Annotated in this window: 54 protein-coding genes and 1 tRNA gene (2 of these 55 cut by a window edge); 32 read left to right on the top strand and 23 right to left on the bottom strand. The window is 73.4% G+C overall.

Translation table 11 applies throughout. The features are described from left to right. From AC6EI4_RS07790 to AC6EI4_RS07755, 8 genes are all read left to right on the top strand, one after another. Nucleotides 1-1,027, top strand: partial view of an L-lactate MFS transporter gene (locus AC6EI4_RS07790; protein WP_498421088.1) — the 3' portion only. Its footprint begins 233 nt before the window's first position; the window shows 1,027 of its 1,260 coding nt (coding positions 234-1,260); the start codon falls outside the window, past its left edge; the stop codon is at nt 1,025-1,027. Next, entirely contained in the window at nt 1,024-1,365 is a 342-nt protein-coding gene (locus AC6EI4_RS07785) for a TraR/DksA family transcriptional regulator (protein WP_498421089.1), read from the top strand. The genes AC6EI4_RS07790 and AC6EI4_RS07785 overlap by 4 nt, the downstream gene beginning before the upstream one ends. Before the next feature lie 84 nt (nt 1,366-1,449). Further along, nucleotides 1,450-2,223 (top strand): hypothetical protein, encoded by a 774-nt coding sequence (locus AC6EI4_RS07780; RefSeq protein WP_498451111.1) that lies wholly within the window; start codon nt 1,450-1,452, stop codon nt 2,221-2,223. Between the two features lie 79 nt (nt 2,224-2,302). Further along, nucleotides 2,303-3,538: a TY-Chap domain-containing protein gene (locus AC6EI4_RS07775; RefSeq protein WP_498451110.1), complete on the top strand. Its 1,236-nt coding sequence runs from the start codon at nt 2,303-2,305 to the stop codon at nt 3,536-3,538. Between the two features lie 71 nt (nt 3,539-3,609). Further along, nucleotides 3,610-4,917, top strand: coding sequence for a hypothetical protein (locus AC6EI4_RS07770; RefSeq protein WP_498451109.1), 1,308 nt, complete (start codon nt 3,610-3,612; stop codon nt 4,915-4,917). Next, the gene (locus AC6EI4_RS07765; RefSeq protein ID WP_498451108.1) at nt 4,914-5,987 is read left to right on the top strand and encodes an NADH:flavin oxidoreductase/NADH oxidase; all 1,074 of its coding nucleotides are present in this window, start codon (nt 4,914-4,916) and stop codon (nt 5,985-5,987) included. The genes AC6EI4_RS07770 and AC6EI4_RS07765 overlap by 4 nt, the downstream gene beginning before the upstream one ends. Further along, nucleotides 5,987-6,988, top strand: coding sequence for a glycosyl hydrolase family 18 protein (locus tag AC6EI4_RS07760; protein WP_498451107.1), 1,002 nt, complete (start codon nt 5,987-5,989; stop codon nt 6,986-6,988). Before AC6EI4_RS07765 ends, AC6EI4_RS07760 begins: the two co-directional genes overlap by 1 nt. A gap of 53 nt (nt 6,989-7,041) precedes the next feature. Next, nucleotides 7,042-7,401 (top strand): hypothetical protein, encoded by a 360-nt coding sequence (locus AC6EI4_RS07755; protein WP_498421101.1) that lies wholly within the window; start codon nt 7,042-7,044, stop codon nt 7,399-7,401. Nucleotides 7,402-7,407: 6 nt separating this feature from the next. Here the strand turns inward: AC6EI4_RS07755 and AC6EI4_RS07750 are convergent, their stop codons facing one another. From AC6EI4_RS07750 to AC6EI4_RS07740, 3 genes are read right to left on the bottom strand one after another with little or no spacing between them, the layout of a single operon-like run. Continuing rightward, the gene (locus tag AC6EI4_RS07750) at nt 7,408-8,166 is read right to left on the bottom strand and encodes a hypothetical protein (protein WP_498451106.1); all 759 of its coding nucleotides are present in this window, start codon (nt 8,164-8,166) and stop codon (nt 7,408-7,410) included. A gap of 59 nt (nt 8,167-8,225) precedes the next feature. Next, on the bottom strand, nt 8,226-9,299 hold the full coding sequence (gene metX, locus AC6EI4_RS07745; RefSeq protein ID WP_498451105.1) for a homoserine O-acetyltransferase MetX: 1,074 nt from the start codon (nt 9,297-9,299) through the stop codon (nt 8,226-8,228). A gap of 1 nt (nt 9,300) precedes the next feature. After that, complete coding sequence (locus AC6EI4_RS07740; protein WP_498421106.1) at nt 9,301-10,587, bottom strand: O-acetylhomoserine aminocarboxypropyltransferase/cysteine synthase family protein; 1,287 nt, start codon at nt 10,585-10,587, stop codon at nt 9,301-9,303. 136 nt (nt 10,588-10,723) lie between these two features. On the opposite strand from AC6EI4_RS07740, the gene AC6EI4_RS07735 reads away from it, so the two are divergent. Further along, a complete protein-coding gene (locus tag AC6EI4_RS07735) occupies nt 10,724-11,920 on the top strand; it encodes a site-specific DNA-methyltransferase (protein WP_498421108.1) in 1,197 nt (398 codons plus the stop codon). Between the two features lie 5 nt (nt 11,921-11,925). Here AC6EI4_RS07735 and AC6EI4_RS07730 read toward each other — a convergent pair whose 3' ends face one another. Further along, nucleotides 11,926-13,323, bottom strand: a complete 1,398-nt coding sequence (locus tag AC6EI4_RS07730) for a WS/DGAT/MGAT family O-acyltransferase (protein ID WP_498451104.1) — start codon at nt 13,321-13,323, stop codon at nt 11,926-11,928. 226 nt (nt 13,324-13,549) lie between these two features. On the opposite strand from AC6EI4_RS07730, the gene AC6EI4_RS07725 reads away from it, so the two are divergent. The 3 genes from AC6EI4_RS07725 to AC6EI4_RS07715 are packed head-to-tail and all read left to right on the top strand — an operon-like array spanning nt 13,550 to nt 16,100. Next, nucleotides 13,550-13,876 carry a hypothetical protein gene (locus AC6EI4_RS07725; RefSeq protein WP_498421111.1) on the top strand — a complete coding sequence of 109 codons (327 nt, stop codon included), beginning with the start codon at nt 13,550-13,552 and terminating at the stop codon, nt 13,874-13,876. A 52-nt stretch (nt 13,877-13,928) separates the two neighbouring features. Continuing rightward, complete coding sequence (locus tag AC6EI4_RS07720; protein ID WP_498421112.1) at nt 13,929-15,029, top strand: FUSC family protein; 1,101 nt, start codon at nt 13,929-13,931, stop codon at nt 15,027-15,029. Nucleotides 15,030-15,035: 6 nt separating this feature from the next. After that, complete coding sequence (locus AC6EI4_RS07715) at nt 15,036-16,100, top strand: DNA polymerase IV (RefSeq protein WP_498451103.1); 1,065 nt, start codon at nt 15,036-15,038, stop codon at nt 16,098-16,100. A gap of 28 nt (nt 16,101-16,128) precedes the next feature. Here AC6EI4_RS07715 and AC6EI4_RS07710 read toward each other — a convergent pair whose 3' ends face one another. The 4 genes from AC6EI4_RS07710 to AC6EI4_RS07695 all read right to left on the bottom strand — a co-directional run bounded on the left by AC6EI4_RS07710 (nt 16,129) and on the right by AC6EI4_RS07695 (nt 19,923). Beyond that, nucleotides 16,129-17,496 carry an FtsX-like permease family protein gene (locus AC6EI4_RS07710; protein WP_498451102.1) on the bottom strand — a complete coding sequence of 456 codons (1,368 nt, stop codon included), beginning with the start codon at nt 17,494-17,496 and terminating at the stop codon, nt 16,129-16,131. Further along, a complete protein-coding gene (locus AC6EI4_RS07705; RefSeq protein WP_498451101.1) occupies nt 17,493-18,155 on the bottom strand; it encodes an ABC transporter ATP-binding protein in 663 nt (220 codons plus the stop codon). Before AC6EI4_RS07705 ends, AC6EI4_RS07710 begins: the two co-directional genes overlap by 4 nt. A 26-nt stretch (nt 18,156-18,181) precedes the next feature. Then, on the bottom strand, nt 18,182-18,718 hold the full coding sequence (locus AC6EI4_RS07700; protein ID WP_498451100.1) for a PadR family transcriptional regulator: 537 nt from the start codon (nt 18,716-18,718) through the stop codon (nt 18,182-18,184). 77 nt (nt 18,719-18,795) lie between these two features. Continuing rightward, nucleotides 18,796-19,923, bottom strand: coding sequence for a glutamate--cysteine ligase (locus tag AC6EI4_RS07695; protein ID WP_498451099.1), 1,128 nt, complete (start codon nt 19,921-19,923; stop codon nt 18,796-18,798). A gap of 70 nt (nt 19,924-19,993) precedes the next feature. Here AC6EI4_RS07695 and AC6EI4_RS07690 point away from each other — a divergent pair, with 70 nt between their 5' ends. Continuing rightward, entirely contained in the window at nt 19,994-21,319 is a 1,326-nt protein-coding gene (locus AC6EI4_RS07690; protein WP_498421120.1) for a threonine/serine exporter family protein, read from the top strand. 24 nt (nt 21,320-21,343) lie between these two features. Here the strand turns inward: AC6EI4_RS07690 and AC6EI4_RS07685 are convergent, their stop codons facing one another. From AC6EI4_RS07685 to AC6EI4_RS07675, 3 genes are read right to left on the bottom strand one after another with little or no spacing between them, the layout of a single operon-like run. Continuing rightward, complete coding sequence (locus tag AC6EI4_RS07685) at nt 21,344-21,853, bottom strand: DUF402 domain-containing protein (protein WP_498451098.1); 510 nt, start codon at nt 21,851-21,853, stop codon at nt 21,344-21,346. 28 nt (nt 21,854-21,881) lie between these two features. Further along, the gene (locus tag AC6EI4_RS07680; protein ID WP_498421123.1) at nt 21,882-22,718 is read right to left on the bottom strand and encodes an SDR family NAD(P)-dependent oxidoreductase; all 837 of its coding nucleotides are present in this window, start codon (nt 22,716-22,718) and stop codon (nt 21,882-21,884) included. Next, nucleotides 22,715-24,214 carry a flavin-containing monooxygenase gene (locus AC6EI4_RS07675; RefSeq protein ID WP_498451097.1) on the bottom strand — a complete coding sequence of 500 codons (1,500 nt, stop codon included), beginning with the start codon at nt 24,212-24,214 and terminating at the stop codon, nt 22,715-22,717. The genes AC6EI4_RS07680 and AC6EI4_RS07675 overlap by 4 nt, the downstream gene beginning before the upstream one ends. Nucleotides 24,215-24,256: 42 nt before the next feature. On the opposite strand from AC6EI4_RS07675, the gene AC6EI4_RS07670 reads away from it, so the two are divergent. Next, a complete protein-coding gene (locus AC6EI4_RS07670; RefSeq protein WP_498451096.1) occupies nt 24,257-24,859 on the top strand; it encodes a TetR/AcrR family transcriptional regulator in 603 nt (200 codons plus the stop codon). Nucleotides 24,860-25,081: 222 nt separating this feature from the next. Here AC6EI4_RS07670 and rocD read toward each other — a convergent pair whose 3' ends face one another. The 4 genes from rocD to AC6EI4_RS07650 are packed head-to-tail and all read right to left on the bottom strand — an operon-like array spanning nt 25,082 to nt 29,841. Continuing rightward, nucleotides 25,082-26,329 carry an ornithine--oxo-acid transaminase gene (rocD, locus tag AC6EI4_RS07665; protein ID WP_498451095.1) on the bottom strand — a complete coding sequence of 416 codons (1,248 nt, stop codon included), beginning with the start codon at nt 26,327-26,329 and terminating at the stop codon, nt 25,082-25,084. 49 nt (nt 26,330-26,378) lie between these two features. Continuing rightward, the gene (locus AC6EI4_RS07660) at nt 26,379-27,683 is read right to left on the bottom strand and encodes a hemolysin family protein (RefSeq protein ID WP_498451094.1); all 1,305 of its coding nucleotides are present in this window, start codon (nt 27,681-27,683) and stop codon (nt 26,379-26,381) included. A 9-nt stretch (nt 27,684-27,692) separates the two neighbouring features. Further along, nucleotides 27,693-29,132: a sensor histidine kinase gene (locus AC6EI4_RS07655; RefSeq protein WP_498451093.1), complete on the bottom strand. Its 1,440-nt coding sequence runs from the start codon at nt 29,130-29,132 to the stop codon at nt 27,693-27,695. 1 nt (nt 29,133) lies between these two features. Beyond that, a complete protein-coding gene (locus AC6EI4_RS07650; protein ID WP_498421135.1) occupies nt 29,134-29,841 on the bottom strand; it encodes a response regulator transcription factor in 708 nt (235 codons plus the stop codon). A 96-nt stretch (nt 29,842-29,937) separates the two neighbouring features. Between AC6EI4_RS07650 and hrpA the strand changes: the two genes are divergently transcribed. The 5 genes from hrpA to AC6EI4_RS07625 all read left to right on the top strand — a co-directional run bounded on the left by hrpA (nt 29,938) and on the right by AC6EI4_RS07625 (nt 37,339). Further along, nucleotides 29,938-33,735 carry an ATP-dependent RNA helicase HrpA gene (gene hrpA, locus AC6EI4_RS07645; RefSeq protein WP_498451092.1) on the top strand — a complete coding sequence of 1,266 codons (3,798 nt, stop codon included), beginning with the start codon at nt 29,938-29,940 and terminating at the stop codon, nt 33,733-33,735. Between the two features lie 16 nt (nt 33,736-33,751). Next, the gene (locus AC6EI4_RS07640; protein ID WP_498451091.1) at nt 33,752-34,345 is read left to right on the top strand and encodes a hypothetical protein; all 594 of its coding nucleotides are present in this window, start codon (nt 33,752-33,754) and stop codon (nt 34,343-34,345) included. Nucleotides 34,346-34,498: 153 nt separating this feature from the next. Next, complete coding sequence (locus tag AC6EI4_RS07635; protein WP_498421141.1) at nt 34,499-34,945, top strand: type II toxin-antitoxin system PemK/MazF family toxin; 447 nt, start codon at nt 34,499-34,501, stop codon at nt 34,943-34,945. Continuing rightward, nucleotides 34,942-35,814: an aldo/keto reductase gene (locus tag AC6EI4_RS07630; RefSeq protein WP_498451090.1), complete on the top strand. Its 873-nt coding sequence runs from the start codon at nt 34,942-34,944 to the stop codon at nt 35,812-35,814. Before AC6EI4_RS07635 ends, AC6EI4_RS07630 begins: the two co-directional genes overlap by 4 nt. Nucleotides 35,815-35,974: 160 nt before the next feature. Further along, nucleotides 35,975-37,339 (top strand): ABC transporter substrate-binding protein, encoded by a 1,365-nt coding sequence (locus AC6EI4_RS07625; protein ID WP_498421145.1) that lies wholly within the window; start codon nt 35,975-35,977, stop codon nt 37,337-37,339. 3 nt (nt 37,340-37,342) lie between these two features. On the opposite strand, the gene AC6EI4_RS07620 is transcribed toward AC6EI4_RS07625, so the two are convergent. Genes AC6EI4_RS07620 through AC6EI4_RS07610 form a run of 3 tightly spaced genes read right to left on the bottom strand, consistent with a single transcriptional unit; the run spans nt 37,343 to nt 39,680 of the window. Beyond that, the gene (locus AC6EI4_RS07620) at nt 37,343-37,705 is read right to left on the bottom strand and encodes a hypothetical protein (RefSeq protein WP_498451089.1); all 363 of its coding nucleotides are present in this window, start codon (nt 37,703-37,705) and stop codon (nt 37,343-37,345) included. Further along, a complete protein-coding gene (locus tag AC6EI4_RS07615) occupies nt 37,702-39,048 on the bottom strand; it encodes an HRDC domain-containing protein (protein WP_498451088.1) in 1,347 nt (448 codons plus the stop codon). The genes AC6EI4_RS07620 and AC6EI4_RS07615 overlap by 4 nt, the downstream gene beginning before the upstream one ends. 5 nt (nt 39,049-39,053) lie before the next feature. Further along, the gene (locus tag AC6EI4_RS07610; protein ID WP_498421150.1) at nt 39,054-39,680 is read right to left on the bottom strand and encodes a DUF3000 domain-containing protein; all 627 of its coding nucleotides are present in this window, start codon (nt 39,678-39,680) and stop codon (nt 39,054-39,056) included. A gap of 70 nt (nt 39,681-39,750) precedes the next feature. Between AC6EI4_RS07610 and hemE the strand changes: the two genes are divergently transcribed. Beyond that, nucleotides 39,751-40,845, top strand: coding sequence for a uroporphyrinogen decarboxylase (gene hemE, locus AC6EI4_RS07605; RefSeq protein WP_498451087.1), 1,095 nt, complete (start codon nt 39,751-39,753; stop codon nt 40,843-40,845). A gap of 9 nt (nt 40,846-40,854) precedes the next feature. Beyond that, nucleotides 40,855-41,379, top strand: a complete 525-nt coding sequence (locus AC6EI4_RS07600) for an SRPBCC family protein (protein ID WP_498421154.1) — start codon at nt 40,855-40,857, stop codon at nt 41,377-41,379. On the opposite strand, the gene AC6EI4_RS07595 is transcribed toward AC6EI4_RS07600, so the two are convergent. Beyond that, nucleotides 41,358-42,266 (bottom strand): LysR family transcriptional regulator, encoded by a 909-nt coding sequence (locus tag AC6EI4_RS07595; protein ID WP_498451086.1) that lies wholly within the window; start codon nt 42,264-42,266, stop codon nt 41,358-41,360. The two genes, AC6EI4_RS07600 and AC6EI4_RS07595, sit on opposite strands and share 22 nt — an antisense overlap. Nucleotides 42,267-42,468: 202 nt before the next feature. On the opposite strand from AC6EI4_RS07595, the gene AC6EI4_RS07590 reads away from it, so the two are divergent. The 5 genes from AC6EI4_RS07590 (at nt 42,469) to hemQ (ending at nt 47,647) form a co-directional block, all read left to right on the top strand. Next, the gene (locus tag AC6EI4_RS07590) at nt 42,469-43,719 is read left to right on the top strand and encodes an SfnB family sulfur acquisition oxidoreductase (RefSeq protein ID WP_498421159.1); all 1,251 of its coding nucleotides are present in this window, start codon (nt 42,469-42,471) and stop codon (nt 43,717-43,719) included. Between the two features lie 56 nt (nt 43,720-43,775). Continuing rightward, nucleotides 43,776-44,924 carry an LLM class flavin-dependent oxidoreductase gene (locus AC6EI4_RS07585; RefSeq protein ID WP_498421160.1) on the top strand — a complete coding sequence of 383 codons (1,149 nt, stop codon included), beginning with the start codon at nt 43,776-43,778 and terminating at the stop codon, nt 44,922-44,924. Continuing rightward, nucleotides 44,921-45,439, top strand: a complete 519-nt coding sequence (locus AC6EI4_RS07580; RefSeq protein ID WP_498421161.1) for a flavin reductase family protein — start codon at nt 44,921-44,923, stop codon at nt 45,437-45,439. The genes AC6EI4_RS07585 and AC6EI4_RS07580 overlap by 4 nt, the downstream gene beginning before the upstream one ends. 64 nt (nt 45,440-45,503) lie before the next feature. Further along, nucleotides 45,504-46,892 carry a protoporphyrinogen oxidase gene (gene hemG / locus AC6EI4_RS07575; RefSeq protein WP_498451085.1) on the top strand — a complete coding sequence of 463 codons (1,389 nt, stop codon included), beginning with the start codon at nt 45,504-45,506 and terminating at the stop codon, nt 46,890-46,892. Between the two features lie 56 nt (nt 46,893-46,948). Then, nucleotides 46,949-47,647 (top strand): hydrogen peroxide-dependent heme synthase, encoded by a 699-nt coding sequence (gene hemQ / locus AC6EI4_RS07570; RefSeq protein ID WP_498421165.1) that lies wholly within the window; start codon nt 46,949-46,951, stop codon nt 47,645-47,647. A 13-nt stretch (nt 47,648-47,660) separates the two neighbouring features. Here hemQ and msrB read toward each other — a convergent pair whose 3' ends face one another. Next, nucleotides 47,661-48,059 carry a peptide-methionine (R)-S-oxide reductase MsrB gene (gene msrB / locus AC6EI4_RS07565; RefSeq protein ID WP_498451084.1) on the bottom strand — a complete coding sequence of 133 codons (399 nt, stop codon included), beginning with the start codon at nt 48,057-48,059 and terminating at the stop codon, nt 47,661-47,663. Between the two features lie 73 nt (nt 48,060-48,132). Between msrB and AC6EI4_RS07560 the strand changes: the two genes are divergently transcribed. The 4 genes from AC6EI4_RS07560 to AC6EI4_RS07545 are packed head-to-tail and all read left to right on the top strand — an operon-like array spanning nt 48,133 to nt 52,060. Continuing rightward, nucleotides 48,133-49,227 (top strand): ferredoxin reductase, encoded by a 1,095-nt coding sequence (locus AC6EI4_RS07560; protein ID WP_498421169.1) that lies wholly within the window; start codon nt 48,133-48,135, stop codon nt 49,225-49,227. Between the two features lie 8 nt (nt 49,228-49,235). Further along, nucleotides 49,236-50,495, top strand: coding sequence for a fatty acid desaturase family protein (locus AC6EI4_RS07555; RefSeq protein WP_498451083.1), 1,260 nt, complete (start codon nt 49,236-49,238; stop codon nt 50,493-50,495). Continuing rightward, entirely contained in the window at nt 50,495-50,968 is a 474-nt protein-coding gene (locus AC6EI4_RS07550; protein WP_498451082.1) for a hypothetical protein, read from the top strand. The genes AC6EI4_RS07555 and AC6EI4_RS07550 overlap by 1 nt, the downstream gene beginning before the upstream one ends. A gap of 9 nt (nt 50,969-50,977) precedes the next feature. After that, nucleotides 50,978-52,060 carry a DNA polymerase domain-containing protein gene (locus AC6EI4_RS07545; protein ID WP_498451081.1) on the top strand — a complete coding sequence of 361 codons (1,083 nt, stop codon included), beginning with the start codon at nt 50,978-50,980 and terminating at the stop codon, nt 52,058-52,060. 12 nt (nt 52,061-52,072) lie between these two features. Here AC6EI4_RS07545 and AC6EI4_RS07540 read toward each other — a convergent pair whose 3' ends face one another. The 3 genes from AC6EI4_RS07540 to AC6EI4_RS07530 are packed head-to-tail and all read right to left on the bottom strand — an operon-like array spanning nt 52,073 to nt 54,874. Next, on the bottom strand, nt 52,073-53,170 hold the full coding sequence (locus AC6EI4_RS07540; protein ID WP_498451080.1) for a hypothetical protein: 1,098 nt from the start codon (nt 53,168-53,170) through the stop codon (nt 52,073-52,075). Then, the gene (locus AC6EI4_RS07535) at nt 53,167-53,715 is read right to left on the bottom strand and encodes a hypothetical protein (protein WP_498421180.1); all 549 of its coding nucleotides are present in this window, start codon (nt 53,713-53,715) and stop codon (nt 53,167-53,169) included. The genes AC6EI4_RS07540 and AC6EI4_RS07535 overlap by 4 nt, the downstream gene beginning before the upstream one ends. A 25-nt stretch (nt 53,716-53,740) precedes the next feature. Continuing rightward, entirely contained in the window at nt 53,741-54,874 is a 1,134-nt protein-coding gene (locus tag AC6EI4_RS07530) for an ATP-dependent DNA ligase (RefSeq protein WP_498451079.1), read from the bottom strand. Nucleotides 54,875-54,939: 65 nt separating this feature from the next. Here AC6EI4_RS07530 and AC6EI4_RS07525 point away from each other — a divergent pair. Further along, a tRNA-Gln gene (locus AC6EI4_RS07525) sits at nt 54,940-55,018 on the top strand. 1 nt (nt 55,019) lies between these two features. Next, nucleotides 55,020-55,177 carry the start of a bifunctional UDP-N-acetylglucosamine diphosphorylase/glucosamine-1-phosphate N-acetyltransferase GlmU gene (glmU, locus tag AC6EI4_RS07520; RefSeq protein ID WP_498451078.1) on the top strand. Its footprint extends 1,282 nt past the window's final position, so 158 of the gene's 1,440 nt are visible here — the first part of the coding sequence; its start codon is at nt 55,020-55,022; the stop codon falls past the right edge of the window.

Raw genomic sequence — 55,177 nt, 5'->3', positions numbered from 1 at the left:
GGTGGCCCTGGTGGGCGGCGTCATCTACGCGCTCGGCATCATCCTCGCCTCGTTCGCGCGCAGCGACGACGACCTGTGGCTGATCATCGTGGGCTACGGCGTGATCAGCGGGTTCGGCCTCGGCGTGGCCTACATCGTGCCGATCGCGATGCTGCAGAAGTGGTTCCCCGACAAGCGCGGCCTGATCACCGGGCTGGCGGTGGGCGGCTTCGGCTTCGGCGCGGTGCTGACCTCCCCGGTGGCGCAGTGGCTGATCGAGCGCAACGAGGACCAGCCCACCCGCGCCTTCCTCCCGCTCGGCATCGCCTACCTGGTGATGTCGCTGATCGGCGCCTCGATCTTCCGCAACCCGCCCGCGGACTACGTGGTGCCGGGTCACGAGGCGGGCTCTGCCGCCGAGGGCGGCGTCACGCACGACTACACCCAGGGCGAGGCGCTGAGGACGCCGCAGTGGTACCTGCTCACCGCGATCCTCACCCTCAACGTGATCGCCGGCATCGCGCTGATCTCGCAGGCCAAGAGCAGTGCCATCGACATCGCCGGGTACGGCGCCGGCGGGGCCGCCAGCGTCGTCGGAGCGCTGGCCATCTTCAACGGCGCCGGCCGCATCGTGTGGGCCGCGGCGTCGGACCGGATGGGGCGGATGCCGTCGTTCGTCGCGATGCTCGGCCTCCAGGGCGTCTGCCTGCTGCTCATCCCGCACGCCTCGAGCGCCGTGCTGTTCTTCGCGCTCGCCGCGGTCATCTACCTCTGCTACGGCGGTGGGTTCGGCACCATGCCGGCCACCGCGGGCGACTACTTCGGCGTCAAGAACGCCGGCGCGATCTACGGCCTGATGCTGATCGGGTGGAGCCTGGGCGGAGTGATCGGCCCGCTGGTCGCCTCCGCGCTGATCGGGGACGACGCCGACTACACGCTGGGCTACACCACCATCGGCATCCTCACGCTGGTCGCCATGGCGCTCCCGCTGATCACCCGGATCCCGCGGGACCGTAAGGCGCCCGAGCAGGCCGCGGGGGTGCGGTGAGCGATCCTGACACCCGGGCCCGCCTGCTCGCCGACCTGGCGGCGACCGCGGGACGGGTGGCTCGGCTGCGCGGCGACTTCACCGGGATGGTCGAGGCCTCGCAGTCCTCCAACGCCGACGACGAGCACGATCCGGAGGGGGCGACGATCGCGTTCGAGCGCTCTCAGCTCAGCACCCTGATCCGCCAGGGCGAGCGCCGCCTCGAGGAGATCGAGCAGGCGCTGGCCCGGCTCGACGCGGACAGCTACGGCAGGTGCAGCCGCTGCGGACGCGCGATCCCGGCCGAGCGCCTGGCGGTGCGCCCCACGGCCACCACCTGCGTGACCTGCCCGCCGTGAGGGTCATTAGGTTCGTCACACGTCCGGCGGGGCGCCGCTCGACGGGCTGGGTCGCGCATGGTTCGGCCTGCATACTCGAACGGGATGACTGATGCACAGAAGCCCAAGCTCGAGATCGACTGGCTGAAGACCCTCGCCGGTGCGCTGGCGGCCGTCTCCTCGGCCGTTCTGCTCTCCACCCTGGGTGCCGCGGGCACCCTGATCGGCGCCGCCATCGGAAGCGTCGTGGTGACCATCACCAGCGCCCTGTACTCCCAGGGCCTGGCCCGCAGCCGGGCCAAGCTGACCAAGGCGCAGGAGGCGGCGCTGGCACGGGTGGGCGTCTCGACCTCGGAGGTGAACCGCGCCCAGGCGGATCTGGACCCGGCCACCGACGACACCGGCGAGCAGTCCTCCGAGGCGCCGTCGGTCCCGCTGCGCGAGCGGCTGGCGAGGCTGCCCTGGCGGCGGATCGCGATCGGCGCCGGGGGACTGTTCCTGGTGGTGGTGCTGGCGATCACCGCCTTCGAGGTCATCGCCGGACGCTCGGTGTCCTCCTTCACCGGTGGCAGCAAGTCCGGGGACGGGACGTCGCTGAGCAAGCTCACCGGCAACCAGGACGACCAGAAGCGCTCGCCGGACAAGGGCGAGGACAAGGGCTCCGAGAAGAGCTCCGAGAAGAGCTCCCCCTCACCCGGCAGCGAGAGCAGCCCCAGCGCCCCGGAGTCGAGCGCGGAGCCGAACGACGACGCGTCCGAGGAGCCGAGCCAGGAGCCCACGCAGGAGCCCAGCGAGAGCTCCACGACCGAGCCCGAGGAGCGGATGGCGCCCGAGACCACGGCGCCGGCGCCCAGCGCCTCGGTGCCCACCCGGCCGTAGGCCGGAGCCGTCCGACTACGGTCGTCGGCGAGACGGCCTCGGGCGGAGCGCGGCCGGGGCGAGCGGGAGAGGGAGCCGGATGGACGACGTAAGCGGCTTCGAGACGGCCGGGGAGCGGGCCTGGACCGGGTTCCGCGCGCGGCTGGCCGACCGGGTGGCGATGCTGGCCGACGACGAGCTGGTGCACATCGACGCCGGCGTCGGCGTCGACCCCGAGGAGCTGGGCGGGGCCAACCCCTACCTCCAGCTGGTGGGCTGGTCGGACGGCCTGGTACGCGCCGAGGCCGCAGGCAACGCGCTGCTCGCGCCCGGCCAGCGGCTCGGCGAGGAGGCGCTCGCGCGGCTGCGCGAGATCGGCTGGAACGACCCGAGCTACGTCCCGCCGGCCGAGCCCGACGACGGCTCGGCCAACCACTGGCTCGACCTGGAGCGCCGCGAGGCGGACCTGCTCGCGGTGGTCTGCGTGCGCACCCTGCGCGAGGTCTACGGCTGCCCACACCCCTCGTTCCTCGACGCCGACGGGCTCGAGGTCGACCCGGCCGCCGTGCCCGGGCCGGCCCCGGCGGCCCACGAGGTCCAGGAGGAGGCGATCGCCGTCTTCGCCGAGTCGCCCGACGAGCTCGAGGAGCTGGTCGACGCCGCGCTGGCGCTGATGTTCGACGAGCCGCTGCGCCACGACGCTGACGGCGACCTCCCGGTCGTGGTCGGCAAGAGCGTGGTCCTGGTCCGGATCGCCGACGACGTGCCGGCGGTGGACCTCGTCTGCGAGCTGGTGGTCGAGATCGCCCACCTCGACCGGGCGCAGACCGAGGTGGGCATCCTCAACCGCGACCATCCGAGCCTGCAGTTCCACCTGCGCGAGGACACGATCGTGGCCCGCTACCGGCTGTGCGCCGTCCCGTTCGCGGCGACGCAGCTGCGTGCGGTGCTCGCGGCGTTCTGCGAGGGCCTCGACGAGACCGCCTGCGACCTGACCCGGCGCGTCGGCGGCCGGCGGCTGCTCGAGGGAGTCGAGGAGACCCCCGGCGCACGCCCGAGCGTCGCGCCGGGCACGGACCGCGTCGGCGACGAGCACCCGGCGCTGTCGGTGCTGCGCGAGCTGGCGCGCACCGGACCGGTCAGCGCGGAGATGGCCGCGACCGTGTGCGGGATGGATCGCGAGCTGATCGCCGAGCAGATCATCCGGCTGCGCAGATCGGGTGCCGAGGGGGCCGGTGACGAGGGGCCGGATGACGCGGGGGCAGGGCTGGTCGCGACGCTGGCCGACGCCCTGCGGCTGGTCGTCGAGCGGGAGATGATACGCGAGCGCCGGTAGGGCTCTGGGCCCGCGCAGATCGTCCGCCGTTCGGGGTGGACGGGGGGACCAGGGGGGTGTGGACTAGTGCCATGCGTCACCCACTCTCGGTCCTCCTCGCCGCTCCCGCCGCGGCGGCTCTCGGTGTGGTGCTGGCCGCCGGGCCGGCCGCGGCCGCAGGCACTGTCACGGTGCCCGGACTGGCCTTCCCCGGCGGGCACGTGCGCCTGGCCTACGCCGGCTGCGAGGACTACTTCAGCGGCGCCGGCGCCCCTCTGGCGCGGATCAACCGCGGCCCCGGAGCCGCCCCGCTGGGGGAGCGGAGCGTCGGTTTCGAGTTGGCGCCGGGCACGGTCGCCGGTCCGGCGCACCGGGTCGACTCGCTGGCCGGCACCTCGGTCGCCGCGGTCCGGGTGCTGGCCCCCAGCGGCACCAGCGGGGCGGCCTACGTCTGGTACGCCGGGACCGACCTGGCCCCGGGCCAGGCGTGGAGCGGGCGCGCCGAGCTGTCCGTGGCGGCGGGCGGGTGGCAGGACGTCTCGGTGGCGGGTCTGCGCTACACCTGGACCGCCCACGACATGTCCACCGGCCGCCAGGTCCGCACGGGCGGCACCTCGACGATCGCGGACTTCACCGCCGGTCACGGTGGTGACGGCCCCGGGTGGTTCGTGCTGGGCTTCGGCTGCGGCGGCTCGTCGTTCAACGTGGACGCCTTCCGGGTCGGGGGCGACGCCGGCGTCACGACGTACGACTTCGAGGGAATGACACTGAGCGCGACCATCGACGGGCCTGCCCGGCGGGTCCGCGCCGGCGCCGAGGTCGAGCTCACCGGAAGCACCCGCGACTCCGGCGGTGAGATCACCGGACAGCCGATGACCCTCGAGGCCAGGGCCGCCGGACAGGCGCAGTTCCGCCCCGTCGGCGAGCCGGTCCTGCCCGGGGCGGACGGACTGGTGAGGACCACGGTGAAGCCGGAGCGCGACACCGACTACCGCTGGCGCACCGAGGAGACCGAGTACGCCGAGGGCGCGGTCTCGCAGACGCTGTCGATCGCCGTCAAGGGTGCGCGGGACGCCAAGCCGAAGCGGGAGCCGAAGTCGAAGCGGGAGCCGAAGCCGGAGCGGGAGCCGAAGTCGGAGCCCGAGCAGTCTGCGGAGCCGAGCACCGAGCCCGAGCCGAGCGCCTCGCCGAGTGCCTCGCCGAGCGCGTCGCCGAGTGCCGCGCCGTCGCCCAGCCCTGAGACGGAGACGCCGGAGCCTGCGCCGAAGGCGACGCCCACCCCGACCCCGTCGCCCACCCCGACGCCGTCGCCGACGCCGACGCCGAAGCCGAAGCTGTCCAAGCTGCCGTCGCCCTCGCCGAGTCCCTCGCCCTCGCCCTCCGTCGAGCCGACCGGATGAGCGAGCTCTTCACCCCCCTCACGCTGCGTGGACTGACGATCCGCAACCGGGCGTGGGTGGCGCCGATGTGCCAGTACTCGGCCGTCGAGGGCGTCCCGCAGGACTGGCACCTCGCCCACCTGGGGTCGTTCGCGCGCGGCGGCGCGGGGCTGGTGCTGACCGAGGCCAGCGCGGTGCTGCCCGAGGGGCGGATCTCCCCGGTGGACGCCGGCATCTGGAACGACGAGCAGCAGGCGGCGTGGTCGCGCATCGTCGACCTGGTCCGCGCCCAGGGTGCCCGCGCCGGGATCCAGCTGGCCCACGCCGGTCGCAAGGCCTCCACCCTTCCGCCGTGGGAGGGACGCGGCATCGTCGCCGACGCCGACGGCGGGTGGCAGCCGGTCGCGCCGTCGGCGGAGCCCTATCCGCAGATGCGTGAGCCACAGGCCCTCGACGCCGACGGCATCCGGGCCGTGGTCGACGCGTTCGGCCGGGGTGCCGAGCGCGCCGTGGCGGCCGGCTTCGAGGTCGTCGAGGTGCACGCGGCGCACGGCTACCTGCTGCACGAGTTCTACTCGCCGCTGTCGAACCACCGCACCGACGAGTACGGCGGCTCGTTCGAGAACCGGGTGCGCCTCCTGCTCGAGGTGGTCACCGAGATCCGCGGGCGGATCCCGGAGCGGATGCCGCTGCTGGTGCGGATCTCGGCCACCGACTGGATCGGGGGCGGTTGGAGCGTGGAGGACTCCGTCCGGCTCGCCCGGCTGCTCCAGCCAGCGGGCGTCGACCTGGTCGACGCCTCCTCCGGGGGCAACGCCCCCGCCCGCATCGACCTGCAGCCGGGCTACCAGGTGCCGCTGGCCCAGCGGATCCGCGCCGAGGCCGGCATGCCGACCGGGGCCGTCGGGCTGATCACCGAGCCCAAGCAGGCCGAGGAGATCGTCGCCAGCGGTGCCGCCGACGCGGTCCTGCTGGCCCGGGTGATGCTGCGTGAGCCGCACTGGCCGCTGCGCGCCGCCCACGAGCTCGGCGTGGAGATCGGCCAGGGCATCGACTGGCCGCGACAGTACCTGCGTGCGGCGCTGGACTGATGCCGCACCGCAGTGCCCTGCTCGGCGCCTTCGTCGCCGTGCTGCTCACCACCACGCCCGCTGTGCCGGCTGTGCCCGCCGCGCCCGCCGTGGCGGAGCCGCAGGTCACCGGCTACGCGGTCGGCGGCACGCCGGACCGCGTCATCGGCCGCGACGCCGACGCGCTGAGCACCGTCGGGGTCGCCGCGGTCTCCCTCTCGGCCGACGGGCGGCGCGTGGTGGCGCCCAGCAGCGGCGTGCGGAGCCTGCTGCGCAGCGCGCACCGGCGCGGCCTGCGCGCCGAGCTGCTGCTCAGCAACTGGAGCAACCGGCTCGAGGGCTTCGACCCGCGCGCCGCCGCCCGGCTGCTGCGCAACGACATCCACATCGACCGGGTCGCCCGGACCCTGGCCGACTGGGTGATCACGCAGGGCTGGGACGGCATCTCGGTCGACCTGGAGGGGCTGGGCCCTCGCCAGGGCGCGGGTCTGGTCACGCTGGTGGACGCGCTGCAGGCGCGGATGCCGGCACAGCGGACGGTCTCGGTGTGCGTCAGCGCGCGGACCTCCGCCTCGGGCTACCGCAACGGCGGCTACCGGCTGGCTGCGCTGGGCCGCTCGGCGGACACCATCGCGCTGATGACCTACGACCAGCACGGGCCCACCTGGTCGGGGCCCGGTCCGATCGGCGCCCTGGCCTGGCAGCGCCGCTCGCTGGCCGCCGCGGTCGCGCTCGCGCCGCGCACCAAGATCGATCTCGGGGTCGCCGGGTACGGCTACTCCTGGCCCCGGCGCGGCACCGGTCGCATGCTGAGCACCGCGGCCGCACGCAGGCTGGTGCACCGCGACGGCGCCCGGGCCCGCTGGCGCCCGGCGATGGGGGAGTGGACCGCGCGGCTCTCGGACGGGACCGTGCTGTGGTGGTCCGACGCCCGCTCGTACGCCCTGCGCGCCCGGTTGGCCCGGCGCCAGGGGCTGCACGGGCTGGCGCTGTGGCGGCTGGGGTCGGCCGACCCGTTCTGAGGCCGCTCGGTCGGGCGGTGACATCATGGACCCAGCGCCTCGAGAGGAACTCCATGAGCGACCTGCCCAGCACCCAGCCCCGCCGCCAGCGGCACCTGATGGATCCCGCCAACCTCCAGGCCAGCCAGGTGTCCACGGGCGGGATGAGCATCAGCAACGTGCAGAAGTGGGTGATGTCCACCCTCGCGGTGACCACGATCCTGCACCTCGCCGGCGGGCTGGTGCTGGCCGCGCGGATGATGGACACCATCGACTTCGCCGGTCAGATCGGGCTGGTCGTGATCGCCAGCGTGCTCGGCGTGCTGGCGATCTTCGCCGGGCTCCTCATCCACCAGCACCGGCTGCTGAGCAAATGGCTGCTGGTGGCGCCGGCGCTGGCGGCCGTCTTCGCCTGGCTGGTCTTCGGCCTCTGAGCGGCGTCACCGGCACCGCACCGACCCCAGCCGCGCCAGGCCCTCCCGGTCGCCCGGGCCGAACGCGGTGACGCCGCCGCTGCTGTCGGCGTTCATCAGCTCGTAGGGGTCGTCGACGTGGGCGAGGCCGACCAGGTGTGCGAGCTCGTGGTCCACGATCGCCTGCGCCATGGCGTACCCGTCGGGGCGGGCGGCCAGGCGGGTGAAGGCGTCGCGGTCGAGTGCCACCATGCCGGTCACGTAGCGCATCGCGGTGCGCCCGGCGCCCACCGCGGTGCTCCCGCCGATGCCGGCGACGTCTCCGGCCAGCGCGGGGAGCTCCTCCGCGCTCGACCACCCCACCAGGACGGGGTCGGAGTGCGCGGGGGAGCGGACGGCCGTGCGGTCGGTGAAGTCGCGGTCGTCGGTGGTGCCCTCGACCTCGAAGCGCAGACCGGTCGCCGCCGCCACGCGGTCGATGCCGGTCGCGATCAAGGCGCTCCCGCCGGGTGGGGCGCCCTCGGGGTTCACCACCACCCGGACCGGGTGGCACGGGTCGTAGCCGACCGGCTGGTCGCTGCCGCTCTGGGTCAGGCTGAACGCGTACCGGCCCTCGCCGTGGGGGACGTCGGGAGCGGCCTCGAGCCGTGCACCGCCGTAGCCCGCCAGCGCGCGCAGGGTGCGCGTGGTTCCGTCGGGGTCCAGCAGCACCAGGCCGGCCAGCAGCAGCACCACGACCAGGCTGCCGGCGGCTCCGGCCGACGTGCCGCGCCGTTCGGTCCCCATCCGCACATGGTGCGCCATCCACGCTGCGCGCGCGAGGCCTGCGCGCTGACCGGTGGGGCTCAGCTGCGCAGGAACCCCGTCACCAGCTCCTGGTAGCCGGGCGCGGTCATCAGGAACGAGTCGTGTCCCCAGGGCGCGCTGATCTCGTGGCGGCGGACCGGGACGCCCCCGGCGCGCAGCGCGTCGGCGAGGCGGACCGAGTGCTCGGTGCCGAAGCGCCAGTCGGAGTCGAAGGAGATCACCAGGAACCGGGTCCCGCCGCCGGCCACCCGCTGCGCCGTCCCCGGCTCGGCGAACGGGTCGAAGTAGTCCATCACCCGGGTGAAGTACAGGTAGGACAGCGCGTCGAAGCGCTCCAGGAAGACCGAGCCCTGGTGCTCGAGGTAGGACTCGATGGCGAAGTCCACCCCGAACCCGCCGCCGAGCGCCTCGCGCTGCGGGCGGCGCCCGAAGCGCTCCTCCAGGCCCCGCTCGGACATGTAGGTCAGGTGGGCCATCATCCGGGCGATCGCCATCCCCTGGCTCGGCCCGGCGCCGTCGTCGTAGTCACCCTGCGCGAAGCCGGGGTCGCCGGTGATCGCGGCCCGGGCGACCGCGGAGAACCCGATGTTCATCGCGGTCAGCCGGCCGCTCGCGGCGACGACGACGGCGCGCTCGAGCTCGTTGGGGGCGTCGATCGCCCACTGCAGCACCTGCATCCCGCCCAGCGAGCCGCCGATCGCCGCGTGCAGGCGCCGTACGCCGAGGTGGGCGGCCAGCCGCCGGTGCACGGCGACCAGGTCGCGCATCGTGAGCTGCGGGAAGTCGAGTCCGTAGCGCCGTCCGGTGCTCGGGTCGATCGAGCGGGGACCGGTCGTCCCGCGGCAGCCGCCGAGCAGGTTGGGCGAGATCACGAAGAAGCGCTCGGTGTCCACGGGCAGGCCGGGGCCGACCATCGTGGACCACCAGTCGGCGGCGTGCGCGTCCCCGGTCAGGGCGTGGCAGACGAAGACGGCGTTCGAGCCGTCGGCGGCGAGCGTCCCGTAGGTCTCGAAGGCCACCTCGACCTCGCTCAGACACGAGCCGTCGGCGAGCACCAGCGGGTCCTCCTCGGTGAACAGGAGGACCCGCTGGCCGGCAGGGCGAAGCGGCACCTCAGCTGCTCTTGGCCAGCGCCTGCTCGAGGTCGGCGATGATGTCCTCGACGTGCTCGATGCCGATCGAGAGCCGCACCATGTCCTCGGGCACGCCGGCCGCCACCAGCTCGTCGGGGGTGAGCTGGGAGTGGGTGGTGGTGGCGTTGTGGATCGCCAGCGACTTGGCGTCGCCGATGTTGGCCAGGTGGCTGAAGAGCCCGAGCGCCTCGATGAAGGTCTTGCCGCCCTCGCGCCCGGACTTCAGGCCGAAGCTGACCAGGCCGCCGTACCCGCGCCCGGTGAAGGTGCGGTCCGCGACCTCCTTGTAGGCGCTGTCCTCGAGCCCGGGGTAGCTGACCCAGGACACCGCGTCGTGGCCCTGGAGGTACTTCGCAACGCTCAGCGCGTTCTCGCTGTGCCGCTCCATGCGCAGGTGCAGCGTCTCCAGGCCCTGCAGGAACAGCCAGGCGTTCATCGGGGTGGTCGCCGCCCCGGTGTTGCGCAGCAGCACGGTGCGGGCGCGGACGATGTAGGCGAGGTTGCCGACGGCCTCGGTCCACACCACGCCGTGGTAGGCGTCGTCGGGCGAGGTCAGCCCCGGGAAGCGCTCGGAGTGCGCGGCCCAGTCGAAGTTGCCGGAGTCGACGATGATGCCGCCGATGGAGGTGCCGTGCCCGCCGATGTACTTCGTGGCGGCGTGCACCGCGACGTCCGCGCCGAGGTCGAAGACCCGGCACAGGTACGGCGTGGGGGCGGTGTTGTCGACGATCAGCGGCAGGCCCTGGGCGTGTGCGGCGTCGGCCCAGGCGCGGATGTCGACGACGTTGATGCGCGGGTTGCCGACGGTCTCGGCGAAGACCAGCTTGGTCCGCTCGTCGACCGCGGCGGCCAGCTCCTCGGGCTTCTCGGGGTCGACGAAGCGGACCTCGATGCCGAACTGCGGCAGCGTGTGCGCGAACAGCGCGTAGGTGCCGCCGTAGAGCGTGGAGAGCGCCACGATGTTGTCGCCGGTGTAGGTCAGGTTGAGCACGGCGTACGTCGTCGCCGCGGAGCCCGAGGCGGTGGCCAGCGCGCCCACCCCGCCCTCGAGCTGGGTCATCCGCTCCTCGAAGACCGACTGGGTGGGGTTCATGATGCGGGTGTAGATGTTGCCGGGCTCGGCCAGCGAGAACAGGTTGGCGGCGTGCTCGGTGTCGTTGAAGACGTAGGACGTGGTCTGGTAGATCGGCACGGCGCGGGCGTTGGTGGCGGGGTCCGCCTCCTCCTGGCCGGCGTGCACCGCGATGGTCTCCGGGCGGTGGGTCACAAGCGACTCCTTCGTTCTGTCGGGCTGCCCGTGCAGCGTGCTCCGAAATCCCGGCGCCGAGATCGGGGTCTCACGAAGTGGTACTCGCCGCGGGCGGGCTAGGGTGCCCACCGTGCGGCGCGGCGTGGGACCAACGGTGTGGAACACCTTCATCGAGGGCGACAGCCTCGAGGTGCTGCCCACCCTGGTGGCGCAGGCGCGGACCCGCCCGGAGTCGGCCTTCGACCTGGTCTACATCGACCCGCCCTACAACACCGGCAACGACTTCGCCTACCGCGACGACTTCCGCGGGGACCGCGCCGACGGCACCCGCCGTACGACCCGGCACGCGGCGTGGACCTCGATGATGCGACCCCGCCTCGAGCTGGCCCGCGAGGTGCTCAAGCCGTCCGGGGCGATCTTCCTCAGCATCGACGACAACGAGGTGGCCCACCTGCGGCTGCTGATGGACGAGGTGTTCGGCGAGGAGAGCCTCATCGCCCAGGTGGTGGTGAGCCTGAACCCCAAGGGGCGCCAGCTCGGGCCGTTCTTCGCGACCAGCCACGAGTACCTGCTGGTCTACGCCCGCGACATCCGGCTCTGCGCGCTCGACGCCACCTCGGCGGAGACGGTGGTGGCCGCCGACTTCCCGCTCGTCGACCCCGACGGGCGGCGCTACCGCCGGCTCCCGCTGCGCAACACCAACAAGCGCTTCAACCCGGTGACGGCGCGGACCCTGCACTACCCGCTGTGGGGGGACCCGGTCAGCGGCCGGGTGGCCACCGCGCCGTTCGAGGACGCCGCCGAGATCAGGCCGGTCTTCGGCGACGGCACGCCCGCCGTGTGGCGCTGGTCGCGCCCGCTGGTCGACGAGCGCCCCGACGACCTGCTGTGCCGGGTGGTCAAGGGCCGCCTGGGCCAGCGCGTCGACGTCTTCCAGAAGGACTGGCTGCACCCGGACCGGCGCAAGAAGCTGCCGACGATCTGGCTGCCCGACGAGATCGGCTCCACCGACTCCGCGGTGGCCGAGCTCAAGGACATCGTCGGGCACGTCTTCGAGACCCCGAAGCCCACCGGGCTGCTGCGCCGGGTGGTCGCGACCATGCCGAGCGACGCCCGGGTGCTGGACTTCTTCGCCGGCAGCGGCACGACGGGGCACGCGGTGGCCCTGCTCAACGCCGAGGACGGCGGCACCCGGCACTGCACCAGCATCAACATCGCCGAGCCCACCCGGGAGGGCTCCAACGCCCGCGCGGCCGGGTTCGCCACCGTCTCGCAGATCACCCGGGCCCGGCTGCAGGCCGTGGCCGAGCGGGTCGGCGGCGGGCTCGAGGCGCACCCGCCGGCCGACTGAGCCGGCTAGACGACCGCCTTCTCCAGCGCGGCGAGCTCGTCGTCGAGGTGGGCGAGCAGCCGCTGCAGCCGGGGCACGGTGCGCCGGCAGCCGGTCAGTCCGAAGCCCATCTTCCCGGCGTAGGAGGTGCAGGTGATGTTCAGGGCGATGCCGTGGATCGGGATCGACAGCGGGTAGACGCCGTCCAGCCTGGCTCCGTTGAGGTAGTGGGTATCACGGGGGCCCGGCACGTTGCTGATGATCAGGTTGAACGGCGGGCGGGTCAGCCCCTGCATGCCCAGCATCGGGGTGAGGATCGAGGGCGCCACTCCCAGCGCGCTCATCGCCAGGATCTGCAGCGGCGTCATCGAGGACAGCGCCTGCTTGCCGGTGGCCATCGAGCGGTGGATCGCGTGCAGCCGATCCGCCGGGTCGCTCAGGTCGGTGGCCAGCCCGACCATCACCGCGCCGACCGCGTTGCCGCCCTCGGCGGAGGCGCTCTGGGCCTGCTTGGCGTTCAGGCCCACCGGCACCATCGCCACCAGCGGGGTGTCGGGCAGCTCGCCCTGCTCCTTGAGGTAGCCGCGCAGGGCGCCGCTGCACATGGCGAGGACCACGTCGTTGATCGTGGTGCCGGTGGCGGCGCCGATCGCCTTCATCCGCTCGACCGGCCAGTCCTGGGCGGCGAAGCGTCGCGAGCCGGTGATCGTCTGGTTGAGGATCGTGCGGGGGGCGTAGAGGGAGAGCGCGGACGTCTCGTTGCGGATCCCGCGGTTGAGGGTGCGCAGCAGGGCGGCGGGCAGGCCGGCCGCCTCCGCGCTGATCGCGAGGCCCGAGCGCAGTGCGTTGAGCGGGACCTCGGCCAGGGTGGCCGCGGCCGGGCGCACGGCCGGCTGCCGGCTGGGCGGAGGTGCGCCCCAGGGCGGCGGCATGTCGCGGCGGTCGGGGTCGGTGCTCAGCACGCTCTGCAGCAGGCGGGTTGCCGAGACCCCGTCGACCAGGGCGTGGTGCATCTTCGTGTACATCGCGAAGCGGCCGTCGGCCAGTCCCTCGATCAGGTAGGCCTCCCACAGCGGGCGCTCCGGTGCCAGCCGCATGCCGTGCACCCGCGAGCACAGCTCGAGCAGCTCACGGATCCGGCCCGGGACGGGCAGCGCCGCGTGCCGCACGTGGTAGTCGATGTCGAACAGCTCGTCGGGGGCCCACACCCACTGCCCGCCCGTGCGCAGGGAGCGGTGCGGTCGCTTGCTGAACAGCGGGCTGATCTCGGCGACGTCGCGCATCTGCTCGTAGACGCCCGAGACGTAGTCGGGCCCGGCGCCCTCGGGGGTGGTGAAGAGCTGCAGGCCGCCTACGTGCATCGGCATGGCGCGGTTCTCCGCGAACAGGAATCCCAGCGACGTCGGGTCGAGCGGTGTGGCCACGGTGTTCCCCCCAGGTGAGCGAGCTCTGATACTGACGTGAGGTGACGCTGTTCACAAGGGCGAAAATCGGGCTGCAAGACCCATGACGAGCCGCTGAGCATCCACAGGGCGCCCCGGCGTCCTCGTCCTCCACAGGCCACCGCACGGTCCGGCCACCGGGGCCGCCGGCTCCCTAGCGTGGCGGTGCGCCGGATCGGCCGGCGTGCTGAGGGCAGGAGCTGAGCAGATGAAGAGACTCATTGCGACGAGTACGGCGCTCGTGGTGCTGGCGCTGGCCGGGACCGGGGCGGCGCTGGCCGATTCCGGTCCCGGCTGGACGCCGCCCGGCGACACGATCGTGGAGATCACCGGGGACAAGGCGAACGGGTTCGAGATCCGCCACTACGACGGCACGGAGGTCTTCCCGCCCACCGACTCCGAGGCCAGGGCCGAGTGCGGGGAGTACGACACCCGGGTCCAGCGCGTGCGCTGCCGCACCGCGGTGCGGGTCTGGTACCGCGAGCTGGGCCGGATGAAGACGGCGCTGACCTGGGCGCAGCTCTCGCGCGGCTGAGCCGCTCGGAGGCCCGGTCGTGGTGGGGGATCGCTCTGGCAGGATCTGAGGCATGGAGCCGAACCCGCTCGACCGGGCCTGGAGCCGGGGCCGCACCTCGCTGCGGGCACGCCTGAAACGGCTGCGCGCCAAGTCGTGGGCGATCGCCCAGTGCGCGATCGCGGCGGGTGTCGCCTGGTTCATCGCGGCGGACCTGCTCGACCACCCGATCCCCTTCTTCGCCCCGGTGGCGGCCGTGCTCAGCCTCGGCACGTCCTACGGCCAGCGGCTTCGCCGGGTGGTCGAGGTGGCGATCGGGGTAGCGGTGGGTGTGTTCGCCGGTGACGTCCTGGTGGCGCAGGTGGGGGCCGGCTGGTGGCAGCTGACGCTGATCGTGGCGCTGGCGATGTCGGCGGCCTTCCTGCTCGACGGGGGGCAGCTGTTCGTGAACCAGGCGGCCATCCAGTCGATCGTGGTCACCACCTTGGTGCCCGACCCCGGGGCCGGGCTGATCCGGTGGACCGACGCGCTGATCGGCGGCGCCGTCGCGCTGGTCGCGGCCACCGTCGTCCCGGCGGCCCCGCTGCGGCGCCCGCGGGAGGAGGCGGCCGTGGTGGTGCGCAAGATCGCCCGGCTGCTGCGCGCCGCCGGCGAGGTGATGGTCGACGGCGAGGTCGAGCCCGCGCTCGAGCTGCTCACCGACGCCCGCTCCACCGACTACCTGATCCGCGAGCTGCAGGCTGCCGCCGACGAGGGGCTCTCGGTGGTGGCCTCCTCGCCCTTCCGGGTCCGCCACAAGGGCGACCTGCGCCGGATGGCCGACATGGTCGAGCCGCTCGACCGGGCCCTGCGCAGCACCCGGGTGCTGGTGCGCCGCACGGCGGTCGTCGCCTACCGGCGCCAACCGGTGCCGCGCTCCTACGCCAAGCTGTGCGACGAGCTCGCCGACGCGGCGCAGGAGGTGGCCGCCGAGCTGGACGCCAACCGGACGCCGGTGGGGGCGCAGGACGCCCTGCTCAAGGTCGCCGCCGGGACCGGGCAGGTGGAGCGCACCGACGAGCTGGTCATCGAGGTGGTCCTGGCTCAGATCCGCTCGGTGATCGCCGACCTGCTGCTGCTGACCGGGATGAGCCAGCTGGAGTCCACCGACGCCCTTCCGCCCCCGCGCCGGTGAGGGGTCGTGAGCGCCGTGGAGTGGGTCCTGCACGTCGACCTCGACCAGTTCATCGCCGCCGTCGAGGTGCTGCGCCACCCCGAGCTCGAGGGCCTGCCCGTGGTCGTCGGAGGCAACGGCGACCCCACTGAGCGCGGCGTCGTGGCCACCGCGTCGTACCCGGCCCGAGAGTTCGGCGTGGGGTCGGGGATGCCGCTGCGGGTGGCCGCGCGCAAGTGCCCCGACGCGGTCTTCCTGCCGGTGGACAAGGACGCCTACGAGGCGGCCTCCGCCAAGGTGATGGCCACGCTGCGTGACCTGGAGTGGGGCGGGGTGCCGGTGGTGGTGCAGGTGCTCGGCTGGGACGAGGCGTTCCTGGCCGCCGGGCCGGGCCACGGCCCGCTCGGCGAGCCGGAGGAGTTCGCGCGGCGGGTGCGCGAGGCGGTGCTCGCCGCGACCCGGCTGCACTGCTCGGTCGGGATCGGCGACAACAAGCTGCGCGCCAAGATCGCCACCGACTTCGGCAAGCCGCGCGGGACGTGGCGCCTGACCGAGGAGAACTGGTTCGCGGTGATGGGGGAGCGCGGCCCCGAGGCGCTGTGGGGGATCGGGCGCAAGACCGCCGCCCGGCTGGCGGCGATCGGGATCACCACGGTCGCCGAGCTGGCCGGCGCCGACCCCGCCGAGCTGGCCGAGCGGCTCGGCCCCACGATGGGGCCGTGGTACCGGCGGCTGGGTCGCGGTGTGGACTCCAGCCCGGTTGACGCCACGCCGTACGTGGCGAAGGCGCACGGGCGCGAGCAGACCTTCCAGCGCGACCTCGAGGACTGGGGCGAGGTCGAGCGCGAGGTCGCGGCGCTGGCCCGCCGGGTCGTCGAGGACGTCGACCGGGAAGGGCGTCCGGCGGTGCGGGTCGGCATCAAGGTGCGCTACCGGCCCTTCTTCACCGTGACCCGCAGCCTGACCCTGCCCGCGCCCAGCAACGACCCCGACGCGCTCGCCGCCGCGGCGCTCTCGCTGCTGGACCGGGTCGAGCGCGACCGCCCGGTCCGGCTGCTCGGGGTGCGCCTGGAGATGGTGGACCCGCGCTGAAGACCGGTGCGGCTCGCCGGCGCAGCGCTCACTCGGTCCGCAGGTTCCCTGCCGCGGTCGCGCTGAGGGTCCAGGGCCGGACCAGGCGCACCGCGGCGTGGACGGCGACCCACACGAGCGCGGGGAGGACGACGAGCGTGACCGCGCTGCACAGGGCCCAGCCGAGGCTGGCGGTGTCGGGGGAGGCGCCGACGACCGCGATGCCGAGCAGGGCGCCGGCCAGGGTCACCGGCACGGCGACGAGCCCGGCCTCCCACCGCTGGGCCCGCACGATCAGGTCGTGCGGCGCGCCCAGGGCCGACAACGCGGCGACGGCCCGTTTGCGGTCCAGCAGCGACTCGACGGAGTGGACCGCCAGCGAGCCCACCACGGTGGCCAGGGCGAGCAGCAGTGCGAGGGCGGCCAGGACCGCGCCGACGAGGTAGTAGCCGGCGTCGTCGTCCGCCATGGTGGCGACCTCGGAGACGAAGGCGGTCCCGCCGCCGGCCACCAGGCCGACCCCGCCCAGCGCCGCGGCGGCCCGGCCGGCGGGCCGCGGGTCGGCGACCAGGCGGCGCGCGGCCAGCAGGACGTGGGCGCTGCGGGCTCGCTCGGCGACCGCCCGGCCGACCGCGTACGCCGTCCAGGGAGCGAGGCTGACCAGGCCCAGCACGAGCAGGAGCACCGCCAGCAGCGGGAGGACCGCGGCGGCCTCGGCGGACAGCGTGGTGTAGCCGAAGGTGTACCCGAGCCCGCACGCCAGCCCCGCCGCCACCAGAAGCAGGCCCCAGGGCCGCGGCCTGGGCCGAGCCGATCGCCGGATGAGGCCGAGGGGGCTGACGACGACGCGGCGCCCGGCCAGGGCGCCGGTTCCCACCCCCAGCAGCGTCACGGCCGCGACGACGACGAGCAGCTGCCACCACGTCGGTACCACGGAGGTCGGCACGATCCGCAGCGAGAGTGTCTCCTGCCAGGCTCCGCCGTCCACGGAGCGGGTGTAGGCCAGGTTGCCGCCCAGGACCAGGCGCAGCAGCCAGTAGACGCCGATGCCGCCGAGCGCGCCGATCAGGGCCGGCACGCCGACCTCGACCGCGCCGATGCGCCGGACCTCGCCCGGCGTGGCCCCGGCCAGCCGCAGCGCCGCGAGGCGGCGCTCGCGGGCGGAGGTGCCCAGGCGGACGGCCTGGTGGAGCAGGAGCAGCGGCGCCAGGCCGAGCAGCAGGGTGCTGAGCGCGTAGCCGCCGCGGGTGCCGGGGTCGGCCACCACGTCGTAGAGATGCTCCTGGGGCTCTCCGGGCAGCGAGAGCACGGTGACGACCACGAGCAGCAGGCCGGAGACCGCGGCCGTGCACGCTGCCAGCAGCAGCGCGCGACCCCGGCCGCCGGCCAGGGCGAGCCGCAGTGCCAGGCGGGTCACTGGACCAGCCCGTCGCGCAACCGGACCTCGCGGTCGGCACGTGCGGCCACCCGGTTCTCGTGGGTCACCATGATCACGCTCGCGCCGGTGTCGCGGGCGGCGCCGAGCATGGTCTCCAGGAGCTGCTCACCTGCCACCGTGTCCAGCGCGCCGGTCGGCTCGTCGGCGAAGAGGACCTGGGGGCCGGTCACCAGAGCCCGGGCCACGGCCACCCGCTGGCACTCGCCGCCGGATAGCTCGCCGGGAAGCGCGTCGGCCAGGCCGAGCGCGCCGAGCCGCTCGAGCCAGCCCAGCCCCACCCGCTCGGCCGGTCCGCGCTCGTGTCGTTCGAGGAGCAGCGGGAGCGTGACGTTCTGCACCGCGGTCAGCTCGGGGACCAGCTGCCCGAACTGCAGCACCACCCCGAACTGGCGCCGCCGCAGCCGCGTGCGCTGCGCCTCGGGGAGGTCGTCCAACCTGGCCCCGGCGAAGCGCACCTCCCCGGACTCCGGGCGCAGGATGCCCGCCAGCGACAACAGCAGCGTCGACTTCCCGCTGCCCGAGGGGCCGGTGATCGCGACCGACTCGCCGGCCCCCACCTCCAGGCTGACGCCCCGCAGCGCCTCGGTGCGGCCGTACGCCTTGCGCACGCCGCGTGCCTCGATCAGGATCTCGCTCACGTCTGGGCCCCCGTGTCCTCGGTCGGTCACTGTCTGTTCTGCTGGCTCTGGGTGGTCTGCTCGGTGACCCGCTCGGCGGCCGTCTCCAGCCACCTCAGGTCCGCGTCCAGGTGGAACACCGTGTGGTCGACGGCGATCCGTCCGGCCGGGTCGGTGGTCGCGCGCTGCAGCGCCAGCAGCTCGCGCATCCGGGTCAGGTGGACCGCGCGCTGGCGCCGCAGGAAGGCGCCCGCGTCCGCCCCCAGCCTCAGCGCGGTGACGGTCTTGCGCACCAGCTCGTCGGCGGCGTACGGGCCGGCCGGCTCGCTGGTCGCCAGCCACGCGTGCAGCTCGGCGCGCCCCGCCTCGGTCAGCGCATAGACCGTCCGGGTCGGCCCGCCGTCCTGCGCCGTCTCGAGCACCTCGACCCAGCCGTCGCGCTCGAGCCGCTGCAGGGAGGCGTAGACCTGGCCGAACGCCAGCTCCTTCGCCGCCGGGAAGCGGGAATCGTGCTCGCGCTTGAGGTCATAGCCGTGCGCCGGTCCGGAGACCAGGAGGCTGAGAAGCACGTGGGACACACTCACGTCGGCGACTATACGCGCAGTGAATACACTGAGTGAATAGTTGCGGACGCGAGGGCCGGCCGGTCTGGACCGCCGCCTCAGAGGCTGGCGCGCAGCTCGGCCACCACCGAGTCGACGACCGCCTTCAGGTCGCCGTCGTGCGCGGCGGCCACCGCCCGCTGACGCTGGTACGACGCGCCGCGGCGCGGGATCTCGGCGACCGCGCGCAGCTCGTCGGCGCAGCCCAGGCGCCGCGCCACCGGGGTGAGCCGCTCGAGCAGGTCGTCGAGGTCCTCGGTGATCAGCCGCTCATGGGAGTCGGCGTCGAGGATGATGATCGCGTCCAGCCCGTAGCGTGCGGCGCGCCACTTGTTCTCCTGCACGTGCCACGGCGGCATCACCGGCAGCGTCTCGCCGGCGGCCAGCCGGGTGTCGAGGTCGACGACCAGGCAGTGCATCAGCGCGGTCAGGGCGGCGAGCTCCCCGATGTCGGAGATGCCGTCGCAGACCCGGTTCTCGAGCGTGCCCAGGTGCGGCGCCGGGCGCATGTCCCAGCGGATCTCCGAGAGGTCCTCGATCACCCCGGTGGTCAGCTGGTCGTGGGCGAACGCCTCGAACTCCGACCAGCGCTGGAACTGGAAGGGCAGCCCGGCGGTCGGCAGCTGCTGGAACATCAGCGCCCGGTTCGAGGCGTAGCCGGTGTCGGTGCCCGACCACACCGGCGAGGAGGCCGAGAGCGCCTGCAGGTGCGGGTAGTAGTTGAGCAGCGACGAGAGCACCGGCATCACCCGGTCGCGCTCGGGCAGGCCGACGTGCACGTGCACGCCCCAGATCAGCATCTGTCGCCCCCACCACTGGGTGCGGTTGATCAGCTCCTCGTAGCGGTGACCCGGGGTGAGCTGCTGGCCCGACCAGGTGCCGAAGGGGTGGGTGCCGGCGCCGAACAGGTCGACGCCGAGGTCGTCGGCGGCGGGCAGCACCGCCGCGAGGGACTGGCGCAGGTCGGCCATCGCATCGCCGACGGTGTCGCAGATCCCGGTGACCAGCTCGATGGTGTTGCGCAGCAGCTCCTTGTGGAGCCGCTCGGGGTTCTCGTGGCGCGGGCGCGCCGCGTCGAGCAGCTCCGAGGCGGTGTTGCTCAGGTCGCGGGTCTGCTTGTCGACCAGGGCCAGCTCCCACTCCACCCCGAGGGTCGGCCGGGGGGAGCCGTGGAAGTCGATCCGCACGAGGCAAGCCAAGCACATGGGGGAAGGAGTCGTTTTGAGTGCCCCCGCCAGCGCCTGCCACCATGCGTTCATGCCTGAGGCGCGCGTACTGAACCTGACGCTCGATTTCTGCCTGCGGGTGGGCGAGCTGCTGCTGTCCTCGGGCGCCGGAGCCGCCGATGTGACCGCCACCATGCAGTCCCTGGCCCGGCATCTGGGCGTGCGTCACCCCGATCTGGATGTGACGTTCACCTCCCTGTCGATGTCCTACCAGCCGAACCCGGAGGACCCGCCGCTGGTGCTGATCCGCCAGGTCAAGCAGCGCGACATCGACTACGAGGACCTCACCCTGGTCGACCACCTGGTGCGCGACGTGCTCACCGACAAGGTCGACCTGATCGAGGGCCGCGCGCGGCTGGCCCGGATCTTCAGCTCCGGCCACGGCACCCCGCGGTGGGCGGTCACGCTGGGCTGGGGCCTGATGTGCGCCGGCGTCGCGATCATGCTCGGCGGGAACCTGCTGGTGGTGGTGAGCGCCTTCCTCGCCGCCGCGGTCATCGACCGGCTGCAGCAGCAGCTGGCCCGGCACCGGCTGCCGTTCTTCTACCAGCAGATCGCCGGCGGTTTCGTGGCCACCGTGCTGGCCGCCCTGGCGGCGGCCACGCCCCTGGACGTGGACCCCTCCCTGGTGGTGACCGCGAACATCATCATGCTGCTCGCCGGCATCGGCTTCATGGGCGCGCTGCAGGACGCGCTGACCGGGTTCTACGTCACCGCCGGCGCCCGCATCACCGAGGCGCTGCTCTCCACCGCGGGCATCATCGCGGGGGTCAGCGGCGGGCTCACCCTGGCCGGGCTCGCCGGCGTCCAGGTCGGACGGATCGAGAGCCCGGTGCTCACCTGGCAGACGATCGGGATGGTCGCCTTCGGCAGCGCGCTGTGCGCCTCGGCGTTCGCCTTCGCCTCCTACGCGCCGCGTCGCTCGCTGATCCCGATCGCGGTGATCGCCGGGCTCGCGGCGCTGATCGCGCAGGGGCTGGCGATGCAGGGGCTCGGCCGGGCCTGGGGCACCGCCACCGCGGCGTTCTTCATCGGCCTGGTCGCCTACGCCGTCTCGGGTCGCGTCCTGGTCCCGCCGCTGGTGGTGGTCGTCTCCGCCGTCGTGCCGATGCTGCCCGGCCTGTCGATCTACCGCGGCCTGTCGCTGCTCACCGAGGGCGGCTTCCAGACCTCGGCGGGGCTGCTGGCCCTGATCACCGCCGCCTCGGTGGCGATCTCGCTGGCCTCCGGGGTGATCCTCGGCGAGTACGTCGCCCAGCCGCTCAAGCGGGAGGCGCGGCGCCTGGAGAGCCGGCTCGCGGGTCCTCGCCTGGTGGGGCCGCTGCGGGTGCGCACCGTCCGCAAGCGCGCGAGCTGAGCGGCCCCCGGGGGACGGCGGTCGCTACAGCGCGGCGAGCCGGTCCAGCCAGATCTCGGCGCTGCCGTCGTACGGCGCGGCCCGCCGGGTCAGCGCCGCGCGGACCTGGTCGCAGCTGCGCGAGGCGGCCGCGATCAGGTCGTCGGAGTACCCCAGCGAGGTGCGGTGCTGGGCGAACTCGTCCTCGTCGTCGACCCACACCCGCCCGGTGATGCCGCGCACCACGTCGAGGTCGAGGTCGACGGCGCCGACGGTGGGCCCGTCCCAGAACGGCGGCGTGGTGATGTCGACGTAGACGTCGACCACCCCGCCGGGGCCGTGGAACGTCGAGACCGCCCACTGCTCCTCGGGCAGCCAGACCACCTGGTCGACCGGGGCGACGTACTCCGCCCCGGGACGCGACATCGGGGTGCCCGCGCGGACCCCCACCCAGTCGCCGAACTCGTCGGCGCCGAGGAAGACCGCCTGGTAGGCCCAGTGCGGCGCGTCGCGCCACTTGGTCATCACGACGTCGACCGGAGTCCCTGGATGCATGCCCAGGTGTGCCCGCTCCCGGGCCGGCTCACACCACCTTGGCGGGAAGCACCCGTTTGCCGACCCGGGCCACGACGTCCTGGTAGCGCGAGCCCAGCACCCGGCCCAGCTGGTGCAGCGCATGGGCGTCGGCGCCCACGAGCACTCTGGCCTTGTCGGCGAGGATCCCCGCGACGATGATCTCGGCGGCCCGCTCGGGGGTCATCCGGGCCAGCTTCTCGTCGAAGAACCGGGCGGTGGCGCTCTGGTCCTCGGCCGCGCTGACCCGCGCGCTGCGGGCGATCGCGGTCTTGATCCCGCCGGGGTGGACGGCCGTCACCGCCACCCGGTGCCCGGCGATCAGCATCTCCTGGCGCAGCGACTCGGTGAACCCGCGCACGGCGTACTTGGTGGCGTTGTAGGCGCTCTGCCCGGGCATCGAGACCAGGCCGAAGAGCGAGGAGAGGTTCACGACGTGGCCGTCGCCGGAGGCGATCAGGTGGGGGAGGAACTCCTTGGTCCCGTGCACCACGCCCCAGAAGTTGATGTCCAGGATCCAGGCCATGTCGGCGTAGTCCAGGTCGGTGACGTCCCCGGCCAGGGCGACCCCGGCGTTGTTCACCACGACGTTGACCCGGCCGTAGTGCGCCACCACCGCGCGGGCGTAGGCCGCGAACGCGTCGCGGTCGGAGACGTCGAGCCGGGCGCTGTGCACGGCCGGGGCGCGCTCGGCCTCGAGCAGCTCGACGGTGCGGGCCAACCCGGCCTCGTCGACGTCGGAGAGCGCGAGCAGCGCGCCGCGGCGGGCGGTCTCGAGCGCGAGCGCGCGGCCGATCCCGGAGCCGGCGCCGGTGATCACGACGACCTTGCCATCGAGTGTCTTCATGCCAGGTAGGCCTCTCGGTCGGTGCGGACGGGGGCCTGCACGCCGTACGCCGCGACGTCGAAGCGGCGCAGCTGGCGGCGGAAGGTGAAGGTGGACTTGGGCCACAGGGTGACGTTGCGTCCGTGGTCGTCGAGGTACCAGCTGGCACAGCCGCCGGCGCTCCACACGGTGCGCTTCATCCGGCGCTGCAGGTCGTCGTTCCAGCTGCGCTGCGCCCGGGCCAGCGGCTCGACGGTGTCGTAGCGGTTGAGTCGCATGGTCCGGATCGCGTCGCAGATGTAGGCGATCTGCGATTCGATCACGAAGACCATGCTGGAGTGGCCCAGGCCGGTGTTGGGCCCGACCACCAGGAACAGGTTGGGGAAGCCGTGCACGGTGGTGCCCTTGTAGGCCGCCATCCCCTCCTCGGCCCACACCTGGGCCAGGGTGCGCCCGTCCCGGCCGGTGATCACCTCCGAGATCGGCAGGTCGGTGGTGTGGAAGCCGGTGGCCACGATCAGGACGTCGATCTCGCGCTCGGTCCCGTCGCGCCCGATGATCGAGGTCGGGGTGATCCGCTCGATCCCGTCGGTGACCAGCTCGGTGTTGTCCGCATCGAGGGCGGGGTACCAGGCGTTGGAGATCAGGATGCGCTTGCAGCCGATCGCGTAGTCGGGGGTGACCTTGCGGCGCAGCTCGGGGTCGGTGACGCCGCGGGCGATGTTGGCCAGCGCCAGCTTCTTGGCCGGCAGCGCGATCCGGGGGTCGATCGTGAAGGCGGGCACGTAGAGCTCGCGTCCCCAGTAGATCGCCGTGCGGTAGAGCTTCTGGAGCGCCGGGACGTGCTGGAACAGCAGCCGCTCGGCGCGGGTGTAGCGCCGGTCGTTGCGCGGGATCACCCACGGTGCGGTGCGCTGGTAGACGTCGAGGTGGCCGGCCACCTTCTGCACCTCGGGCACGATCTGGATCGCCGAGGCGCCGGTGCCGATGACCGCGACCCGCTTGCCCGTCAGGTCCACGTCGTGGTTCCAGTCCGCGGAGTGGAAGACCTCCCCGGCGAAGGACTCGATGCCGTCGATGTCGGGCAGCTTGGGCTCGGAGAGGCCGCCGGCCGCGCTGATCACGTGGCGCGCGCTCCACGCGCCGTCGCTGGTGCTGACCTGCCAGCGCTGGGTCGTCTCGTCGTAGGTCACGGCCTGCACGGTGGTGTCGAACCGGAAGCGGTCCAGCACCCCCGACTCGCCCGCCACCCGGCGGATGTAGGCCTGGATCTCCGGCTGCGGCGAGAACGACATCGACCAGTCGGGGTTGGGCGCGAACGAGAACGAGTAGAGCTGGCTCGGCACGTCGCACGCGGCGCCGGGATAGGTGTTGGCGCGCCAGGTGCCGCCGACATCGCTGCCCTTCTCGATGACGACGAAGTCGTCCTCGCCCTGCTCGGCGAGCTTGATCGCCGTGCCGAGGCCGCCGAAGCCGGCGCCGATGACGAGGTGGTCGACGTGCTGGAGGTCGGTCATGGGGCGTCACGCTAGTGGCGTTATTGAAAATCCGTCAATAGGATGGGTCCCGTGACCGCGCCCACACGCACCCGCCTGTCCAAGGAAGACCGACGCGCCCAGCTGCTCGACCTCGGCGTGCGGCTGCTGGCCACCCGCTCGCTCGACGAGATCTCCATCGACGTCCTCGCCGAGGAGGCCGGCATCTCGCGCGGGCTGCTCTACCACTACTTCGGCAACAAGCACGACTTCCACCGGGCCGTCGTACGACGCGCGGCCGACGACCTGATCGCCACCACCGCGCCGCCCGCGACCGGGGACCCGCTGGAGCGCCTGCTCACCTCGATCGCCGGGTACGTCGACTACGTCGAGGCCAACTACCAGGGCTACCTGTCGCTGGTGAAGGGCGCGGCCAGCGGCGACCAGGCGCTGCGCGAGATCTACGAGGAGGCGCGCTCGGCGCTGACCGACCGGATCTTCGCCGAGGACGCCGAGGGCGTGATTGTCCCCGACACGCCCGCCGCCCGGCTGATGGTCCGGGGCTGGTCGGCGATGACCGAGGAGCTGGTGCTCACCTGGGCCGTGGACCGGCGCGGAGTCAGCCGCGAGGAGCTGCTCGGCGCCCTGGCCGGGTCGCTGCCGGCGCTGGTGGAGGTGCTGCACTGACCCGGGCCGAGGGAAGCTGGGGAGACGGCACCGCCCGCACCGTCGGCGCACGGGGACGTGGACGGGGCGGGCGGGCTCGGATGGACTCCGGGAGCTCCGAGGTGGTCCCACACGAGCGGGAGACGCGAGGGGCCTCGGTGGGCCAGGTGTCCGACCGCCTCCACGGTGCCGCAGAGCGGACGGTTCCGGACCCCGACCGGGGGCGATATACCGAATTTTCGCCTAGCCAGCGCTGACCACGGCCTCGAGCTGGTCCAGGCCCCAGTGCAGGTCGGCCTCGTCGATCATCAGCGGCGGCGCGAGCCGGATCGTCGAGCCGTGGGTGTCCTTGGCCAGGACGCCGCGCGCCATCAGCGCCTCGCACACCGCCCGCCCGGTGCCGACCGACGGGTCGATGTCGACCCCGGCCCACAGGCCGCGGGTGCGCACGCCGACGACGCCGTGGCCGCGCATCGCCTCGAGCCGGTCGTGCAGCACCTTGCCGAGCTCGCTCGCGCGCTCCTGGTACTCGCCGCCTGCCAGCAGGCCGACCACGGCCCGGCCGACCGCGCAGGCCAGGGCGTTGCCCCCGAACGTGCTGCCGTGCTGGCCGGGGTGCAGCACGCCGAGCACGTCCCGGTCGGCCACCACGGCCGAGACCGGGACGATGCCGCCGCCCAGTGCCTTGCCCAGGATGTACATGTCGGGGACGACGTCCTCGTGGTCGCAGGCGAACGTGCGCCCGGTGCGGCCCAGGCCGGCCTGGATCTCGTCGGCGGCGAAGAGGATCCCGGCGCGCGTGCAGGCCTCGCGCACACCGCGCAGGTAGCCGTCGGGCGGGATGACCACGCCGCCCTCGCCCTGGATGGGCTCGATCAGCACCGCGACCGTCTTCGGGGTGATCGCGGCCTCGAGCGCGGCGAGGTCGCCGAAGGGCACCATCCGGAAGCCCGGTGCGAAGGGGCCGAAGCCGCCGCGTGCCTCGGGGTCGTCGGAGAAGCCGACGATGGTCGTGGTCCGGCCGTGGAAGTTGCCCGAGGCGACGATGATCTCGGCGCGGTCGGGGGTCACGCCCTTGACGTCGTAGCCCCACTTGCGGGCGACCTTGATGGCGGTCTCCACGGCCTCGGCGCCGGTGTTCATCGGCAGCACCAGCTCCTTGCCGGCGAGGTCGCCGAGCTCGGCGCAGAAGGCGCCGAACTGGTCGTGGACGAAGGCGCGGCTGGTCAGGGTGAGCCGGTCGAGCTGCTCGTGCGCGGCGCGCAGCAGGTCCGGATGCCCGTGGCCGAAGTTCAGCGCCGAGTAGCCGGCCAGCAGGTCCAGGAAGCGGTTGCCGTCGACATCGGTCATCCAGGCACCCTCGGCGCTGGCCACCACCACCGGGAGGGGGTGGTAGTTGTGCGCCGTGCGCGCCTCGGCCTCCTCGACGAGGGCGGGCCCCCGCGGCGTGGCAGCCTCGTGCATGGGAACGGTGTCGACGGATGCCGTCATGGTGTCGCCTCCTCGATGGTGCCGGGTGTCGGCGAAGATTGTCCGACAATCACTCTGTTGGCAGCGTAACGCGAGGGCCCTCGTCGTCGGCGACCCGCACTGCGATCCTGCTCACGTGGTGGTGCTCCACCCCCTGGACCACCAGCTCGCGGCCCTCCACCTCCACCCGGTCGCCGGGCTCGGCCAGGCGCCCCAGCCGGGCCACCACGAAGCCCGAGGCGGTCTCGTAGGGCCCCTCGGGCAGGTCCACCCCGGTCTGCTCAGCGAACTCCTCCAGGGACAGCATCGCGTCGACCACGGCGACCCCGTCGCGCACCACGCTGGCGGCGGGCGCGGGCGCGTCGTACTCGTCGCGGATGTCGCCGACCAGTTCCTCGACCAGGTCCTCGAGGGTGACGATGCCGTCCGTGCCGCCGTACTCGTCGACCACGAGCGCGATGTGCACCTCCTCGGCGCGCAACCGGCTCAACGAGGGGATCAGCCGGTTGGTGCCCGGCAGCCGGACGATGGGGCGGGCCAGCTCGGCCACGGTGGCGGACGGGGCGGCGTCGAGCAGGTCGCGCACGTGCAGGAAGCCCCGGACGTCGTCGAAGCTCTCGCCGGTCACCGGGTAGCGCGAGTACGGGCTGGCGCGCACCACCTCGACGGCCTCGCGCACGGTCGCGTCCCCGGGCAGGAACGTCACCTCCCGGCGCGGGCGCATCACCTCGGTGAGGCGGCGCCCACCGGCGTCGAAGACGTCGTCGAGGATGCGCCGCTCGTCGGGGGTGAGGTCCTCGTGGGAGAGGACCAGCTGGCGCAGCTCCTCGGAGGTGATCCGCTCGGTGCCGGCCTCCGGGTCGCCGCCCAGCAGCCGGACCACGGCGTTCGTCGAGGCCGACAGCGTCCAGATCACCGGGCGCATCACGGTGGCCACCCGGTCCAGCGGCGGGGCGACCAGCAGCGCGGTCCCCATGGAGCGCTGCAGGGCCAGGCGCTTGGGCACCAGCTCTCCGAGGACCAGCGAGAGGTAGGCGATGGCCAACGTGAGAGCGACCAGCGCCAGGGTGGGCGCGAGCACCTCGGGCACCCCGAGCGCCTCGAGCGCCGGCACGAAGTCCGGCGCCAGCCGCGACGCGCCGTACGCCGCGGACAGGAAGCCCATCACCGTCACGCCGACCTGGACGGTGGCCAGGAAGCGGTTGGGGTCGCGGGCCACCCGGGCCACCCGGGCGCCGCGCGGGCCCTGGGCCTCGAGACGGCGGATCTGGCCCTCGCGCAGGGAGACCAGGGCCATCTCGGTGCCCGCGAAGACGCCGCCCACCAGGACGAAGGCGATCACCAAGGCGATGTTCAGCCAGGTGTCCTGGTCCATGCCTCCAACCTAGCCCGGCGCGGTCGGCAGCCGAACCGTGAGCGTGGTGGCGCCGGGGCGGCTGTGCAGGCTCACCTCGCCGCCGTGCGCGGCCGCGATCGCCTTGACCAGCGCCAGCCCGAGTCCGGTGCCTCCCTCGGCGGTGCCGCGGGTGCGGGCGCTGTCGCCGCGGGCGAACCGCTCGAACTCCTTGCCGCGCAGCTCGGGCGGCAGGCCGGGCCCGTCGTCGTGCACGACGATCTCGCCGGGGCGCGCGCTGACGGTGACCGTGGTGCCGGCCGGGGTGTGCTTGCGGGCGTTGGTGAGCAGGTTGCTGACCAGCTGGTGCAGGCGCTGCTCGTCGCCGCAGACCTGCAGGGCCTCCTCGGGCAGGTCGAGGCGCCACCGGTGGTCGGGGGCGAGCACCCGGGCGTCCGCCACCGTCTCGAGCAGCAGCCGGGTCAGGTCCACCGGCCGGCGCTCCAGCGGGCGGCCGGCGTCGAGGCGGGCCAGCAGCAGCAGGTCCTCCACCAGGGCGGTCATCCGCGCCGCCTCGGCCTCCACCTTGTCCAGCGCCGTCCCGGTCATCGCCGGGTCGTCGGGGCGCCGCCGGGCGAGCTCGGCGTAGCCCTTGATGGTGGCCAGCGGGGTGCGCAGCTCGTGCGAGGCGTCGGCGACGAACTGGCGGACCTGCTGCTCGCTGCGCTGGCGCGCGGCCAGCGACGACTCGACGTGGCTGAGCAGCGTGTTGAGCGCGGCGCCCACCCGGCCCACCTCGGTGCGCTCGTCGGTGAGGTGCTCGGGCACCCGCTCGGTGAGCTCGATGTCGCCCGAGGCCAGCGGCAGCTGCGCGACGTGGCGGGCGGTGCCGGCCACCTCGCGCAACGGGCGCAGCTGGCGGCGTACGACGACCAGGCCGGCGCCGCCGGCGGCGAGGACGCCCAGCAGGGTCAGCGCCAGCTCCCACCAGATCAGGCTGGCCACGGTGGCGTCGACGTCGGCGGAGGGCAGACCGGTGACGAGCACGCCCTCCTGGACCCCCGAGCCCGCCGCGTAGCGGGTGGCCTCCATCGCCGTCACCCGGTAGGACCCCTGCCCCTCCACGTCCACGGCGTGCACCTCGCCGTCGACCGGCACCTCCGCCAGCCGGTCCAGGGCGTCGGCCGCCAGCGTCTGCGGGTCGCCGCGGCGGTCGGTGAGGATCTCGCCCTCGCCGGCCCCGTCCCCGGGCAGGAAGGCGTTGAGCGTCCCGGGCGGCTGGTTGCGCCGTTCGAACTCGTCGGGGGAGCCCGGGGGACCGCCCGGTGCGGTGAGCGCGTCCACCGACGCCAGCACGTCACCGTCGAGCTGGCCGGTCAGGTAGGAGCGCATCGCCACGGTGGTGGCGGAGCCGATCAGCAGGCAGACCACCGCGACCAGGGCCACCAGGGTGACGACCAGGCGCGCGGTCAGCGACGCGGGCCGGCCCACCTCAGGCCGGCTTCAACACGTAGCCGGCGCCGCGCATGGTGTGGATCATCGGCGGGCGCCCCGCGTCGATCTTCTTGCGCAGGTAGGACACGTACAGCTCGACGACGTTGGCCTGCCCGCCGAAGTCGTAGTTCCACACCCGGTCCAGGATCTGGGCCTTGCTCAGCACCCGGCGCGGGTTGCGCATCAGGAAGCGCAGCAGCTCGAACTCGGTCGCGGTCAGCTTGATCTCGTCGCCGCCGCGGAACACCTCGTGGGTGTCCTCGTCCAGGGTCAGGTCGCCCACGGTGAGCACCGAGGACGACTCGCTGCGCTGGGCGCCGGCGCGCCGCATCAGCCCCCGCAGCCGGGCCACCAGCTCCTCGAGCGAGAACGGCTTGGTGACGTAGTCGTCGCCGCCGGCGGTGAGCCCGGCGACCCGGTCCTCGACCGCGTCGCGGGCGGTCAGGAAGACCACCGGGACGTCGGGCAGCGTGGCGCGCAGGCGGCGCAGCACCTCCATCCCGTCGAAGTCGGGAAGCATGATGTCGAGGACCACGGCATCGGGGCGGAACTCCTTGGCCACGCTCACCGCCTGCGCGCCGGTGTGCGCCATCCGCACCTCCCAGCCCTCGTAGCGCAGCGCCATCGCCACCAGCTCGGCGATGTTCACCTCGTCGTCGACGACGAGGATGCGCAGCGGGCTCCCGTCCGGCCTGGTCAGGTCCATGACTCCATCTTGCGCGCGAAGTCTGTGGATGTCCTGTGCCCCGGCTGTGCGTCCGATTCGCCGGCGTTTCCGCGACCCGGGCACAATGAGCGCGTTGTGGACATTCATTTCCCGCCCGAGCTCCCGGTCACCCAGCGCCGCGAGGACATCGCCGCCGCCATCCGCGACCACCAGGTCGTCATCGTCGCGGGCGAGACCGGGTCGGGGAAGACCACCCAGCTGCCCAAGATCTGCCTCGAGCTGGGGCGCGGCGACCGGGCCGCCGGCGGCAAGCTGATCGGCCACACCCAGCCGCGCCGGATCGCGGCGCGGTCGGTGGCCGAGCGGATCGCCAGCGAGCTCGGCAGCGAGCTCGGCGACCTGGTCGGCTACCAGGTCCGCTTCACCGACCGGACCTCGCGCAGCAGCCGGGTCAAGCTGATGACCGACGGCATCCTGCTCGCCGAGCTGCAGCGCGACCGGATGCTGCGCAAGTACGACACGATCATCATCGACGAGGCCCACGAGCGCAGCCTCAACATCGACTTCCTGTTGGGCTACCTCAAGCGGCTGCTGCCCAAGCGGCCCGACCTCAAGCTCATCATCACCTCCGCGACCATCGACCCCGAGCGGTTCGCGCAGCACTTCTGCGAGCGCGACGGCCGGCCCGCCCCGATCATCGAGGTCTCCGGACGCACCTACCCCGTCGAGGTCCGCTACCGGCCGCTGATCGAGCTGCCGGAGGAGGACGAGGAGGGCGAGGCGGTCGTCCGCGACCAGACCGACGCCATCGTGGACGCGGTCAAGGAGCTCTCCGCGGAGGGCCCCGGCGACATCCTGGTCTTCCTGCCCGGGGAGCGGGAGATCCGCGACACCGCCGACGTGCTCAACGAGCTCGCCGGCAGCGGCGGGAGGGGGCTGGAGGTCGTGCCGCTCTACTCGCGGCTCTCGGCCGCCGAGCAGCACCGGGTCTTCTCCCCGCACACCGCCGGGCGCCGGGTGGTGCTGGCCACCAACGTCGCGGAGACGTCGCTGACCGTGCCGGGCATCCGCTACGTCGTGGACTCCGGCGTCGCCCGGATCAGCCGTTACTCCGCGCGCACCAAGGTCCAGCGGCTGCCGATCGAGCCGATCAGCCAGGCCTCGGCCAACCAGCGCTCGGGGCGCTGCGGACGCGTCGAGGCGGGGATCGCGATCCGGCTCTACTCCGAGGAGGACTTCGAGGCTCGCCCGGAGTTCACCGACCCCGAGATCCTGCGCACCAACCTGGCCAGCGTGATCCTGCAGATGGCCTCGCTGGGTCTCGGCGAGGTCGCCCGCTTCCCGTTCGTGGAGCCCCCCGACCGGCGCAACATCACCGCCGGCACCCAGCTGCTCGAGGAGCTCGGCGCGGTCGGTGCGGACCGGCAGGGTCCCGCCGCACCCGGCGTCCGTCTCACCCGGGTGGGCAAGCGCCTGGCCCGGCTGCCGATCGACCCGCGGCTGGGCCGGATGATCCTCGAGGCCGAGCGGCTCGGCTGCGTGCGCGAGGTGCTGGTGATCGCCTCGGCGCTGTCGCTGCAGGACCCCCGCGAGCGGCCGGCCGAGCTCAAGGCGCAGGCCGACCAGCAGCACGCCCGGTTCAAGGCCGAGGACAGCGACTTCCTGACCTGGCTGAACCTGTGGCGCTACCTCAAGGACCAGCAGCGCGAGCTCTCCTCGAGCGCGTTCCGGCGGATGTGCCGCAAGGAGTTCCTCAACTACCTGCGGGTCCGGGAGTGGCAGGACTTCGAGTCCCAGCTGCGCCAGGTGTGCAAGGAGATGGGCATCGAGCTGGGCCACCCCGCGGACGTGCCCGACGCCGACGGCATCCACCAGGCCCTGCTCTCGGGGCTGCTCTCGCACATCGGCCTGCTCGAGGAGCGGGACAAGGCCAAGCCCGGCCGATCGGGGGAGCGGCGCGCGATGCGCGAGTACCTCGGCGCGCGAGGAGCCCGGTTCGCGATCTTCCCCGGCAGCGGGCTGGCCCGGAAGAGCCCGCAGTTCCTGATGGCCGGCGAGCTGGTGGAGACCAGCCGGCTGTGGGCGCGCCAGAACGCCGCCATCAAGCCGGAGTGGGCCGAGCGGCTGGGCAAGGACCTGGTCAAGCGCTCCTACTCCGAGCCGCACTGGTCGCAGAAGCGGGCCGCGGTGATGGCCCACGAGCGGGTCACGCTGTACGGCGTGCCGCTGGTCGCCGACCGGCTGATCAACTACGGCGCGGTCGACCCCGAGCTGAGCCGCGAGCTGTTCATCCGCCACGCCCTGGTGTACGGCGAGTGGAGCACCCGGCACCGCTTCTACGCCGAGAACCTCCGGCTGCTCGAGGAGGCCTCCGAGCTCGAGCACCGGGCCCGGCGCCGCGACATCGTCGTCGACGAGCACACGCTCTTCGACTTCTACGACGCGCGGGTGGGCAAGGAGGTGGTCAGCGGGGCGCACTTCGACCAGTGGTGGAAGCACGAGCGCCAGCAGCGGCCCGACCTGCTCACCTTCGACCCCGACATGCTCACCCACGACACCGCCGAGGAGATCCGGGCGGCCGACTACCCCGAGTACTGGCACGCCGAGGGGCTGACCTTCCCGATCAGCTACCACTTCGAGCCCGGCGCGGCCGACGACGGCCTCACCATCGACGTCCCGCTGGCCACCCTCAACCAGGTCGGCGCCGAGGACTTCTCCTGGGTGGTGCCCGGGGTCCGCGAGGAGCTCGTCACCAGCCTGATCCGCAGCCTGCCCAAGCAGCTGCGGGTCAACTTCGTGCCCGCGCCCAACCACGCCCGCGACTTCCTGGCCAAGGTCCCGGCGGGGGAGGAGCCGCTGCTGGACGCGCTGGAGCGCCACTTCCGCGCCACCACCGGCGTGGTGGTGCCGCGCGAGGCCTGGGACTGGTCCAAGGTCCCCGACCACCTCAAGCCGATCTTCCGCGTCGTCGACGAGGCGGGGGAGGTCGTCGCCCAGGGCAAGGACCTGGAGGCGCTGAAGGCGCCGCTGCGCCCGACCTTCGACCAGGCGATGAAGGAGGTCGCCTCGGACTCCGGGGTCACGGCCTCGGGCCAGACCGGCTGGACCTTCGGCACCATCGAGCGCTCGTTCACCCAGAAGCGCGCGGGCCACGAGGTGCGCGGCTTCCCCGCGCTGGTCGACGAGGGCGCAGGCGTCGGGCTCGGCGTGTTCGGCTCGGCCGAGGAGCAGGAGGCGCGCCACCGGCTGGGTGTGCGCCGGCTGCTCGCGCTGGAGACCCGCTCGCCGGTCAAGGCGGTGCTCGACTCGCTCACCAACGCCGAGAAGCTGGCCCTGGCCGGCTCGCCGTACCCGACGGTGGCCGAGCTGCTCGAGGACTGCCGTGCGGCGGTGCTCGCCGCGGTCGTCGACGCGCGGCCGGCCGTGCGCGACCAGGCGTCGTACGACGCGCTGCGCGCGGCCGCCGACGCCGACGCCGAGGCGCACCTGCGCGCGGTGATGCAGGACGTGATCCGGGTGCTCCAGGGGTGGCGCCGGGTGGACCGGGCGCTGAGCGGGCGTGCGGACATGTACCAGCTGCCGGCCCTCTCCGACATGCAGGCGCAGCTGGGGCGGCTGGTGCACCGGGGCTTCGTCGGCGAGGCCGGCGTCACCCAGCTGCGCCACTACCCGCGCTACCTGCAGGCCCTGGAGTACCGCCGTGAGCGGCTCGAGGGCCAGGTCGCGCGCGACCGGCAGCTGATGGACCAGATCCAGGAGCTCCAGGAGGCCTACCTGCACCGGCTCGAGGCGCTGCCCGCCGGGCGGCCGCCGGACGCGGCGCTGCGCCAGGTGCGCTGGCTGCTCGAGGAGTACCGGGTCTCGCTGTGGGCCCAGCACCTCGGCACCGCGGTGCCGGTGAGCGACGCGAGAATCCGCAAGGCCCTGGGCTGAGCCGTAGGCTGGAGCGATGAGCGAGCGCCGTCACCACAAGCCGATGGTGCCCGGCGCCGACTTCATCGAGGCGGCCACCGGCGGCGCCGACCCGGCCGTCCTGCGCGAGGCCGCCGAGCAGGCGGCCCAGCTGCTGGTCCGCGGCGCCCGGCGCAAGGGCGACCCCGAGACCGCCGAGCGGGTGGTGCGCCTGGCCGAGGACGAGGGCCTGGAGACCCTGGCCGAGCTGTGGTCCGGGGCGCCGGCCGACTCGCTGGCCGGCAGCCTGTGGCGGCTCTACCTGCTGCGCGGCTGGGTCTACGCCGACCCCGTCGGCGTCGCCCGCGAGTTCGAGGCCGGCCGGGTCCGCGCCCAGGTCGCCCGGGTGGTCGCCGGGGTGGCCGACCCGCCGAGCCCCGAGGGCCTGAAGCTGATGGTCGACGAGGTGCTGCGCGGCATCGCCACCGCCGACTACGCCGACGTGCTCTTCCGCGCGGCGGCGTTCGCCCGGGTGGTCGCCACCGGCCGCGCCGCGCTCGGCGCGCCGCCGGTCACCGCCGGCCGGATGCTGACCCTCGCCGAGCAGCTCGAGACCGCCGGGCACTTCGAGCTCGAGCACCGACTGGCCTAGCGGGTAGACTGTGCGCGGTACGCCGGACCGCGGCAGCCCCGGGTCCCAAAATAAGCCGCTTCGAGCGGCCACGCGCCGTGAGGCGCTCCCGGTCCGGCGTACCACTCTCACGTCCGCCCGGTCGGCCTTTCCCCGGCGCCTAGGCTCACTGGCATGAGCTTCCTGAGCCGGGCCCTGTCCCAGGTCCTCCCGCGGCGCGGCGGCGCCGTCCAGAGCCGGGCCACCCAGACCTATGCCCCGCAGCGCGACGGAGAGCCCGACCCCGGCGAGGTGGTCTGGGCGTGGGTGGCCTACGAGGACGACCCCGCCCAGGGCAAGGACCGCCCGGTGCTGATCGTGGCCGAGGACGGCCCGGCCTGGCTGGGTCTGTACCTCACCAGCAAGGACCACGACCGCGACGCCGCCGACGAGGCCCGCTGGGGTCGGCACTGGATGGACGTGGGCACCGGGGGCTGGGACCGTCAGGGCCGCCCCAGCGAGGTCCGTCTGGACCGCCTGCTGCGCCTGGAGCGTGGCGACGTGCGCCGCGAGGGCGCCGCCCTGGCGCGTCCCGTCTTCGACAGCGTCGTCGCCGAGGCGCGACGCTTCCACTCCCTGTGAGCGCCCTGAGGACCCGCCTGCTCGGCGACCGGCCGGTCAGCGCGCTGGGTCTGGGGGCGATGCCGCTCTCGCGCCCCGGACGCGACGGCGCCGTGCCCGACCGGGCCCGGGCGATCGCCACCGTGCACGCCGCGCTGGACGCGGGGATCACCCTGGTCGACACCGCGGACTGCTACGCGCCCGACGGGTACGGGCTGGGGCACAACGAGGAGCTGGTCGCCGAGGCGCTGCGCGGGCGCCGTGAGGACGTGCTGGTCGCCACCAAGGGCGGCATCCGCCGCGACGGCGCCGCCTGGCCGGTCGACGGGCGCCCCGAGTGGATCCGCAGCGCCGCCGAAGGGTCCCTGCGCCGCCTGGGCACCGACAGCATCGGCCTGTACCAGCACCACCGCCCCGACCCGGCGGTCCCCTACGCGGAGACCATCGGCGCGTTCCGCGAGCTGTACGACGCGGGCCTGGTGCAGCGGGTCGGGCTCTCCAACGCCGACCCGGCCCAGATCCGCGAGGCCCAGGCGATCCTGGGCCCGGCGCTGGTCAGCGTGCAGAACCAGCTCAGCCCCGCCTTCCGCTCCAGCCTCGGCGAGGTCGCCCTGTGCGCCGAGCTCGGACTGGCCTTCCTGCCCTGGAGCCCCCTGGGTGGGATGCAGAGCGCCGCCGACCTCGGCTCGACGTACGCGCCCTTCGCGCAGGTGGCCGCCCGGCACGGGGTCAGCGCGCAGCAGGTCTGCCTGGCGTGGCTGCTCGGCCTGGGCGAGCACGTGGTGCCGATCCCGGGCGCCAGCCGGCCCGCCTCGCCTGCCGCCTCGGTACGTGCGCTATCTCTCACCCTGAGCGCTGAGGATGTCGCGCTGCTCGAGGGCGCCGGGTGAGTCGATATCGTGACGTGCGAATGTCCGGAGCCCGATCGGCGGCCCGGTTGCAGGCAGGGAGAGGAGCGCGCGGGTGACATCGCGTCGTGAGGAGGCCCCCGGTATGGGGCCAGGGCACAACCAGGGCAGGACGCCCACCTCAGGTGCGCGAGGACGCCGCGTGCGTCGGCGCCCCGCCTGGCTGGCGGCCGCCCTGGCGTTGGCGCTGTCGGCGACCACCGTCGCGTGCACCCAGGAGAGTGACGGGCCGGACGGGAGCCAGAGCCCGTCGCCCACCGCCGCGCCCACCGAGCTCACCTTCGGCGTCTACGGGCCGGAGGCGGAGATCACCGCCTTCACCGACGTCGTCGAGGCCTACAACTCGCTGGCCGACAACAGCACCGTCACGCTGCGCACCTGGCGCGACCACGAGGAGGCGGCGACCGCGATGCAGGACGAGGGGCGCGTCCCCGACGTCTTCTTCGCGACCCGTGACGACCTGGCCTGGCTGGGCGAGGACCACCTGAGCCAGCCGGTCGACGAGCTGCTCGACGAGCGAGGCGTCGACTTCGGCGACGTCTACTCCCGCGACGCCCTGCAGGCCTTCAGCAGCGACAACCGGCTGCAGTGCATGCCCTACGGCATCTCGCCGATGGTGATCTTCTACAACACCAAGCTCATCGACTTCGAGCGGATGCGCGAGCGCGGCCTGCCGGCCCCGACCTCCAACGCCTCCTGGACGATGGAGCAGTTCACCGCCGCCGCCGAGACCGCCACCCGGCCGCGGCGCGGCACCCGGGGCGTGCACATCGACCCCAGCGTCACCGGGCTCGCGCCGTTCATCGTCTCCGGGCGCGGTCGGGTCTTCAACGAGGAGACCTCGCCCACGTCGCTGGCCTTCTCCGACGAGTCCACCCAGAGCGCCCTCGAGCGGACCCTGCAGCTGCTGCGGACCCCCTACCTGACGCTGACCGAGGCCCAGCTCGCCAAGGCCGACCCGGTGGAGTGGTTCAAGCGCGGCAAGGTCGGCATGATCGCCGGGTACCGCTCACTGGTCCCGCAGCTGCGCGAGGTGCCCGGCCTCGACTTCGACGTGATGCCGATGCCCACCCTCGACGACGAGGCGACGCTGGGCGACATCACCGGGCTGTGCATGTCCGCCGACGCCGCCGACCCCGGCGAGGCGGCCGACTTCATGACCTACGCGCTCTCCACGATGGCGGTCGAGCGGGTGGTGCGGGCCGGCTACCTGGTCCCGGCCAACCTCGAGGTCGCCGAGTCCGACGTCTTCCTGCAGCCCGGACGGATGCCGGAGGGTGCGGCGGTGTTCAACCGCCGGGTCCGCGACATCACCATGCTGCCGGTGATCGACGACTGGGAGCAGCTGGAGGAGGCGGTCCGACCCGGGCTGCGTCAGCTGGTCACCGTGCCGGTGCTCGAGCTCACCGAGATGACCGAGCGGATCGACGAGGAGTCGCGACGCGTGCTCGACCCGGAGTGGAGCGAGGACGACGCCAGCGAGAGCCCGGAGCCCGAGGAGCGGTGAGCCTCAGCGGGGGGTCTGCTGGTGGAAGACCAGCCGCCAGCCGGCCTCCCGCCGTACGTAGTGGCTGCTGATCAGCGCGGAGTAGTCCGCGGCTCCCTCGCGCCGGGCGAGCACGCCGTAGGCGACGATGCCGGTCTCCGGCGTCGGCTGGAAGACCCACAGGTCCTGCATCTCGTACGACGCCCAGGGCTGGCCCGACAGCGAGGCGATGATCGCGTCCCGGTCGTCGAGCACCAGCCCGCCGGGAAGCAGCATCACCACCGTGTGGTCCAGGACGCCGTCGTAGAACTCGGCAGCCTCGCCGGGGGAGGCGGACAGCGCGCGCCAGCCCTGCTCCTCCAGATCCACCAGCTCGCTCTGGGTCATGACTCGGTCCCTCCGTCCTCGGTGCTGTGCTCGGTGCTGTGCTCGGTGAGCTGGGTGTCCTGAGTCTGCTCCGCGGCCAGGATCGCCTCCACCAGGGCCGGCGTGGCCAGCTCGACCTGCCAGGGCCGCGCGCCGTACCCGGCCAGCTGCTCGGCGACGCCGGCGGCGAGCGTCTCGTCGTCGCGGGCGCTCGGGGGCTCCCACAGCACCCGGCGCAGGTGGTCGGGGGTGAGCAGGTTCTCGACCGGCAGCTTGAGCCCCTGGGCGAGGCCGCTGAGCATCTCGCGGGCCAGCTGCAGCCGGCGGGCCGCGACGGCGTCCTTCTCGGCCCAGGCGCGGGGCAGGGGCGGGCCCTCGCTGCGCTGGGTGCGGGCGGGCAGCGCCGACTCGGGCATCTCCTGGACCTCGCGCAGCGCCTCGACCCAGCGCGAGGCGTAGCGCTCGGCCCCCCGGCCGTGGAAGCCGCGGGTGGACAGCAGCGCGGCCCGGTCGGTCGGCATCGCCTGCGCGGCCGCGATGATCGCGGCGTCGGGGATGATCCGGCCCGGGGTGACGTCGCGCTGCTCGGCGATCCGGTCCCGGGCCTGCCACAGGGCGCGCACCGCGCCGAGGGCTCGGCGCCCGCGCAGCTTGTGGGTGCCCGAGACCCGGCGCCAGGGCTCGGCGCGGACGGTCGGCTGATGGCCGAGCAGGTGCTCGAACTCCTGGCGCGCCCACTCGGTCTTGCCGGCCGCCTCGAGCTGCTCGATCATCGCCTCGCGCAGCTCGAGCAGCACCTCGACGTCGAGCGCGGCGTACTCCAGCCACGGCTGGGGCAGCGGTCGGGTCGACCAGTCCACAGCCGAGTGCTCCTTGCGCATCCGGCGCCCGATGATCGTCTCGACCAGGGTGGCCAGGCCGACCCGGGGATAGCCCAGCAGTCGTCCGGCGAGCTCGGTGTCGAACAGCGACGCGGGGTGCAGCCCGACCTCGGCGAGGCAGGCGAGGTCCTGGGTGGCGGCGTGCAGGATCCACTCCGCGTCGCCCAGCGCCTGCTGCAGCACGACCAGGTCGTCGAAGGCGATCGGGTCGACCAGGGCCGTGCCCGCACCCTCGCGGCGCAGCTGGATCAGGTAGGCGCGCGCCGAGTAGCGGTAGCCCGAGGCGCGCTCGGCGTCGATCGCCACCGGTCCGGTGCCGGCGGCGAAGTCCGCGCACACCCGGGCCAGCGCCTCCTCGGTGTCGACCACCGGCGTCAGGCCGTCGCGCAGCTCCAGCAGCGGCACCGGCTCCGGCGGCTCGGTCGGGGCCTGGCTCTCGGCCGGCGTCTGTGCGGGGCTCTCGTGGTTCTCGTCGTCAGCCATCATCGTCAGGGCGTCGGGCCGCGCTGTCCGCGCCGACTGGGCATCGCGGTCACGCCCTCGGGGACAGGAGGCAGCCCCACGGTGGTGCACAGCAGCTCGCCCCACGCCTCGACGTGGGGAGCGATGTCCCAGTGCTCGTCCTCGTCGGGAGTCGGCGTCCAGGAGGCGCGGATCTCGACCTGGGCGGTGCCCTCCTCGTCGCTCATCGCGCCGAAGCTCTCGGTGGCGACCAGGGTGACCGTGCCGGAGGGGGCGGTGTACGCCGCGCCGTGCGCCTCCAGCGCCTCGACCAGCCAGGACCAGCCCACGCCGGCCAGCAGCGGGTCGCTGATCATCTCGGGGTCGATCTCCGCGCGGACGTAGGCCACGCAGCGGAAGGTGCCGTCCCAGGCGTCGTTGCCGGCGGGGTCGTGGAGCAGGATGATCCGCCCGGTGCCGACATCGATCTCGTCGACGGTGACGTCGGCCGACAGGGCCGCCGCGTACGGCGCGATCCGCTGGGGCGCCGGCATCTCCTCGCAGAAGACCTCCGGGCGCAGGCGCGCGCCACGCATCGCCTCCACCGCGTCCCGGAACTCGGGGGGTGTGATGCCCGCACCCGTTCCCGGGTACGTCTCCTGACGCACGACCATGCCCCCACAGTAGGCCCGCCGGCCCGCTGCCGATGTGCCAACACGCCGTCTGACCTGCGAGGATCAGAGGGTGACGAGCGACTCCCCAGCACAGCCCGCAACGACGCGGCCCAGCCTCCCTGATCTGCCCGACCACCTCGCCGGGAGCGCCTTCCTGCGCGCCGCGCGCGGTGAGCCCGTCGCGCACACCCCGGTGTGGTTCATGCGCCAGGCCGGCCGCTCGCTGCCGGAGTACCGCAGGCTCCGCGAGGGCGTGGGGATGCTCGAGTCCTGCATGGACCCGGGGCTGGTCACCGAGATCACCCTGCAGCCGGTGCGCCGCTACGGGGTGGACGCGGCGATCTTCTTCTCCGACATCGTGCTGCCGCTCAAGGCGGTCGGCGTCGACCTCGACATCGTGGCCGGCGTCGGCCCGGTGGTCGCCAAGCCGGTGCGCACCCTCGACGACGTGGCCGCGATCGAGGACCTCACCCCCGAGCACGTGCCGTTCATCACCGAGGCGGTGCGCTCGCTGGTGGGCGAGCTGGGCTCGACGCCGCTGATCGGCTTCGCCGGCGCGCCGTTCACGGTCGCGTCGTACCTGGTCGAGGGCGGGCCGTCCAAGGAGCACGCCAAGACCAAGGCGATGATGTTCGGCGCGCCGCAGGTGTGGGACGCGCTGATGCGCAAGATCGCCGACATGGCCGCCACCTACCTCGAGGTGCAGGTGGCTGCCGGCGCCTCCGCCGTGCAGCTGTTCGACTCGTGGGCCGGTGCGCTCACCCCGGGCGACTACACCGAGCACGTGATGCCGCACTCCGCGCGGGTGCTGGCCCGGGCCGGGGAGCTCGGGGTGCCGCGGATCCACTTCGGGGTGGGCACCACCAACCTGCTGACGCTGATGGGGGAGGCCGGCGCCGACGTCGTCGGGGTCGACTGGCGCACGCCGCTGACCTCGGCCCTCCCGCTGGTCGGCGACCGGGGGGTGCAGGGCAACCTCGACCCGACCCTGGTCTTCGCGCCCACCGACGTGATGACGGCGCGCGCGGCGGAGGTGATCGAGGCCGGCCGGGCGGCGAAGGGGCACATCTTCAACCTCGGCCACGGAGTGATCCCCTCCACCGACCCCGACCAGCTCGCCCGGCTGACCGAGTTCGTGCAGTCCTACCCCTTGACCGCCCCGTAGTCTCACCTCATGACGCAGCACAGCGGGTCCGAGGCGCCGGAGCAGGGCGAGGCAGCGACCGGGGCGGAGCCGCGCCGGATCTCGGTGACCCGGGATATCGGGGCTCCGGCGGCGGCGGTGTTCGACGAGATCGCCGACCCGCAGGGTCACGTCCGCATCGACGGCTCCGGGATGCTCGTGGCGACCTCGGCGGCCGCCCGGCTCGCGGCCGTCGGCGACAGCTTCACCATGGACATGGACCGCGAGCCGCTGGGCGACCTGCCGATGGGGCGCTACACGGTCGTCAACACCGTCACCCGGATCGTGCCCGACCGGCTCCTGGAGTGGAGCGTGGGCGCCGAGGGCCGCACCCCGATCGGGCACGTCTACGGCTACGAGCTCGAGCCGCTGGCCGAGGGCGGCACCCGCGTCACGTCGTACTGCGACTGGACGGACCTGCATCCCAAGCTGCGCGACAAGCTGACGTTCCCGATCGTCCCGGCCTCGATGCTCGAGACGTCGCTGGAGAACCTTCAGGCGCTGCTCGAGCGGTAGTCGCGGGCGTGGGCCACCAGCAGTGAGCGCAGCTCCTCGACGGCGGGTGGGGCCGGGTCCTGGGGGCGCTCGAGCAGCACCAGGTCGACGCCGGTGGCGTCCTCGAGCGGACGGTGGGTGAGCACGCCCGCCACCACGAGCGGGTCGCCGGCCACGCTGTAGTCGGGCAGCACGGTCACGCCGAGCCCCTCGGCGACCATCAGCTTGCCCATCTCCGCGCCGTCGGTGCTCGACGCGATCGGCGGCATCCGCGGGCCCAGCACCCGGTGCACGAAGCGGTGCATCAGGTAGCCCGCGCGCATCGCCACGAAGCTCTCGGTGCGCAGGTCCTCGAGGGTGACCACCTCCTGGGCGGCGAGCCGGTGGTCCGCCCGGCAGACCAGCGCCGGGCGTCCGTGCAGCAGCCGCGCGCAGCGCAGGTCGGCCGGTGCGTCGTCGCCGTCCAGCAGGTTCACCAGGCCCAGGTCGAGAGCCCCCTCGGCGAGCTGGCGGTGGATCTCCTCCTGCTGCAGGTTCACGATCTCGACGGTGGTGCCCGGCCGGCTCTGCGCCAGCGCCCGCACCGCCGGCACCAGCAGTGTCGAGGTGGCCGCGCTGACCGTGCCGACCCGGACCAGGCGGGCCGCCTGGCTCTGGTCGCCGGCCGCGGTGCGCAGCCGCTGGACGGCCTCCATCACCTCCGCGATCTGCGGCAGCAGGTCCCTGCCCCGGCGGCTGATCCGGGTGCCGCTGCGGCTGCGGTCCAGCAGGCTGACCCCCAGCTCGCGCTCGAGGTTGCGCAGGGCCTCGCTCAGCGCGGGCTGGGAGATGTGCAGCTGCTCGCTGGTACGGCGCAGCGAGCCGTGCCGGGTCACGGCGGTGAGGTACTCCAGCTGTTCGGTGCGCATGTGGCCTCTCGGGGGTGCGGGCGGAGCGGGCGGGACGGGAGCCGCCGATGCCGGAGGTGAGAGGCAGAGCCTGCACCCCCCTCGTCAACGGCTGGCGCCTTTCTCCTTGCCTGCGGCGCGCCCGTCGAGCAGTTTTGTTCAGTCAGCATATAAAGTCGAGTAACTTGATAGACAAAACCGCCCTGCAGTCCAAGGAGAAACCATGTGTCCCTCAGGGTCCCCGCACACGGCCACGCAGGCCCGTCCAGCCTCGATCGCGGAGCCCACGGGTCGGGTGCCCGTGCTCAGCGCCGACGAGGCGATCCGGGTGGCCGCCGATCTCGGTGGGATGCTCGCCGCGGACGCGGCGCGTCGCGACGCCGAGCGGGTGCTGCCCGCCGCGGAGCTCGACCTGCTCTCGGCCAGCGGCCTGCTGGCGAGCACCGTCCCCGCCGCCCACGGTGGGGCGGACCTCGACGCCGAGACCCTCGCCGAGGTCTTCCGCCTGCTCGCCGCCGGCGACCCCAGCGTCGCGCAGATCCCGCACAGCCACTTCGTCTACGTCAACGTGCTGCGCCACCAGGGGACGCCGGCGCAGCAGGCGTTCTTCTTCGCCGAGGTGCTCGCCGGCAAGCGGTTCGGCAACGCCCAGTCCGAGGTCGGCACCAAGCACGTGCGCGACATCCGGACCACGCTGAGCCCCGCGGGCGACGGGAGCTGGGTGCTCGACGGCGTCAAGGGCTACAGCACCGGCGCCCTCTTCGCCGACTGGATCCCGGTCCTGGCCCACCTGGACGTGGACGGGCCCTTGCACGTGGCCTGGGTGGAGCGGACCGCCCCCGGCGTGAGCGTCGTCGACGACTGGAACGGGATGGGCCAGCGCACCACGGCCAGCGGCACGGTGCGCCTGGAGTCCGTGGCCGTCGACGCGGCCCGGATCACGCCGTACCACCTGACCTTCACCGGACCGCAGACGTTCGGCGCCTTCGCTCAGCTGCTGCACGCCGCGCTCGACGTGGGCATCGCCCGCGCGGCCGTCGACGAGGCGGCGCTGTTCGTGCGCACCAAGAGCCGCCCCTACCCCGACGCCGGCGTCGAGCGCGCCGCCGAGGACCCCCTGGTCGTGCACGCGCTGGGCCAGATGGAGGTCGCGGTGCGCGCGGCCGAGGCGGTACTCGCCGAGGCCGGCCGCGCCGTGGACCGGGCGAACGCGGCGCTGAGCGCGGAGTCGGCCGGCCAGGCCAGCCTGGCGGTGGCCGCCGCCCGCGCGCTCAGCACGTCCGCCTCGGTCGAGGTGTCCAGCCGGTTGTTCGAGGTCGCCGGGACCCGCTCGGCGCTGGACAGCCTGAACCTCAACCGGCACTGGCGCAACGCCCGCACCCACACCCTGCACGACCCGGCCGCCTGGAAGGTCCAGCACCTCGGCCGCTACGTCGTGGACGGCACCCTGCCGCCCAGCCACGGCCAGCTCTGAGCCGCATCCACCCGCATCCCGGCATCGCAGAACCCGCATCGACGAAGAGGACGACAATGACGCTCACTTTCCACTGGTTCCTCCCCACCAACGGAGGTGACGGCCGCTTCGTGGTCGGCGGCGGCCACGGCGTCGCTGCCGGACCGGCCGGCCGGCCGGCCTCCGTCCCCTACCTCGGGCAGGTCGCCCGCAGCGCCGAGCAGCTCGGCTTCGAGGCGGCACTGACCCCGACCGGCGCCTGGTGCGAGGACGCGTGGCTGTCCACCGCCATGCTCAGCTCGGTCTCGGAGCGGCTGAAGTTCCTGGTCGCCTTCCGTCCGGGCCTCACCTCGCCGACGCTGGCCGCGCAGATGGCCGCGACGTTCCAGAACCTGTCCGGCGGGCGGCTGCTGCTCAACGTGGTCACCGGCGGGGAGAGCCAGGAGCAGCGCGCCTACGGCGACTTCCTCGACAAGGAGGCCCGCTACGCCCGGTGCGGGGAGTTCCTCGAGGTGGTGCGTCGGCTCTGGGCGGGGGAGACCGTGGACTTCGCCGGCGAGCACCTGCGGGTGGAGGGCGCCGCGCTGGCCCAGCTGCCCGACCCGGTGCCCGCGATCTACTTCGGCGGCTCCTCCCCGGCCGCGGGGGAGGTGGCGGCCAAGCACGCCGACGTCTACCTGACCTGGGGCGAGCCGCCCGCCGCGGTGGCCGAGAAGATCGCCTGGATCCGCAAGCTCGCCGCCGAGCAGGGCCGCGAGCTCCGCTTCGGCATCCGGATGCACACGATCACCCGCGACACCTCCGACCTGGCCTGGGCCGAGGCCGACCGGCTGCTGGCCGGCATCGACGACGAGACCATCCGCACGGTCCAGGCCGGGCTGGCGCGCAGCGAGTCCGAGGGCCAGCGCCGGATGCTCGAGCTCAACCGCGGCAGTCGCGACGACCTCGAGATCTACCCCAACGTCTGGGCCGGCGTCGGGCTGGTCCGCGGCGGCGCCGGCACCGCGCTGGTGGGCAGCCACGAGGAGGTGGCCGACCGCATCGAGGAGTACCACGCGCTGGGCATCGACGAGTTCGTGCTCTCCGGCTACCCCCACCTGGAGGAGTCCTACGCCTTCGGTGAGGGAGTGCTGCCGGTGCTCGCCCAGCGCGGGCTGTGGCAGCACCCCACGCCGTCGACGTACCGCGCCTCGGTGCCGTTCGGCTCCAGGTCGGCCGCCTCGTGAGCGCCTCGCGTCTGGACCCGGTGGCGCTGCGACGCGCGTTCGGGGCGTTCCCCAGCGGCGTCGTCGCGGTCGCGGCCGAGGTGGACGGCGCCCACGTCGGGATGGCCGCGAGCTCGTTCACCTCCGTGTCGCTGGAGCCGGCCCTGGTGTCCTTCTCGATCGCCCGGACCAGCTCGACGTGGCCGGTGCTGCGCCGCGCGACGCGGCTGGGGGTCAGCGTGCTGGCCGACCACCACGCAGGGGTGTGCCGCCAGCTCGCCGGACCGGCCGCGAGCCGCTTCGACGGGCTCGCCCTGGGCGTGCGCGACGGGGGAGCGGTGCTGGTCTCGGATGCCGTCGCCTCCTTCGAGTGCAGCATCCACCGCGAGATCGAGGCGGGCGACCACGTCCTGGTGCTGCTGCACCTGCACGCGATCGCGGACCTGGGTCACCGCTCGCCGCTGGTGTTCCACCGCAGCGGCTTCACCCGGCTGCACGCCGTACCGGCCGGTGACGTGCTGGGCGCAACCGGATGAGCGCCGCCGAGCAGGCGCCGAGCCCGGTCTGAGCACGGCTCGCGGGGTCTGAGAGATTGGAGCCGTGAGCACAACACGACAGGTGACAGTCGTCGGCGGCGGCCTCGCGGGGCTCTGCGCAGCACGAGCCCTCGCGGACGCCGGCCACGAGGTGCGGGTGCTCGAGGGCGCGGGTCGCGCCGGCGGCAAGATCCGCCGCACCGCGGTCGGGGGAGTCGTCGTCGACGTCGGCGCCGAGGCGATGCTCAACCGCCGCCCCGAGGCGGTCGGGCTGGCCCGCGAGCTGGGGCTGCCGATCGAGCACCCCACCGGCGCCTCCTCACAGGTGTGGACCCACGGGGCGCTGCGCCCGATGCCCCGTTCGCTGATGGGCGTGCCGATGGACCTGCCCCAGCTCGAGGCGTCCGGGGTGCTCTCGGAGGCCGGGCTGGCCCGGGTCCGCGAGGAGCCCTCGCTGCCCCCCACCCGGCTGGGTGACGACCAGGACGTCTCGGTCGGCGAGCTGGTCGCCGCCCGCCTCGGCGACGAGGTGGTCGACCAGCTGGTGGAGCCGCTGCTCGGCGGGGTCTACGCCGGCGACGCGCGTGCCCTCTCGGCTCGGGCCACCGTGCCGATGCTGGTCTCGCTGCTGGGCCGCGGCTCGCTGCTGGAGGCGGCCGCGGCGATGCCGTCCCCCTCGGGCGGCCCGGTCTTCGCCGGCATCCCCGGCGGGATGGGGCAGCTCGCCGAGGCGCTGGCCGCCTCCGGCGACTTCGCCGTCGAGCTCGACGCGCCGGTGCGCGAGCTGCGGCGCACCGCCGACGGCTTCGAGCTCCTCACCGGGCCGACGACGGCCCCGCGCACGGTGCGCGCCACCGACGTCGTGCTCGCCACGCCCGCAGCACCGACCGCCCGGCTGCTGGCCGGGCTGGCGCCCGGCGCGGCGAGCGAGCTGGCCGGGATCGAGTACGCCTCGATGGCGGTGGTCACCTTCGCGTTCCGCGCCGACGACCTGCCCGAGCTGGCCGGCTCGGGCTTCCTGGTCCCGCCCCGGGACGGCCGCCGGATCAAGGCCTCGACGTTCTCGGCCAACAAGTGGTCGTGGGTCCGCGAGGCCGGCCGCGGTGCCGGACCGGGCGGCGCGGACCTGGTCATGCTGCGGACCTCCATCGGCCGCCACCGCGAGGAGGCGTCGCTGCAGGTGCCCGACGAGGAGCTGGTGCGGGTCTCGCTCGAGGACCTCGCCGAGGCGGCCGGGATCCGCGCCGTGCCGGTCGACACCCACGTCCAGCGCTGGGGCGGCGGGCTGCCGCAGTACGCGGTGGGCCACCTCGACCGCGTGGCACGCATCCGCGCCGACATCGCCCGCGAGATCGGGCCGCGGCTGGTCGTCTGCGGCGCGGCGTACGACGGAGTGGGCATCGCCGCCGTCGTCGCCTCCGCCCGCCGCGCCGCCGCCGCCCTCACTGCCTGACCCGCCGACTCCGACCCCGGGATCGGGCCGCGCCCGGGCAGCGGCACAATGGATCCATGACGTCCAACGCTGCCCGGGTTCGCGAGATCAACGACTCCATCCGCTACACGATGTGGTCGGTCTTCAAGCTCGATCGCGTGCTCGGCGACGCCGACCGCGCGAGCGAGGCCACCGAGGTCGAGCAGCTCTTCAAGGCGCTCGACGCCGACGGCGTGGTGGTGCGCGGCGTGTACGACGTGAGCGGCCTGCGCGCCGACGCCGACCTGATGATCTGGTGGCACGCCGAGACCTCCGAGCAGCTCCAGGACGCCTACAAGCGGTTCCGCCGCACCGCGTTCGGCAGCCGCCTTTCCCCGGTCTGGTCGCAGATGGCGCTGCACCGCCCGGCCGAGTTCAACAAGTCCCACGTGCCGGCGTTCCTCTCCAACGAGGAGCCCAAGAAGCACCTGTGCGTCTACCCGTTCGTGCGCTCCTACGAGTGGTACCTGCTCGAGGACTCCGAGCGCCGCCGGATGCTCGCCGACCACGGCCGGATGGCGCGCGACTACGTCGACGTGCGCGCCAACACCGTGTCCAGCTTCGCGCTCGGCGACTACGAGTGGATGCTCGCCTTCGAGGCCGACGAGCTCTACCGGATCGTGGACCTGATGCGCCACCTGCGCGGCTCCGAGGCGCGCCGCCACGTCCGCGAGGAGGTGCCGTTCTACACCGGCGCCCGCACCGAGGTCGGCGAGCTGCTCGACACCCTGCCCTGACCCGGCGGGCTGGCTACTGCTTCGGCTCCAGCGTGAGCGCCACGGAGTTGATGCAGTAGCGGTCGCCGGTCGGCGTGCCGTGCCCGTCGGGGAAGACGTGGCCCAGGTGCGAGCCGCAGTTGGTGCAGCGCACCTCGACGCGCTTCATGCCGTGCGAGGTGTCCTCGATGTACTCGATCGTGTCGCTGATCGGCTGGTAGAACGACGGCCAGCCGCACCCGGAGTGGAACTTCGTGTCGGAGCGGAAGAGCTCGGCGCTGCACGCCTTGCACCGGTAGACACCCGTGGTGTCGGTGTCGTTGTACTCGCCGGTGAACGGCCGCTCCGTGCCCGCCTGGCGGAGCACCGCGTACTCCTCGGGGGAGAGCTCGGCCCGCCACTGCTCGTCGGTCTTGTGCACCTGGTAAGCCATGACGCCCACCGTACCGGGCGAGAAGTGTGAACAGTGTCTTGACCAGTTGGGTCTACACCTGTTCACTGACGCAATGGCACTGTCCACGCCGCGGGTGCGGCCGGTGAAGTGGGAGCGGGTCCGATCGGTGGGCTCGCGCCTGACCACGCCCCTGCACCCTGACGACTACCTCTCGCTGGTCAACCCGCTGTGGTCGGCGCGCGAGCTGCGCGGGCGCGTCGAGGAGGTCATCCCCGAGACCGAGGACGCCGCCACGCTGGTGATCCGCCCGGGCTGGGGCTGGCGCTACGACCACCGCCCCGGGCAGTACGTCGGGATCGGCGTGCAGGTGGACGGGCGCTTCCAGTGGCGCTCCTACTCGGTGAGCTCGGCGCCCGCGCGCTCGGGCAGGACGATCGCGATCACCGTCCGGGCGATGCCCGAGGGGCTGCTCTCCAGCCACCTCGTCGGCGGCCTGGAGCCGGGGACCATCGTCCGCCTCGCCCTGCCCGAGGGCGACTTCGTGCTGCCCGAACCGCCGCCGGCCAAGATGCTCTTCCTGGTCGGGGGCAGCGGCGTCACGCCGGTGATGGCGATGCTGCGGACCCTGGACCGGCGCGGCACGATGCCCGACGTCGTCATGCACTACTCCTCGCCCACCCCGGAGCGGATGATCTTCCGCGACGAGCTCGACGCGCTGGCCCGCACGCACCAGGGGCTCACCCTGCACCCGCTGCACACCGACCTGGACGGGATGCTGGACCTCGAGGCCGACCTGGACCGGATCTGCCCCGACTGGCGCGAGCGGGAGACCTGGGCCTGCGGGCCCGGCCCGATGCTGGACGCGGCCGAGAAGCACTGGGAGGCCGCGGGGGTGGCCGACCGGCTGCACCTGGAGCGCTTCTCGCTCGACCTCGGCGGCGACGGGGGAGAGGGCGGCACGATCACCTTCCGCAACTCCCACAAGTCCACCGAGGTGGACGGGGCCACCACGATCCTCGAGGCCGGCGAGCAGGCCGGCGTCGGCATGCCCTACGGCTGCCGGATGGGGATCTGTCACACCTGCACGCTCACGCTCGTCTCGGGCACCGTGAAGGACCTGCGCAACGGCGACGAGTTCAACCAGCCCAACGAGCCGGTGCAGACCTGCGTCACGGCTGCCGTCGGCGACTGCACACTCGACATCTAGGAGGTTCCGTGGCCATCGCGGACGTCAAGGAGTACACGCACCTCAGCGAGGACGAGGTCGAGCAGATCGGCCGCGAGCTCGACGCGATCCGTGCCGAGATCGAGGAGTCGCGCGGCGCCGCCGACGCGGCGTACATCAACCGGATGATCCGCATCCAGCGCGGCCTCGCCGCCGGTGGCCGGGTGGCGCTGGTCGCCAGCGCCTGGTCGAGGACGGCCGGCCTGCCCCGGGTGCGCAGGCCCGCGTGGGTCGCCGGCACCGCGATGCTCGGGCTGGCCAAGATCCTGGAGAACATGGAGATCGGCCACAACGTCATGCACGGCCAGTGGGACTGGATGAACGACCCGGAGATCCACTCCAGCAACTGGGAGTGGGACACCGCCCAGCCCTCCGAGCAGTGGAAGCACTCGCACAACTACATCCACCACCAGTTCACCAACGTGCTCGGCTACGACAACGACATCGGCTACGGCATCCTGCGGATGGCGCGCGAGCAGAAGTGGCACCCCTACTACCTGGGCCAGCCGGTCTACAACGCGCTGCTCGCCACGCTCTTCCAGTGGGGCGTGGCCCTGCACGACCTCGACCTGGAGCGGATCCGCAAGGGCGAGAAGGACCCGAAGGAGATGAAGCGGCAGCTGCTCCAGATCGGGCGCAAGATCCGCGGTCAGATCGCCAAGGACTACGTCGTCTACCCGGCGCTGGGCGGGCCGGACTGGCGCGCCACGATGACCGCGAACGCGACCGCCAACCTGGCCCGCAACCTGTGGTCCTACATGATCATCTTCTGCGGGCACTTCCCCGACGGTGCGCTGCACTTCACCGAGGAGGAGATCCAGGACGAGACCCGTGCGGAGTGGTACCTGCGCCAGATCCTGGGCGCCGCCAACTTCGAGGGCGGCCCGCTGCTGCACATCGCGTCGGGCAACCTCGGTTACCAGATCGAGCACCACCTGTTCCCGGACCTGCCCAGCAACCGCTACGCGCAGATCTCCGAGCGGGTCCGGGCGCTGTGCGACAAGTACGACATCCCCTACACGACCGGTCCGCTGCACCGCCAGTACGGCCAGGCGCTGCGCACGATCATGAAGCTCTCGCTGCCCAACCACATGACCAGCAGCGACGACCCCGCCCCGCCCGAGCGCAGCGACACCTCCGACGAGGGCGCCCGCGACCGGCGGCGTCGCTCCGACGCCGAGCGCCCGCCGCGGCGCACCGAGCTCGGCGGCTGGTCGCGGCGCGGCTCGCGGCGTGGGGACGCCGACTGATGGATCCCGCCCCGCGTCCCTTCTCCGAGCTCGCGGTCGACCCCGAGCTCGCCACGCCGGTGCCGTTCGCCTGCGGCACCGGCGAGGCCGGCGAGCCGGCCTCGGCCCGCGACCTCGACCAGCGCCGGGTCACCCAGTGCGCGCTGAGCCGGGTCTGCGGGATCTGCGGTGCCGGGCTCGGCCGCCCGGTGGCGTTCCTCGGCTCCGAGGACGAGGCGGCGCGCAACGCCTTCCACTTCCCGCCCACGCACCTGGCCTGCGCGCAGGCCCTGCTCGCGGCGTACGACGCGGTGGACGCGGCGGTGCTGGGCCAGCCGGGCCCGGTCGCCACGTGGGCGCTGGTGACCACCGGCGGCTTCGAGTTCGTCCGCGCCGGGCGCGAGCAGGCCGACCGGCGTCCGGTGTTCTCGCCCAACTCGATCCTCGAGCACGCCGCGCTCGAGAACAGCAGGCGTGGGGGGAGCCCCCGCTAGCGTGTGCCCATGGTGAAGCCCCCTGCAGCCGAGGTCGACGCCGGTGGGCGCGCGGTGCGCGTGTCGAGTCCGGACCGGGTGATCTACCCGGCCACCGAGCGCACCCCGGAGATCACCAAGCTCAGGGTGGCGCAGTACTTCGCCGCGGTCGAGGACGGGCTGATGCGCGCCCTGCGCGATCGCCCGACCGCGCTGGAGAGGTGGCCCTCCGGGGTGCGCGAGGGCTTCCGGCTGGCGACCGGGCCGCAGGACAAGGACGCTGAGGCGTTCTACCAGAAGCGGATCGCCAAGGGCGCACCCGACTACGTCGAGTCCGTCGAGATCGCGTTCCCCTCGGGACGCCGGGCCGCCGAGATCTGTCCGACCGAGATCGCGGTCCCGGTCTGGTGCGCGCAGATGGGCACGCTGACCTTCCACCCCTGGCCGGTACGACGCGCCGACGTGGACCACCCCGACGAGCTGCGCATCGACCTCGACCCGCAGCCCGGCACCACGTTCGCGGACGCCGTGCGGGTGGCCGGCCGGGCCCGCGCGCTGCTCGAGGAGCTCGGCATCGTCGGCTTCGCCAAGACCTCCGGCAACCGCGGGATCCACATCTTCGTGCGCATCGAGCCGCGCTGGGACTTCGTCGACGTCCGGCACGCCGCGATCGGCCTGGGCCGCGAGCTGGAGCGCCGCGACCCCGGCGTCACCACCGCCTGGTGGAAGGAGGAGCGCGGGGAGCGGATCTTCGTCGACTACAACCAGAACAGCCGCGACCGCACGATCGCCTCGGCCTACTCGCTGCGTCCGCTGCCCGGGGCGCCGGTCTCCACGCCGGTGACCTGGGAGGAGCTGGCCGAGGTGGAGGACCCGCGCGACTTCAACCTGCTCACCGTGCCGGAGCGCCTCGCCGCCCAGGGCGACCCGTGGGCCACGATCGACGACCGCGCGTTCTCCCTCGAGCCGCTGCTGGGCCTGTGGGAGGAGCAGGGCGCGGTCGAGCTCAACTACCCGCCGGACTACCCCAAGATGCCCGGCGAGCCGCCCCGGGTCCAGCCGAGCAAGAAGGTCGCCGCGCACTGGGACGCCGAGGGCAACCGGGTCGAGTGAGGGCGGCGGCCCTCAGCCGTGCCGGAAGGGCGTGTCACCCTCCACCAGCATGTGCTCCATGGCGGCGGGGTGGCGCCCGTCGGCCATCGTCAGCGACACCGTGGTCACCGCGCCGTCGGCCGCCACGTCCTCGAGGCTCACCACGTCGCTGAGCGGGGAGCGGGTCTTGAGCGAGGTGCCGTCGGTGAACAGCTCCTCGAGCTCCCCGACGGCGGCCTCGGCGTCCTCCTCGGACTCGAAGTGGTACGCCACGGTGACCAGGGCGGCGTCGTCCTGGACGCCCCAGCCGATGCCGACGGCGTCGAACGCCTGGTCCAGGCCCTCGGAGCCAGACGATCCGGCGTCCAGGGAGTCGCCCGGGCTGAGCACGGCGGAGACCACGTCCGCGGCGTCCAGCGCCTCGGCCACTGCCAGCAGCGCCTCGTCGTCGGCGAGCGACTCCTTGGGCCCGGCCAGCCACTGCTCGACGAACGACGTCCGCGGCGAGGCCGCGAGCCGGTCGCCGTCGGCGGCCATCCGCAGGGGCATCCCGAGCGGACGGGCCACGGTGCGGCTCTCGATGTCCATCTCCATGTCCTCGCCGTCCCCGGCACTGACGATGCCGTCGGAGACCTCGGTGAGGTCCTCGGCCAGGCTGTCCTCGTCGAGCGCGCCAGAGACCATCAGGAACGTGCTCGGCGCGCCGGCCTCCTCGACGAACACGTCCACGTCGAGGACCGACCAGCCCAGCTCCGCGTCGTACTCCTCGGCGCTCTCGGTGGACTGCCACATCGACTCGGGCATCGGCACGTGCACGAGGGGGGCCGAGGAGTCCTCGGGGCGCAGCCCGGTGAGCGGCATGAGCCAGGCGGACATCTCCCCGGCGTCGAACCCGTCGGGGCGCTCCAGGCCCGCGAGCTCGGTGGCCGCTGCCAGGTCGCCGGTGCGCACCAGGGTGGTGCCCTCGTCGTCGCCGTGGGCTGAGGCCGGGACCTCGGCGAGCGCCCCGGCCACGGAGTAGCCGTCGCCGGACGCGACGGCGGAGTCCCCGTCCCCTCCGCAGCCCGCGACGGCCAGAGCGGTGAATCCGGTGAGCGCGGTCAGGGCGGTGCCGAGACCCCGGCGGGTCATACCCCGGTCACGCCCTCGCCGCCGCCGGCCTGCTCGTCGAAGCTCTCGTGCTCGAGCAGGTGCAGCACCGGCACGCCGAGGTGGCGCCGGGCCCGCGAGCTCCAGTCGACGTGGAAGAACTCCGCGACCACGTGCGGGCGGGTCAGGATGATCGCCTCGCGGCCGTCCACGGCCTTGACCTTGGCGGCCAGGGCCTCGACCGGCGCCTGGGTGACGACCTCGCCGACGGCGTCGGCGCCGACGGTCCGGAGCGCGGCGACCGTGTCGACCAGGGCGGCCTCGGAGGTCTCCAGGCACTCGCGCCGGACCTCGTCGAGGTCGACGTCGCTGAGCACCATGCCCGGGGTGCCCAGCATGTCGCCGGCGCCCAGGGTGCCCATCGAGGCCTCCACCCGTCCGGCGGCGTCCTCCACGGGAAGCAGCACGTGGTAGCGGACCGGCTCGTCCAGAGCCTGGTGCAGCGAGGTCACCTGGGCGGCGTCGGCGGCCGAGAGCGCCTGCTCCACCAGCAACACCACGTTGTAGGTCGCGGTCGGTTCGGCCATCGTGGGGGTGCCTCCTGAGATCGGGTCAGCTGACGTCGAGGATCCTACTCAGGTCGTAGCTCACCGGCTCGTCCAATTGCGCATACCCGCACGACTCGGGGTCGCGGTCGCTGCGCCACCGCTTGAACTGGGCGGTGTGGCGCAGCCGGCGTCCCTCCATGTGGTCGTAGCCCACCTCGAGCACCAGCGCCGGGCGCAGGGGGACGAAGGAGAGGTCCTTGCCGGCGCTCCAGCGCGACTGGGTGCCGGGCACCCGGTCGGGGTTGGCGATCGCGCCGCCGGCCTGGATCCACCCGCCCCAGGGGTGCTCCTCGGCCGGGCAGACCAGCGGCGCCAGCTCCTCGACCAGCTCCGCGCGCCGCTTCGCGGTGAAGGACGCGGCCACCCCGATGTGCTGCAGCGTGCCCTCGTCGTACAGGCCGAGCAGCAGGGAGCCGAGCAGCGGCCGCTGCGGTGTGGAGGTCTTATGCAGGCGGTAGCCGGCGACCACCACGTCGGCGGTGCGCTCGTGCTTGACCTTGAGCATCGTGCGCGCGTTCTGCTGGTACGGCGCGCCGAGGGGCTTGGCGACCACCCCGTCCAGCCCGGCGCCCTCGAACTGGGTGAACCACTCCTCGGCGAGCCCCGGGTCCTCGGTGATCCGGGTCAGGTGGCAGGGGCCGGTGCCGTCCAGGTGCGCGAGGGCCTGCGCCAGGACGGCGCGGCGCTCGGCGAAGGGCCGGTCCAGGTACGACGTGTCGCCCAGCGCCAGCAGGTCGAAGGCCACGAAGCTGGCCGGCGTCCGCTCCGCGAGCGTGCTGATCCGGGAGGCGGCCGGATGGATGCGCTCCTGGAGGACCTCGAACTCGAGCCGGTTCCCGCCGGGGGCCTCAGGGCTGTCCACGGCCACGAACAGCTCCCCGTCGAGGACGCAGCGCTCGGGCAGCTGGGCCCGCACGGCGGCGACGATCTCCGGGAAGTAGCGGGTCAGCGGCTTGGTGTTGCGCGAGGCCAGCTCGACCTCGTCTCCGTCGCGGAACACCAGGCACCGGAAGCCGTCCCACTTGGGCTCGAATGCCAGGCCCGGCACGTCGCCGACCCCGTATCGGGCCGGGTCGGGGATCCCGCGCACGGACTTGGCGAGCATCGGCGCGACGGGCGGCATCACGGGCAGGTCCACGGAGGCGACAGTAGCCGTGGGGCCCGGCGACAGTAAGGTGTGGATCCTATCCCTCAGGGGATCGATCCCCGGTTGGTCTGCCGGCAGGGCCCGCCTGACTTTGAATCAGGACTAGCGACGTAGGTTCGACTCCTACCCGGGGAGCGTGGATAACCTCACCGTCATCGTTCTGGCCGCCGGCGGCGGCACCCGGATGAAGTCCAAGACCATGAAGGTCCTTCATCCGGTCTCCGGGCGCAGCATGATCGGCCATGTCCTGACCGCCGTGGCCGGCGTGCAGCCCGACCGCGTGGTGGCCGTCGT

This window comes from Nocardioides sp. Z43_10, from assembly GCF_059766615.1.
This window is presented reverse-complemented; position numbering and strand designations above follow the sequence as displayed.

What these genes read in the sequence shown, in the direction of transcription:
- AC6EI4_RS07780 (WP_498451111.1), top strand. Translation starts at nt 1,450, where the DNA reads ATGACTGATGCACAGAAGCCCAAGCTCGAGATCGACTGGCTGAAGACC.
- AC6EI4_RS07775 (WP_498451110.1), top strand. Translation starts at nt 2,303, where the DNA reads ATGGACGACGTAAGCGGCTTCGAGACGGCCGGGGAGCGGGCCTGGACC.
- AC6EI4_RS07770 (WP_498451109.1), top strand. Translation starts at nt 3,610, where the DNA reads ATGCGTCACCCACTCTCGGTCCTCCTCGCCGCTCCCGCCGCGGCGGCT.
- AC6EI4_RS07765 (WP_498451108.1), top strand. Translation starts at nt 4,914, where the DNA reads ATGAGCGAGCTCTTCACCCCCCTCACGCTGCGTGGACTGACGATCCGC.
- AC6EI4_RS07760 (WP_498451107.1), top strand. Translation starts at nt 5,987, where the DNA reads ATGCCGCACCGCAGTGCCCTGCTCGGCGCCTTCGTCGCCGTGCTGCTC.
- AC6EI4_RS07755 (WP_498421101.1), top strand. Translation starts at nt 7,042, where the DNA reads ATGAGCGACCTGCCCAGCACCCAGCCCCGCCGCCAGCGGCACCTGATG.
- AC6EI4_RS07750 (WP_498451106.1), bottom strand. Translation starts at nt 8,166, where the DNA reads ATGGGGACCGAACGGCGCGGCACGTCGGCCGGAGCCGCCGGCAGCCTG.
- AC6EI4_RS07725 (WP_498421111.1), top strand. Translation starts at nt 13,550, where the DNA reads ATGAAGAGACTCATTGCGACGAGTACGGCGCTCGTGGTGCTGGCGCTG.
- AC6EI4_RS07720 (WP_498421112.1), top strand. Translation starts at nt 13,929, where the DNA reads ATGGAGCCGAACCCGCTCGACCGGGCCTGGAGCCGGGGCCGCACCTCG.
- AC6EI4_RS07690 (WP_498421120.1), top strand. Translation starts at nt 19,994, where the DNA reads ATGCCTGAGGCGCGCGTACTGAACCTGACGCTCGATTTCTGCCTGCGG.
- AC6EI4_RS07685 (WP_498451098.1), bottom strand. Translation starts at nt 21,853, where the DNA reads ATGCATCCAGGGACTCCGGTCGACGTCGTGATGACCAAGTGGCGCGAC.
- AC6EI4_RS07680 (WP_498421123.1), bottom strand. Translation starts at nt 22,718, where the DNA reads ATGAAGACACTCGATGGCAAGGTCGTCGTGATCACCGGCGCCGGCTCC.
- AC6EI4_RS07675 (WP_498451097.1), bottom strand. Translation starts at nt 24,214, where the DNA reads ATGACCGACCTCCAGCACGTCGACCACCTCGTCATCGGCGCCGGCTTC.
- AC6EI4_RS07670 (WP_498451096.1), top strand. Translation starts at nt 24,257, where the DNA reads ATGGGTCCCGTGACCGCGCCCACACGCACCCGCCTGTCCAAGGAAGAC.
- rocD (WP_498451095.1), bottom strand. Translation starts at nt 26,329, where the DNA reads ATGACGGCATCCGTCGACACCGTTCCCATGCACGAGGCTGCCACGCCG.
- AC6EI4_RS07660 (WP_498451094.1), bottom strand. Translation starts at nt 27,683, where the DNA reads ATGGACCAGGACACCTGGCTGAACATCGCCTTGGTGATCGCCTTCGTC.
- AC6EI4_RS07650 (WP_498421135.1), bottom strand. Translation starts at nt 29,841, where the DNA reads ATGGACCTGACCAGGCCGGACGGGAGCCCGCTGCGCATCCTCGTCGTC.
- AC6EI4_RS07640 (WP_498451091.1), top strand. Translation starts at nt 33,752, where the DNA reads ATGAGCGAGCGCCGTCACCACAAGCCGATGGTGCCCGGCGCCGACTTC.
- AC6EI4_RS07635 (WP_498421141.1), top strand. Translation starts at nt 34,499, where the DNA reads ATGAGCTTCCTGAGCCGGGCCCTGTCCCAGGTCCTCCCGCGGCGCGGC.
- AC6EI4_RS07620 (WP_498451089.1), bottom strand. Translation starts at nt 37,705, where the DNA reads ATGACCCAGAGCGAGCTGGTGGATCTGGAGGAGCAGGGCTGGCGCGCG.
- AC6EI4_RS07615 (WP_498451088.1), bottom strand. Translation starts at nt 39,048, where the DNA reads ATGGCTGACGACGAGAACCACGAGAGCCCCGCACAGACGCCGGCCGAG.
- AC6EI4_RS07610 (WP_498421150.1), bottom strand. Translation starts at nt 39,680, where the DNA reads ATGGTCGTGCGTCAGGAGACGTACCCGGGAACGGGTGCGGGCATCACA.
- AC6EI4_RS07600 (WP_498421154.1), top strand. Translation starts at nt 40,855, where the DNA reads ATGACGCAGCACAGCGGGTCCGAGGCGCCGGAGCAGGGCGAGGCAGCG.
- AC6EI4_RS07595 (WP_498451086.1), bottom strand. Translation starts at nt 42,266, where the DNA reads ATGCGCACCGAACAGCTGGAGTACCTCACCGCCGTGACCCGGCACGGC.
- AC6EI4_RS07590 (WP_498421159.1), top strand. Translation starts at nt 42,469, where the DNA reads ATGTGTCCCTCAGGGTCCCCGCACACGGCCACGCAGGCCCGTCCAGCC.
- AC6EI4_RS07585 (WP_498421160.1), top strand. Translation starts at nt 43,776, where the DNA reads ATGACGCTCACTTTCCACTGGTTCCTCCCCACCAACGGAGGTGACGGC.
- hemQ (WP_498421165.1), top strand. Translation starts at nt 46,949, where the DNA reads ATGACGTCCAACGCTGCCCGGGTTCGCGAGATCAACGACTCCATCCGC.
- msrB (WP_498451084.1), bottom strand. Translation starts at nt 48,059, where the DNA reads ATGGCTTACCAGGTGCACAAGACCGACGAGCAGTGGCGGGCCGAGCTC.
- AC6EI4_RS07560 (WP_498421169.1), top strand. Translation starts at nt 48,133, where the DNA reads ATGGCACTGTCCACGCCGCGGGTGCGGCCGGTGAAGTGGGAGCGGGTC.
- AC6EI4_RS07550 (WP_498451082.1), top strand. Translation starts at nt 50,495, where the DNA reads ATGGATCCCGCCCCGCGTCCCTTCTCCGAGCTCGCGGTCGACCCCGAG.
- AC6EI4_RS07545 (WP_498451081.1), top strand. Translation starts at nt 50,978, where the DNA reads ATGGTGAAGCCCCCTGCAGCCGAGGTCGACGCCGGTGGGCGCGCGGTG.
- AC6EI4_RS07540 (WP_498451080.1), bottom strand. Translation starts at nt 53,170, where the DNA reads ATGACCCGCCGGGGTCTCGGCACCGCCCTGACCGCGCTCACCGGATTC.
- AC6EI4_RS07535 (WP_498421180.1), bottom strand. Translation starts at nt 53,715, where the DNA reads ATGGCCGAACCGACCGCGACCTACAACGTGGTGTTGCTGGTGGAGCAG.